Raw genomic sequence first — 56,344 nt, 5'->3', positions numbered from 1 at the left:
CCGTGCCGGCAGCGACCGTGTCATCCAGGGCCGCCGTGGCCAGCCGGCCGGCCAGGCCCTGTCCGCCATACTCCTCGTTAACAACTGTGTGGTAGAAGATCCGCTGCGGCGACCCGCCGCCGTCGTACGCCTTATACGCAGCCTTCCCGATCACGTTCCCGGCGTCGAGGATCTCGAAACGTTCGCGCTCGGCGTTGTGGCGGACGGTGATGTCACTCAAGGGGATCTCCTTCGATGCGGTGCGGCCTCTGGACAGCGTAACCCGGTGGGCCGCGTCTCTATTTCCGCACTGGGGGCCTGCACCCGGTGACTTCCGTTCCAAAGCCTTGTAGTGTCGGCACCGGACAGCAATACCGGCACATTTCGATGGCAAGGAGCGGACCATGACAGTCAACGACGACGAGGCACAGGTACTGGACCAGTGGAGCAACCGGCTGGCGCAGGCCCTCCAGATACTGGACATGAAAGTGGACCACGAGCTGCTCCTGGACCTCGCCCGCAAGTCCGCGGACAACGTCATCCACGCGGCGGCGCCGGTCACCACGTTCCTGGTCGGCTATGCTGCCGGGCTGGACGCCGGGACGGGCAGCGCCGGAACCAGGGAGGCCTCGGCGGCTGCCGTGGAAAAGGCCGCCCGGACCGCTTTCCAGCTGTGCGAGGACGGGCGCGACGGCGGTCCCGCCAGCCGCGGCTGGGCGGACACGGCCCAGTAACAGGCGACATCCCCGCCTGATGGACGACTCCCCGCCGAATGCCATGGGGAAAAGTCTCTAAGACGGGGACATGTTGATCCGGTGCTGCCCGCGGCCAGCACATTAGCCCCAGGCGGTGGGCTCCTCCTCCAGCACGGGTACGGGTTCAAGCCGGACGATGACGGCTTTCGACGCCGGCGTCTGGCTTCCCTCCGCCACGCTTTCCAGCGGCACCAGCACGTTCGCCTCCGGATAATATGCCGCCGCACAGCCGCGGGCCGAGGGGTAGGAGACCACGCGGTAGTTCCGCAGCACCCGGTCCACTCCGTCGGAGTACACGCCGTGAATGTCCACGTGTTGCCCGTCGGACAGCCCCAGCTCCGTCAGGTCTACGGGGTTCACGAACACCACCTCGCGGCCCTTCTTGATACCGCGGTACCGGTCGTTGTGGCCGTAAATGGTTGTGTTGAACTGGTCGTGCGAGCGCATGGTCTGCAGGATCAGGGTTCCCGGAGGCCGCTCCACGTACTCCAGCTCGTTGACAGTGAACATGGCCTTGCCCGTGGGCGTGTTGAAGGTCCGCGAGTCGCGGGGCCCGTTGGGCAGGATGAACCCGCCTTCCTGCCGGATCTTCCGGTTGTAGTCCTCGCAGCCGTTCACCACATGGGATATGTGGTCCCGGATCAGGTCGTAGTTCTTTTCAAAGCCGGCCCAGTCTGCCGAGGTCCGGTCACCCAGCGTGGCCGCGGCGAGCCGGCAGACGATGGCCACTTCGGACAGCAGCCCCGGTGCCACCGGCTCCACGGTGCCGTGCGAGGCATGGACTGCGCACACGGTGTCCTCCACGGAGACGAACTGCGGCCCGGACTCCTGCCGGTCGATCTCCGTCCGGCCCAGTGTGGGCAGGATCAGGGCCTCGGCCCCCGTCACTCCATGTGAGTGGTTGAGCTTAGTGGAAATCTGGACAGACAGCTCCGTCTTTTCCATCGCCTCCTCCGCGGCACGGGTGTCCGAGATGGCCCCCACGAAATTGCCGCCGAGCGCAATGAAAGCCTTGATGCCGCCGTCGCGCATTGCCCGGACCGTTTGGACGGCGTCGAGTCCATGGTCGCGCGGGGGCTCGAAATCGAACTCCTGCCCCAGCGCGTCCAGGAAGGCGGGCGGCATCTGCTCCCAGATCCCCATGGTCCTGTCGCCCTGGACATTACTGTGCCCACGGATTGGCGAGGCGCCGGCGCCCGGCTTGCCCATGTTGCCGCGGAGCAGGAGCAGGTTGATCATCTCCTTGATGGTGGCCACGCCCTTTTTCTGCTGCGTGATGCCCATGGCCCAGGTGATGATCACCCGGTCAGCTGCGATATACCGGGCCGCCAGTTCCTCGATCTCCTCCAGGCGGAGCCCGGTGGCTTCCAGTACCGTGGCGTCGTCCAGCCGGGCAAGGTGGGCCCGCAGCTCCGCCAGCCCGTCGCAGTGTTCTTCGAGGAATTTGTGGTCCAGCACCGTCCCGGGATGGGCGTCTTCGGCCTCGAGCACTCGCTTGGAAATGGCCTGCAGCAGCGCCATGTCGCCCCCGATCCGCACCTGCAGGAACTGGTCCGCCAGGTCCGTGCCGTGCCCGATGATGCCCTTCACCTTCTGCGGGTTCTTGTACCGCATCAGGCCGGCCTCCGGCAGCGGATTGACCGCCACGATCTTGCAGCCGGCTTCCTTGGCTTCCTCCAGGGCTGTGAGCATCCGCGGATGGTTGGTGCCCGGGTTCTGCCCCATGACGATGATGAGGTCCGCCTTGGCAAAGTCGTCGTAGGACACCGTTGCCTTGCCCACGCCGATGGTCTGGCCCATGCCCCAGCCGGAGGACTCGTGGCACATGTTGGAGCAGTCCGGCAGGTTGTTGGTTCCGTACGCGCGGATGAACAGCTGGTAGAGGAAGGCGGCCTCGTTGGAGGTACGGCCGCTGGTGTAGAACGCGGCCTGGTTGGGGTCGGGGAGCGACTTCAGCTTGCCGGCGATGATGCTGAACGCCTGCTCCCAGCTGACCGGCCGGTAGTGGTCCTCCCCCGCCGGCTTGTACACCGGCTCGGTGAGGCGGCCCTGCATGCCCAGCCAGTACTCGGACCGTTCCCGCAGCTCGCTGACCGGATGCTCTGCCCAGAACTCGGACCCGATGACCACCGGCGTTGCCTCCCAGGTCACCGCCTTGGCCCCGTTCTCGCAGAACTCGAACATCTTGCGGTGGCCAGGGTCCGGCCACGCGCAGCTCATGCAGTCGAACCCGTCCTTCTGGTTCAGCGCCAGCAGGGTTTTCCGCGACCGCTCCACGCCCATGTGCTTGAGCGCCGGTTGCATGGAGTAGTAGACGCCGGGCACCCCGGCAGCCCAGGTTTTGGGGTGGCCGGTCACTTCGAGTTCAGACTCGTCGGCTTCTTCGACCTTTGGGTTCTTGCGCGTCACGCTGCACACTCCTCGGCTGATTCCTGGTCCCCATTGCCTTCGGCATCCGCCGGCGGACCAGCTTCCTCCACAGTTGTTCGTCCCGCCGAGGAAGTCAAGGGATGGACGACGGCGGCCCGCGGCTGGCGTAGGCTGGTTCCCACGGCTGAAGCAAGCGGCCGCGGGACCCACTGCGCGGAGCTGCCTTTCATGTCCGACGATTCTGCCCTCGCCGCCCTCGCGGCGTCTTCGTTCTCCCTGCCCGGGCTGCGGGACGGCCAGCTGGCCGGTATCAGCGCCCTGGCTGCGGGCCGCGACGTCCTGGCCGTGATGCCCACCGGATACGGGAAGTCCGCCATCTACCAGGTGGCAGCGCAGCATCTGCACCACACGACGGGACGTCCCGCCGTGGTGGTGTCACCCCTGATCGCACTGCAGGAGGACCAGCAGGATGGCCTGGCCGGTGACCTGGGCGCCGGGGCCGCCGTCGCCATCAATTCCTCGCACAGCGATGCCGAGGTGGCAGCCGCCTGGCAGGCTGTCGAGTCAGGGGAAGCCACCTTCGTGTTCCTCGCCCCCGAGCAGCTGGCCAAGGGGGAGACGGTGGACCGCCTGGCCGCCCTGGACATCTCCCTGTTCGTGGTGGACGAGGCACACTGCGTTTCCTCCTGGGGCCACGACTTCCGCCCCGATTACCTTGGCCTTGGCAGCGTCCGTGAACGGCTGGGCAGCCCGCCCGTGGCGGCACTCACTGCCACCGCGGCTCCGCCCGTCCGTGACGAGATTGTGGCCCGGCTGGAAATGCGGGACCCGCTGGTGCTGGTGCACGGTTTTGACCGGCCCAACATTTCCCTGGACGTGGTCCGGCACCAGGAGGACAAGGGCAAGCGGAAGGCCGTGCTGGAGCAAGTCGCCGGGTTCGCAAGGGACGGGCAGGGGCTGCTCTACGCCGCCACCCGGAAGGACACCGAGAAGTACGCCGCCAAGCTTGCCGGGCTCGGGCTGCGCAGCGAGGCGTACCACGCGGGCAGGACGGCCGCGGACCGGGAGCGGATCCACGAGCAGTTCCTCCAAGACGGGCTGGATGTTGTGGTGGCCACCACCGCCTTCGGGATGGGCATCGATAAAGCGAACGTCCGCTTTGTGGTCCACGCGGACATTCCGGAGGCACTGGATGCCTACTACCAGGAGATCGGCCGGGCCGGGCGGGACGGGGAGCCTGCCGAAGCCGTGCTGCATTACCGGTCCGAGGACCTGGGACTGCGGAAGTTCTTCACCACCAGCTCCCCTGACCCCGAACGGCTCATGGCGCTGCTGAACGTCCTCAAGGCCGCGCACGCGCCCACGCCGAAGTCATCCCTTGCCGAGCTGACCGGGTTTCCCGCCCGCCGGGTCACCGGGCTGCTCAACCAGCTCGAGGAGGCGGGCGCCGTCACCATCGGCAAGCGGGGCGTCCGGCTGGACTCCAAAGCCAAGCTGCCCGCCCTGGTGGACCGCGCCGTCGAACTCGCCGAGGCCCGGCAGCGGGTGGAGCAGTCCCGCCTCACCATGATGCGCGCCTATGCGGAGACGGACGGCTGCCGGCGGCAGTTCCTGCTGGGCTACTTCGGTGAGGACCTGCCCGAGCCCTGCGGGAACTGCGATGGCTGCACCGCGGCGGCCGGCCGGGAGGAGGCGGCAGAAGCTGCGCACGACGGCGGCGGACCAGACAGGAAGGCACAGGCAGGCAAAAAGGACGCGCCAAAGAAGAAGGGCCCGTCAGGGAAGAAGGCGCAGGCAGCCAAAAAGCCGGGCGCGAAGAAGCAAGCCGATGATCCCTTCCCGCTCCAGTCCACCGTGGTGCACAAGGAATGGGGATCCGGCCTGGTCATGCGGCACGAGGATGACGTCATCACCGTCCTGTTCGAACAGGAGGGGTACAAGACGTTGTCGCGTTCCGCCGTCGTAAAGCATGAACTGCTCAAGCCCGCGTAGGCTTGAAGGAGACTGACGACGAAAGGCCTGCCGCGTGGAAATACCCTCCATAGTCTGGATCCTGACCATCGCAGGAATCGTTGGCCTGCTGGCCTTCGACTTCTTCTTCCATGTGCGGAAGGCCCACACGCCGTCCCTCAGGGAAGCCGCCGTCTGGTCCGCCATCTATGTGGGCATCGCGGTGCTTTTCGGGCTCGCTGTGCTCCTGTTTGGCGGGCCGACCATGGGAACCGAGTACTTTGCCGGCTACATCACGGAGAAGGCACTGTCCGTGGACAACCTCTTCGTATTCCTCATCATCATGGCCAGCTTCAGGGTGCCCCGGGCAGACCAGCAGAAGGTGCTGCTGTTCGGCATTATCTTCTCGCTGATCGCCCGCACGGGTTTCATCCTCCTTGGAGCTGCGCTGATCAACAGTTTCGCCTGGGTGTTCTATATCTTCGGACTGATCCTGCTCATCACCGCCGGCAACCTGCTCCGGCCGGAAGGCCACGACCAACACTCCGAAGGCCTGGTGGTCCGGCTCGCCAGGAAGTACCTCCCGGCGTCGGCCCACTACGACGGTGACAAGCTCTTCACCATGGAGAACGGCAAACGGGTCCTCACCCCGATGCTCCTGGTGATGGTGGCTATCGGCGGCACGGACATCCTGTTTGCCCTCGATTCCATTCCGGCCATCTTCGGTCTCACCCAGAACGTGTTCATTGTCTTCACCGCCACGGCGTTCTCCCTGATGGGCCTGCGGCAGCTGTACTTCCTGATTGACGGCCTGCTGGACCGGCTGATCTTCCTCTCTTACGGCCTCGCGGTGATCCTGGGATTCATCGGCGTCAAGCTGATCCTGCACGCGCTGCACGAAAACACCCTCCCGTTCGTCAATGACGGCGAACACGTCAGCGTGGTGGAAGTAAGCACCGAGGTTTCGCTCAGCGTGATCCTAGGCGTCCTGCTGGTTACGGTACTGGCGTCCGTCTTCAGTCCGAAGGGCAAAGCCAAGAACGCCGTATCCGGGGCCAAGCGCCACGCCATCGAGTACCTGGACCTCAACTACGAGACTGACATGGTGGAGCGGGACAAGCTCTTCGCGAAGATGTGCCGCGAGGAGGACCAGATCCGCAAGCTCCCGGAGAAGTACAAGAGGCTGATCCGCAACGAAACCGAGTTCCTGAAACTGCTCCGGAACGCCCACGACGAACACGACAAGGCCCAGGTCCGGGCGGACGCCAAGGGCTGACCGCTTAATTGTCGGGCCCTCTTGCTACGTTTGGTGCAGGTGTAAACCAGGGCCCCAGGAACCGTCCTCCGGCCCGGCTGTCAATGGGGAGGCCCCGTGTTTCTGCTCGAAGCTGCCAGCGCCGGCGCGGCTCCGGACCTGGTGTTTTCCGCCAGCGACCTGGTGGCCGCGAGCGAGTGTGAGTACCGCGCGCTCCGCATCCTGGACGAAAAGCTGGGCCGCGCCCCGAAGGCGGAATTCCCGGCAGATGAGATGCGCGTGCGGGCCGGCGAACTGGGTGACCGGCATGAGCAGGCGGTCCTGGCCGGCCTGGTCCGGAAGTACGGTGAGTGGGACGCCAGCCGGGGCGCCGGGGTCTACTCCCTGGAACGCGGGGAAAACCTGCGCGGCGAACTGCAGGCCAAGCATGCGGAGACCGAGCTGGCACTCCGGTCCGGTGCCGACGTTGTCTTCCAGGCCACGTTCTTCGACGGCGAGTTCCTCGGTTATGCCGACTTCCTGGTGAACGAGGCCGCTGGTACCGGGAACCCGGGGCGCTACGAAGTCTGGGACACTAAGCTCGCCCGGCATGCCAAGGTGGGCGCCCTGCTGCAGCTCGCCGCCTACGGGGACCAGCTCATCGGAATGGGACTGGATCCCTCCCCCGTCGTCACGCTGGTGCTGGGCACCAGGGTGGGTGAGGACTGGCTTCGCAGCAGCCATTCCCTCCCTGACCTGCTCCCCGTTTTCCGGGAACGACGCCGGCGCTTCCGCCAGCTGACTGCCGCCCACCGGACCGCCGGGGTCCCCGTCGAGTGGCAGCAGCCCGGCGTTGTGCACTGCGGGCGGTGCGATTACTGCGCCGAGCAGGTGCAGGTTCACCGGGACCTGCTGATGGTTGCCGGGATGTCAGTGGTGCGGCGCCGGAAGCTCCACGCCGAGGGCATCACCACCATCGACCAGCTCGCCGCCATGCCGGCGGATGGAGCCTCCGATTCCGTGGCAAGGCTGCGGTCGCAGGCCCGCATGCAGCTGGGACTGGACCGGGCTGCCGGGTCGCGGACCTTCACCAAGGATGGGCACCCGCACACCGTCTCCTACACGGTCCTGCCGGACAACACCATTGATTCGCTGCCCGCCCCCAGCCCGGGCGACATCTTCTTCGACTTTGAGGGTGACCCCCTGTGGCAGGACCCGGCCACCGGCGTGTGGGGCATCGAATACCTCTTCGGCGTCATCGAGGCCCCGGAGCCCGGTGCTGCCGGAGACCCCGTCTTCCGTCCGTTCTGGGCCCATTCCCGGTCCGGGGAACGGCGCGCCTTCCTCGATTTCCTTGACTACGTGGAGGAACGCCGGGCCCGCTACCCGGACATGCACGTCTACCACTACGCCTCCTACGAGAAGACGGCCCTGCGGAACCTTTCCCTGGCCCACCAGGCCGGCGAAGAAACGGTGGACGACTGGCTCCGGCAGGGCCTCCTCGTGGACCTCTACGCCACGGTCCGGCATTCGCTGCGGATCTCCGAGGCGTCGTACTCCATCAAGAAGCTGGAACCGCTGTACATGGGCGATAACCTGCGCTCCGGCGACGTCAAGGATGCCGGCGCATCCGTCGTCGCCTACGCGGCCTACTGCGCGGCCAGGGATGCCGGCCACCAGGAGGAGGCCGGCAGGATCCTTGCCTCCATTTCCGACTACAACCAGTACGACTGCCTGTCCACGCTCCGGTTGCGGGACTGGCTCCCGGAGATCGGGGACCGGGCGCGGGACGAAGTCCAGGCAGCCGGTGCCGAGGCCGTGCAAGCCCGGCCGGGAACCGCAACCGCGCAGCGCAGTGGCGGGCGGGAACGCCACCACACCGTGGACGAGACACCCGAGGAGGCCGCGCTCCGCGAGTACCTGGCGGGCCTGCCGGACAACCGGCCCTGGACCGAGGACGAACGGGCCGTAGCCATGGTGGCAGCTGCCACCGGATACCACCGCCGCGAGCGCAAGCAGTTCTGGTGGCAGCATTTCGACCGGGTGGAGGCACCGCTGGAAAACTGGTCGGAGCAGCGGAACGTGTTCGTGGTGCAGTCCGCCGAAGTGTCAGTGGACTGGGCGCTGGCCAAGCCGCGCGAGCGGATGCGCACCCGGGTTCTGCGGCTGCGCGGCACCATGACGGAAGGCTCGGATTTCCGCGCGGATTCCACCTGGTGCCGGCTCTATGATGCTCCCCCGCCGGACGGGATGGCGGCGCCGGGTGCCGCTCCCGGGGCCAGGGCCTTCACCTTCGGCACCATGATCAGTGAACTCTCCCCTGCGCCGGACAACCCGGAACATACCCTGATCACCATCGCCGAGCGCGAATCGGGCAAGGTGGCAGCCTACCCGCACCTCCCCGTGGCTCTGACCGAGGACCAGCCACTTGCCACGGCCAGCATCGAGGCAGCCATCGCGGAGATTGCCCGTGCCGTGGGATCGTCCCTCCCGTCCCTGCCCGCCCAGCCGGGGCTGGACATCCTGCGGAAGCAGCGGCCACGGTTCCGTTCGTTGGCAGGCCCCGTGGAAGTCCGGCACGCCCCGGACGGTTCTGCCGGTTACGCCGCCGCCATCACGGCATCGCTGCGGGACCTCGACAGGTCCTACCTTGCCGTCCAGGGACCTCCCGGCACGGGCAAGACCTTCGTCGGCGCCCACGTGATCGGCCAGCTTGTGGCCGAGGGCTGGAAGGTGGGTGTAGTGGCGCAGTCCCACAACGTGGTGGAAAACCTGCTGTGCAGGGCCGTCGAGGTTGGCGGCGTCGACCCCGCGGTGGTGGGCAAGAAGCTGGCCGCACCGCATGAGGTGCCGTGGACCCTAACGTCCGACGGCGACGTGGCACGCCTACTGTCATCGCCCGGCGGGTGCCTGATCGGCGGAACAGCGTGGACCATGACAGGGAAGGAAGTTCCCGCGGGTTCCCTGGACCTGCTGGTGATCGACGAGGCAGGGCAGTTCTCGCTGGCCAACACCCTCGCCGTTTCCCGCGCCGCCACCCGGCTGCTCCTGCTGGGGGACCCCCAGCAGCTGCCGCAGGTGACTCAGGGCGCGCATCCTGAGCCCGTGGACGAGTCCGCCCTGGGGTGGCTCGCCGCCGGCCACGCAACCCTGCCCGCATGGTTGGGCTACTTCCTGGCGGACAGCTGGCGGATGCACCCCGAACTGTGCCGGGCGGTGTCGCAGCTCAGCTACGAGGGGAAACTCCAGTCGGCTCCGGCGGCGTCGCTGCGCGAACTCGAGGGTCTTCCGCCCGGCGTCGAGACCGTGTTTGTGGACCACACCGGCAACGCGACCAGCTCCAGGGAGGAAGCAGCCGAGGTGGTCCGCCAGGCACAACGCCATCTTGGTCTGAAATGGACCGCGAGTGCAGAGAGCGAAGCGCGGCCGCTGGACCAGCAGGACCTCCTCGTGGTCGCTGCCTACAACGCACAGGTCCACCTGGTCCGGAAATATCTGGAAGAGGCCGGCCTGCCCGGGGTCCGCGTCGGAACGGTGGACAAATTCCAGGGCCAGGAGGCGCCCGTGGTACTTGTCTCGATGGCGTGCAGTGCTGTGGCGGAGGCTCCACGTGGCGCAGAGTTCCTGCTCAACCGGAACCGGATCAACGTAGCCGTATCCCGCGGCCAGTGGCGGGCGGTTATCATCCGCTCCCCCGAGCTCACCAGCTATATGCCGCACCGGCCCGCAGCGCTCGAGGAACTAGGCGCCTTCATCGGCCTCAGCCCGCGCGCTGATTAACGGCGGGGCACGCCTGGGCCAGGCGGCAGTCAGCGTGCCCGGAAGCTCTGGAAGCCTCCCTCGGCCGCAGTGAGGGATTCCTCGACACGTTCCACCCTGCCCGGGGTCCGGTCGGATTTCAGCCAGTCGAGGAGTGCATGGACCTGCTCCTCAGGGCCCTCCGCGACTACGGCAACCGAGCCGTCGCTGACGTTTCGCACCTCGCCGGTCAGGCCCAGTTCCTCGGCCTTGCCCATCGTCCAGAAACGGAAGCCAACCCCTTGCACAACGCCGAACACGCGTGCACTCAGCCGCACCGTGCCCGTCGAGGAACCACCCGGTGCTGAACCCGCTGGTGAACCGTCGTGGCCGGCCATGGGTAGACCTCCTCAGGATCGCCGCCCTGCCCCCAACTGGGTAGCAGTAAGTGTCGTTATGGGCGTTCAAAACGACATTTGCTGCGACCCAGTTGGGCTGGGCGGACCGCTTAGTTGATGGTGATGTCGCGGGTGGCGTGGTTGTAGCGGATGGTGACCGTGCCACCGGGGTGGTGCAGTTCGTGGTTGGGGCCGTCGAACGTGCCAAACGCGCCGTAGTTCTCGTCCCATGAGCGGTTCAGGGCGATCTTGAAGGTGTAGTGGCCGGCCGGCAACTCGGCACTCTTCTTCCACAGCTGGTCCAGGAAGTCGAACTCCATCTGGGCTTCGTCGTACTGGGGGGCCCAGTTTTCCGGTGCACCCAGGATGGTGTTGAAGTCACCGGCAAGGGCCACGGCTTCGGGCTGCGGGTGCGTCTCAACGTCCGGTCCCTCGAACGCCTCGGCGGAAACAGAACCGGCGGCAACAGGCTGCTTGGCCGGCGTCTTGCCCTTGACTGCCTTCACTACAGGCTCAACGGCTTCTTCAAGTGCCTTCGCCGCCTTGCCCACAACGGCTGCTGCCTTCTTGGCGGGGGTCTTCCTGGCGGCGGTCTTCTTGGCCGGGGCTTCCTTGGCCGCAGGCTCAACGGGAGCCGCGGCCACCTTCCGGACAAAACCTTCGGGAGCGGTGGGAACCGGGGTGTCGGCAAGAACGGGCGTGCCGGCGTCGAGCGCGGTGGCGAACGAAACAGCATCGGGGTAGGCCACGGTGGCACGCATGCCGTCCTCGGTGATGGTCCAGCCGGAGCGGCCCTTCACCAGCCAGCCGGCCTTGACCAGCTTGGCGGTGGCGGTGGTGAGCGTCTTGTGGCCGCGGGGAATACCGCCGCTGAGCAGTTCGGCTTCGTGCTCGTTGAACGGCACGCGCGCAGTCGCCTCGGCGAGGACCTGGCCCGCGTTCAGTGCATCGCCTGACCACACGCCTTCGGTCAGGACATCCAGGACGGTCTTGAGTCGAAGGAAAGTGTTTTCTGCGGTGGACTTGGCCATGATTCCCCTTTTATGAAAGCGATCGGTCATAGGCATCTTGCCAACTGCCCGTAAAATCGCGCGACTTTAATTGGTTAACTCTGCGTGTCGTGACCGACTATGAAGCGGATCCCGCATCAAAGTGAGGCGAAGGTCTCGGGTAAGGGCTGTTGCATAACCCTCATAGCGCCGGCATGGGTGCCGCCTTGCAGTCCCCGGACACGCCTGCGGCACCCAGTTTAGCCGCACTGCCATGCAGTTGTTGCCTGGGACACAGCAGCGTCAGGGCGTGGCTTCCCCGCCGTTCAGTTCCTCCAGCAGTTCGGCCTTCCGCTCGTCGGATGCGAAGGACGAATGGATGGAGTTCGCGGCGAGGCGGGCCTTGTCAAAGTCGGAGAGATCGAAGACTGCCTTTAGCTGGGCAAAGTTGTCGTCCACGTAGCCGCCGAAGTATGCGGGATCGTCAGAATTGACCGAGACGTTCAGCCCCGCGGCGAGCATGGCCGGCAGCGGGTGGTCGGCGAGGGTGTTCACGGCACGGAGCCGGACGTTGGACAGCGGGCAGACTGTGAGCGGGGTCCGTGCATCCACCAGGCGCTCCACCAGGTCGGGATCCTCCATGCAGCGGATGCCGTGGTCGATGCGCTCCACGCCCAGGACGTCCAGGGCTTCGATGATGTACGACGCCGGCCCCTCCTCGCCCGCGTGCGCGGTCAGCCGGAGGCCTGCTTCGCGGGCCTTGGCATAGAGACGTTCGAATTTGGCAGGAGGATTGCCCACCTCGGCGGAGTCCAGGCCGATGGCCCCGATGGGCGCCTCCATGGCGAGCAGTCCGTCCAGGACCTCCAGCGCCGAGTCCTCGGGGAGGTCGCGCAGGAAGGCGGCGATCAGCATGGTGGAGATGCCGAAGTCCTCCTGGGACGTGGCCAGCACCGATGCCACACCGTTGACGCAGGTCTCCAGGGGAATGCCGCGCGAGAGGTGCGCCTGCGGGTCCATCATGATCTCGGCGTGCCGGACGCCGGCGGCAGCTGCGCGCTCAAGGTAGGCGTGGGTCATCGCAGCAAAGTCCTCTTCGGTCTGCAGCACGGCCATGTTGGCGTAGTACAGGTCCAGGAAGGATTGCAGGTCACTGAACTCGTACTTTTCCCGCAGCTCGTCCAGCCCGGAGTACGGCAGCGTGATGCCGTTGCGTTCGGCCAGGGCGAAGATCAGCTCCGGCTGCAATGTTCCCTCGATATGCAGGTGCAGTTCGGCCACCGGGAGGACCCGGGCCGGGGCGCCGCCTTCTGATTCGTCAGCTTCAATTCCGGGCGCGGCGGTGCCGCCGGCAATGTTATCCATCCGGTCAGGATAGTGCCCCGGGAAAATTTCGCCCACCGGCGGATCACCGGCGGTCCGACACTCCCGGCAGATCTCGATTTGATAACCCTCCGGCCATGTCCTAGCGTGAAAGGCATACCCGCCCAGCGGGTGCATGAATGCCCGGTGCTGCCTCCACCAGAACTGCCCAGCGGCAGCCACCGAAGTTGACCTCTATTTGTCAGGGGCGGGCAGTGGCGCGACGATCTCCGGGGACGGAACCAGCGCCGGTGGCCTTCAGGAGCATCACCACATGAAAAACACCACCTTCCGTACTGTCGCGCGCCGTGGAGCCACCGTGGCAGCTATTTCCGCCGCAGGCCTGGCACTCTCCGCCACGGCAGCCAACGCGACCACCAGCACTTCCACATGGGACGCTTTGGCTCAGTGTGAAAGCGGCGGCAACTGGGCCACCGATACCGGGAACGGCTACTCGGGCGGCCTGCAGTTCAGCCCCAGCACCTGGTCAGCATACGGCGGCACCGGCTCACCGGCGGACGCCAGCCGCGAGCAGCAGATCGCCGTTGCGGAACAGGTCCAGGCCTCCCAGGGCTGGGGCGCCTGGCCCTCCTGTTCTGCGCAGCTCGGCCTGAGCGGCGGCGCCACCGGGACCGCACCGGTCCAGCAGGCGCCAATTCAGCAGGCACCGGTGCAGCAGGTGCCGGTCCAAACCGCCCACGTCCAGGCCGTTCCGGCAACCCAGGTTCCTGCCGCCAAGCACGTAACAGCGGTGGCGCTCAGCGGAGAAACCTACACGCTGCAGGCCGGGGACACCCTTAGCATCGTGGCGGATAAGCTGGGCATCCAGGGCGGCTGGCAGCAGCTCGCGGACGCAAACCTGGACACCATCTCGGACCCGAACCTTGTCTTTGAAGGACAGGTCCTCCAGCTTCCCGCATAGAAAGCTGCCCGGCAGCCCATAACTGCCCCGGCCCTTCGGGCTTCCCAATCAGGTCGGCGATAGACAAATTCCGTTGACCACAAAGACGACGCCGGCACGCCCCACGAGGGGAGTGCCGGCGTCGTTCCCTTAATCCAGCAGCGCTTAGCTGGCTGGCAGCTCGCGGACGATCCGCACCTTCCAGGCGGAGTCATCGCTCGTGTCCAGCAGGGCGACGGTGCCATGGGCCAGGTTCAGCGCCACCCGCTTGACGGCGAGCAGCTCCAGGTAAAGGTGCTCGTTCATCCGGCTGGGGGTATCGATCATGTACTTCACGGCGTCCCGGACCTTGCGGTAGTTGGCGCTGCGTTCCCGGTGCATGTGCAGTTCCAGGGCCGACTTCTGCTTGATCCGCGGCTCGTGCCGGTTCAGCAGGGTAACGGCGGTGTGGACACCCACCACGAGGGCCAGCGAAACCGCATAGATCCACCATCCGCTCGAGAGCAGGAACAGCGGCAGGTTGCCGATGGCCACAATGGCGATCACCACGCGGAGCGCTGCGATGCGGCGCATGGTCTTGGCCACTGCCGCAATGCCGTCGCGGAAGCGGTGCTGCTCCTTGCGCGCGGCGTGGGGATCGATGGTGAACTCATCGAGGACCAGGATGCCCTTTGCTTCCGGAGCCAGCATCTGCCCGAAACGGGGCAGGCTGGGGGAGGAATGTGCGGGGGTCTTTTCAGGTGTTAGTGTCATGAGGGAGCTTCCAAAACGCGGGGGTGGTTGCGAGGATCTTAGTGGTTTCAACCTGCACCCGTATGCATGCGTCCACTATTTGGACACCCGCAAGGCTCCCACTGTGGCCGGCGGCACTGCAATTGGAACATCCGCCGGGTGCCGTCAGACTGAATGAATGCAAACCTTCCTCCCGTACCCTGACTTCCGGCAGAGCGCCGCAGCACTGGACACCGCCCGGCTCGGCAAACAACGGGTCGAGGCGCTCCAGACGCTCCGCGCCCTGGTCATTCCCGGATACGGCTGGCAGACCCACCCGGCCATCCGTATGTGGATGGGCTACGTCCCGGCGCTGACCATGTACGGGCTGGCGATGGTGGATGAATGGACCAGGCGCGGGCACCCGGACAACACGCGAGCGAACATCACCGAGTTCGCACCACAGGCGGCACACCCGGACTACGCCGGAAAGATTCCTATGCCCCCGTGGCTGGGGGATCCGGACGTCCACCTCAGCCACCGCTCCAAACTGGTCCACAAGGAACCCAAGTTTTACAGCCCGGTCTTCCCCGACGCGGTGCCCGACATGGATTACGTGTGGCCGGAACCCCGGCATGAGTTCTTGCCACGGGAGCCCGAGGGCGACATTCTTTGGATCCTCCGCGACCCGCACGACGCCGTTGATCCCCAGACGCTGGACACGGTGGCGCTTCCGCCCGTGAGCGGCAGCATCGGCGCGCCCGGCGCCGAGGACTACTCCCCCGTCTATCTTGAGGAGACTTCACGCCGCCCGTCGCGGCAACCGCGGAAGGCCCCGGCCAAGCCGCAGGCGAAGAAGCCCACCCGCAAACGGCTGGCGCAGGAGGAGGCCTTTTCCACGCTTCCGGGCAAGACACCGGTGGCTGTCCCGTTCGAACATGGACAGAAGTTTGCCGTGGGACAGGTGGTGGGGCGGCCCATCACCCTTGAGGACGGCAGGTTCGGCCGGCACTTCGAGGTCACGGAAATTATTGACCGTTCCGCGTTCGCCTACCCGGCCCTCCTCCAGGATCCGCGCGTGTTCTTCGCCGTTGAGGCTCCCTAGGCATGACCATCCTGCTGGCAGGCTGCGGCGACCTCGGCACGGAAGCGGGCCTTCGGTTCGCCGCACTGGGACACCGGGTGGTGGGCTGGCGCCGCTCCCCCGGGAAACTGCCTGCCGCCATCGAAGGTGTGGCGGCTGACCTGGGCGCCCCGGACCTTCCGACCGTCCCCAAGGACACCACCGCCGTCGTGATTGCCGTTGCTGCCGACGCTCCGACGGAGGACGCGTACCGGGCGGCTTACCTGGGCGGCGTCACGCACGTGCTGGACGCTTTGGAACGAGACGGCGTGCGGCCGGCACGGGTGCTTTTTGTCTCCTCGACGGCAGTCTACGGTGACGCAGACGGCGGTTGGGTGGACGAAGGCACTGCGCCTGCCCCGGGTGGATTCTCCGGACGGGTGCTGGTGGAAGCCGAAAAAGTGTTGCGGGCCCGGCTGGCAGGAACCGGGACTGCGGCTGTGTCCCTTCGGCTCGGCGGCATCTACGGCCCCGGCAGGACGCGGCTGATCGACCAGGTGCGCAGCGGTTCGGCCGTTGTCCCGGAAGATGTCCGCTACACCAACCGGATCCACCGCGACGACGCTGCCGCCGCGATTGTCCACCTGGTGTCGATGGCCGCCGATCCTGCGCCCGTCTACATCGGCGTGGACGATGACCCCGCAGACCTCGGTAGTGTGCCGCGGTTCCTGGCTGCCGCCATGGACCTGCCGGAACCGCCAGTGGGTGATGCCGGACCCGCGCGCGGCGGGAACAAGCGCTGCAGCAACAGCCTGTTGCGGGGCACCGGCATCACCTTCGCGTTCCCGTCATTCCGCGAGGGCTACCGGGACATCCTGGCGGGCAACGGCGTCCGACATCCGTAAAATGCCGGCGGCTCCCCCGCCTGGCGTTTAGGCTGGCTGCTCAGGGGCACGGCGGAGAGCGGAACGGGCAGGCATGGATTTTCGGCACATCATCGAGACGGTCGGGGAGTTTGTCGATTTCGCCGGGGTGGCCGTCATGGTCATCGGCGCCCTGGTGTCCATCCCCCTGGCGCTTCGCGGATACCGGCCGCGGCGCCTCCGTGCCGGCAACGAGGAGCTCAGCCTTTACCGGCTGTACCGGCAACTGCTGGGCAGATCCATCCTGCTCGGGCTCGAGCTGCTGGTGGCGGCCGACATCATCCGGACCGTGGCCGTCACCCCTACCTTCGAGAGTGTGGGCGTCCTGGCGGTCATCGTCCTGATCCGGACGTTCCTCAGTTTCTCGCTCGAACTGGAGATTACCGGGCGGTGGCCGTGGCAAAAGGAGTCCCCGAAGCCTGGCGATCCTGCCGCGGCACGTGCAGGCTAGGACCCCGAGGCCGGGTGCCAGTACCGCAGGCCGCCGCTGGTGGCGCCGCCGGGCGCCACATCGATCATGGCGTACGGGAACGCCCGGCGGTCCGACTGGTCCGGTCCGCGGCCGCGGACGTCAGAACACCACGTGCCGGTGTTAATGTACCGGGTGGAGCAGTCCTCCAGCGGGGACTCCAGGGCCCTGTGGGTGTGGGCTGAAATGTACCAGGCCACCCCGGAACCGTAGGCCTCGAGGGTACGGGCGAACCGGCCCGCAGCAGCAGGCGCTTCCTCGCTGGCGATGCTGCGTCCGGCGGCTGCAAGGACCATGCGGGTGGCGGTGCGCGGGACCGCCGACACCGTCCGGAACCTGGACAGGCGCGCCAGTTCCCGAACGGCGGCCTCGTCGAGGGCAAGGCGCCGGGACTCGGTCTGCAGCAGCACGTCGTAGGCGCCCGACCTGACGCGCCGTTCCGCCCGCTCGGACGCCAGGCAGGCGCGCGCAACGGCTCCGGCACGGCTCAGGCGTGAACCCGATGGTTGGGCGTGCCAGGCGGCGAGCGGGGGCAGGTCCAGCTCGTCGGTGCCGTTGACCGCCGTGCGGAGCACCTCCGGGATGCGGTGCAGGGCGTGGTGCTGGTGCCCGTGCTCGGCGACGAGCACGTGGGGCACGTGCAGGAACCAGGGGTGGACCCGGACGCGCGTGGGCTCCAGGGGTGACAGCAGTTCCGTTAGGCTGGCGGCAACCGCTGGCCGGGCCAGCTCCACGTCATGGTTGCCGCATACGAAATGCAGCTGCACGCCGCGGGCCGCGCACTCCTGCAGCGCCCGGAACGTGCCATCGTGCCGGGCAAGGATGGCCTTGAGCCGTGCCAGGCTCTGGTCCTCACTGAAGCCGGCCAGCTCGAATGTGTCACCGACGAAGACCACGTGCCGCTCCGGCCCCGCAGCCGCAAGCGCCTCGTTCCGCAGGAATCCGGGCAGTTCCCTGCCGGGGTGGCGGGGATCGTCATCCGCAACATCCAGGTGGAGGTCGCTGAGGAGCCACCACCGCGCCGCGCGGCTCATGTGATCAGCTCCCACACGCGCGGAATGAAAAGGACCAGGAAAACCACCCAAACGGCGGCGACTGCGGTTCGACCGACCGTTCGGCTGACAGTCCGGCCGAGGAGCCTCGCGCGTGCGGGCTGCCCGGAGTCCTGTCCGGTATGACGCACCTCGAGCGCGACCAGGGTAGTGAGCAGGACGGCGGCAGCAAGCAGTCCGGGAAAATCGATCATGCCGTGGCCTCCTTGCGTGCCCGGGCCAAGCAGGCGAGGACAGTGAGGGCGCCCATCGCGATCACGCACGCCTGCCATGACCACACGGTGAGGTAAAACATCGCCGCGGAGACGGCCGTGAGCATGGCGAGGCCAAGCGCCAGGACCAGCAGCGCGAAGAACGCGGCGTCGGTCACCGGTGTGAGCCGGGCCAGTGCCTGCCCCGGGAGGAGAACGAGGACCGCAATCACCGCCAGCGCCTGCAGCGGTGCGGGCAGCCCCACAAGGGTTAGCAGTGACAGCGCGATGGCAACGAGGCCAAGCGCCAGGGTGGGTCGGCTGACTCCGCCGCTCATGGTGTCACCCGGTACACGCGTGCGTCGGTGTTGCTGAACACCAGCTCCACGCCATCCTGCGCCTTTAGCCACTCTTCCATCTCCTGCATGTTGCCGGTGGTGCTGTCGCCCTGAAGCACGAGGCTCGCCTCTGCAGAACGCATGAGAAGCACGACGGCGCCGGCTGGGTTTTCCCGGGCGTAGCCATAGAAGGTCGGGCCGCAGGTTGCCGCGGTCAAGTCCTGGCGGCACAGGTCTTCGATTGCCCGGTAGGGGTGATCGAGGTAGGTCTCGGTGCGCCACGGCGTCGGGTGGGCCGCGGAGAGAATCGCTGCTCCAGACGGTGCCAAGCTCTCCGCTGTGGCAACGGCTGCCATCTCATCGTCCGTGAAGACGTCATACTCCGCGTTCCCGAACCGGCCTGTCACCGTCATCGCGGCCAACAGGCAGAAGGTGACGACAAGGACCCCAACCATCCCGAAAGAGGGGCGCATGTTGCTGCTCTCTTGGGGAAGCAGGGCTGAACAGACCAGCAGGGCAACGAAGGGCAGCGCGAACAGGGAGACGCGGATGAGCATCTCTCCTCCGTACATCTGCGCCGGAAAGAGCAGCAGGGGGCCTGCGGCGAAGAGGACGACCCTGATATCAAGCCGCCGTCTACGCCAGTCGCGCAGGGCGCCCACCGCTGCGAGGACCCACAGCAGGACGGTGAGCACTACCCGAACCTGCACCACAAACACGTGGCCGGGAGTTCCGCTCACGCGCTCAGCGACGTTCGATTCCACCGCGGCGGACAGGCCTGCGTCCTCCATTGGGGGGTGCCCAATGAGGTAGGTGCTGGCGGGATAGACCAGCCAGAGCACCAGCACAATAGCGGCGATAAGGGGCAGCCGGCCGGGCCACACATGTCCGCTCAGGGTAAGAACGGCGATGACCAGGAGCAGCATAAAGGGCGTCAGCTGGTGACTGGCACAAATAACTGTGATGAGCAGGAGTGCTACCGCGAGGGCACCCACCCGGAACCCCCGGCGGGGATCGACAGGCGAGCGCTCCCGCCACCACACCGCAAGGTTGGCCGGCCGAAAACCCCGGAACCGTGAAGGACGCGCGCCCAACGGGCCGATCAGCAGCACAGCCAAGACGAGGTACAGGAAGAAGCCGAAGGCCTGGGGCGACAGGTAGTCCTGGTCCTGCCAGTTTCCGAGGCAGAAGATCCAGAGCGCGAGCCACCGCCGTCGCGGGTCCTGGGTCAGGTAGCGCAACAACACAGCCACGGCAAGGAGCCACAGCCCCACGTTGAACACTGGTGCCCAGAGGGCGACAGTCACCGGATCAAGACCGCTTGCCTCAAGTATCGTGGCCAGGAGGGCGAAGAACCCGGGCCAGTTGAAGTAGGCGTCGATGTTCGGATCCACCGCCTGCATGTCCGCGAGTGCATCGGTTATCCCGAGGTGACGGAACGCGACCTCACCACGGGGAACGTCGGTCACGAACGCTGCGGCCCCAAACAGCACGAGCACTTGCACCGCGAGGAGCCACATCATGACCAAGCGGCCCGCCGGGCCCGTGGCATCCCCGCGCAGCGCCACCACGAAGGTGACGTTCAGAAGCAGGACCCCTATCCAGTACGGGTACGGGAGTTCGGCGGCGAGCCCCAGGTCGCTCTCCACTGGCAGGACCACAGCGGAGGCCGCCCCTAAGGCAAGCGCCAGTGACGCGAGGCCGGCCAGGGCGCACCACACGTCACGTGGCTTCCAGCGTCCTTCAGTACGGCTGGTCGCTTCGATCGTGCTCGTCATGCTACCTCCTTCTTAACGCGCCGGAGGATGGCGAGGAGCCTGATACCCACCGCCGCGGCCCCGGTGGAGAGCACCACCAGCCAGGCCAGGGCCATCGCGCTGGAGCCCCTGTCGGCAGCCAAGAGCGCAGCGGTGCAGAGTGCGACTGCGAGCGTTACGCCGACTGCGATGGCCTCCACGTAGCGGCCGCGGGCCCGGCACACGGCGTTGTATGCCTGCAGCACTGCGTACGCGACCACGCCGGCCGCCAGCAGCCGAAGAGCACCGGCAGACGCGTCGGCGTATTGCTCCCCCAGCAGGTGGAGCAGCGGGCGGGCGAAGACAACAAGGACTACGGCGGCCAGTCCGCCCACGGCGAGCGACCACCGGAGGGTGGCCCAGGTTGTCGCGACCAGGCGTTCAGGCTCCCGCACGCCCTCCGCAAACTGCACGATGCCCATCAGCATCGGGGCTGTGTAGGCGGCCCATGCCATCATCCAAGCCGGATACCAGTAGGCGGCGGCCTCCGGTGCCACCATATGCGCTAAAAGAAGCGGCAGCAGCAGTCCGGGGGCGCGCTCGCTGAGGGTCAGGAGCTGGTTCGGAATGCCCAGCATGAGCACGGCACGGCCATGTGCCGGACGCAGCGTGGGCCGCGGCCGATAACCGATAAGCCTTCGCAGCTGGACCGCACCGATGACGGCTGTCACGGCAGTCCCCAGGGTCCAGCAGGCCATCAGCAGGTCCACCGGGGCGGGATGCGCCTGCCAGGCCACAACGGCCACAGCCGCGAGCGAGACCACGCCGCCCACGGTGTACCTCAGGGTGGCGCTGGCACCCCGTCCCAATGCAACGAGCGCCTGGTCCAGCACCGTGCCCATTGTCCCTGTTACGGCGGCCAGGAGGAACATGAGCCAGAAGAGAGCAGATACCGACGCCGTTTCCGGTGCAACGGTCAGCTCCAGCACGAGGTAGCCGAGGGCCAGCACGGTACTGGCCAGCGCCACGATGCCGAATGCGGCGTCCAGTACCCGGGCCGGCGGTTCTCCCCGACCCACGGAGACAATCACGGCCGACCCGGCACCCAGCACGGCCAACTGCGCACAGATCAGCACCGCCGAAACTGCTGCCGTGGTGAGCCCCACCTCCCGCGCTGCTGCCGCGTGCGCGGCCACGATCCAGAAAGCGAAACCCGAGCCGGTCTGGGCGGCCTTGGCCAGGATGAGGCCGAGCGAGCTGCGCAGCGCGGAGTGCCGGACGACTGTTGAGACGTCCGTTGCAGCACCCCGCTGATCGCTCACGATGCGAAACCCTTCACCAATCCCGCGTAGTTGTACCAGCAGAAGGCGGCGTAGTACCGCAGCCACCGGGGCTGGCCGGAGGCGAGGCTCAGGGCGCTGCCGCGAACCGCGGCGGCGGCGGGCAGCAGAGCCAGCCGTGCCCCGCGCCAGCCATGCTTGCGGATCATCTTTCCCAGCCCGGTTCCGTCCATGAGGAACTGGTCCAGCGCGAAGTCGAAGTCGTCGGCGGCAAAACGGTGCTCGACGAAGACTTTGCGCGATACACCCGTCCGCAGCCCCGACTGCCGCATCCGCCAGCGCAGTTCGATGTCCTCACCCGACTTGAACGAGTCATCGAAGCCCACGCCCATCATCAGTTTCCGGTCGACGATCGTCGCGACGAGCCCGAACCAGTTGCGGCTGCGGCCAGTGCGGTGGTGGTGTGCCAGTGCCTGCCCCCAGTAGCCAGGTCCGGCGACGCTTTCCAGGCCTGCCTGGAGGGCGTCGTAGCCGTCCTCCACCAGTTCCTGGAGCAGGTCGGCCACCCCCGACGGTCCGAAGACGACGTCGGCGTCGACAAGCAGGACCCAAGGCGTGTTGCTGCTCCGGACCCCAAGCGTTCGGGCCCAGGGCAGGCCGCGCCCCTCGTCGCTCACCACCCGGGCTCCTGCTGCCCGGGCGATCTCGACGGTGCGGTCGGTGGAGAGTCCGTCCACCACGATGATCTCGGCGACACCGGACTGGCGCAGGGCTTCCAGGCAGCGCGGGAGCAGGTGTTCCGCGTTGCGCGCCGGAACAACAGCGGTGACGTCGGCAGTGCTGTGACCCACGGCCCCCACCCCTTATGCCTGCTCGTCGAGGACCGCCGGCAGCAGCTCCTCGAGATGGCGGACAATGTCATCGGATGCCTGGTCCGCCGACCACGCGGCTGGCACCTGCAACAGATGGCAGGGGCGGCCGTCGAGGGCCTTGTTAAGCACGAGGCCCTTGGCCGCGAAGTGCTCGCGCCAGGGGACGACGGACGTGGCCGCCAGGCCGGTCACGACCCGTTGGGAGAAGCCTGCCATCTCGATGTGGAAGTTGCCCATCATCCGGTCGACCATCCAGTCGGTGGTCTTCTCGAGGATCCGCGTATGGCTGCCTTCGTACCGCTCGATGTAGATGGAAGCCGCGAGTGGTGCCGATGTGGTCACTTCCCGTCCGGGAAATGCCGCTCCTGCGTCAACCATGCGGTGCTCGGGCGACCATTTGCGGGAGAAGTCCGCGAGCCTCGGATAACGGATGACGTACGGGTGTACCAGTGTTGTGAGGCGGCCGACGCTCTGCGAGAGCGATGACGGGACGAGGGGTTTCCGGACACCTTCAAACAGGTGCGGATAGATGTTCCGGTGGTGTGGCTTGATGAACATAGGCTTCGCGTAACCGAGCAGGGTGGAGTCCTCGGCGAGGAAGGCCCAGTCGTCGCCCATGAACGACCATCCTTCGCGCCGCATCAGCTTCGCAGCGGTGCTCGTCTTGCCGGTCCCACCGGCCGCGGGAAGTGCAATCGCGTGACCCCGGTAGGCCATGGTTGCCGCGTGGATCATCGCGGCTCCCCGCTCCACCATTGCAGCATCGAGGACAGGCACTACCGACGTCAGCAGTTCACCCGGACCGTGGATGCGCCACTGCTCGGCGTCCCGGACCACCTGGACCCGGTCGGCATTGAAGCGCACGCTGTTGTCCGTGTACGCGAGCTCGTGCTCAAGGTGGCCTGCATCCGGCATCGGCTCCGGCCGGCCATCCACGACGATGTGGGCTGGCCGTTCGGCGTCGGTGGCGAAACACGCCAACATGGTCTTGAGCTGGTGGGCTGCCGGTGCCTGTGCATCAACGCTGATGTTGATGCGGCCATGGATGTCAAAGTTGAGTGCTTTGTTCTGTCTAGTGCGCATGTTCGTCCCCTGTCTGGATGGTGTGTTGGTCGGATCGTGTTGCTGGACTGGACGGTGTCGGCCCCCGAGCCTTGCCGACGACGTTCACTGCACGTCCCGCCATGGACTCACTCCGGCCAGGACCGGCCGGTTCAGGGGGCGACCAGGCACATGGGCAAGCTGGCGTCCGCGGAGGTAGCCTGCCGATGTGTAGGCCACGACCGCCACGAAGGCAGCCGCGCGGCCAAGTCCGGAACGATCTCCGCGGGTCCAGTCATAGATCCCTGAGAAGAAGGCCTTGGGCAGGACGCTGCGGACGTACCGGCGTTCCGGGCCGAGGGCCCGCTTGTGCCCAACGACGTGGCTGACCTGGGCCTTCGAAATTCCCTCCGACCAGGACCTTGAAAGCATGTAGCGGACGGTTCCCCGGCTTGCAGGCACGTGGTGGCGCACCAGCGCTGCCGGCTCGTAGACGATCCGGCTCCCGGGGGAGCCCATCGTGGACCGGATGCAGATCTCCGTCTCCTCGCACCCCAATGGAGTGGAGCCGCGCCGGCCCAGGGAGTGGTTGAAACCGCCCACCGTTCTGATGACATCAAGCCGGAAGGACATGTTGGCACCGATGACGTTCCTGACTTCGGATGCCACCCGTGGCAAGCCCCGGTGGCTGCAGCCGACAATCCAGTCGAGCTCTTCTCCAAAGAAGCCGGGCCGTCCCGCTTCCCAGAGAGGCTCCACCCGGCCGCCCACGCCCAGCACCTCGGGATCGTCATAAAGCGCCATCAGGCGTTCTAGCCAATCCGGTGCCGCCACGGCATCGTCATCGAGGAAGGCGACAACGTCCGAGTCGGCCAGGCCCACGCCGGTGTTACGGGCACCGGAGAGCCCTCGCGGGCCGGTGTTCCTTGCGACAGTGACGTCGTCAACAGTCTTGGCCAGCCGCTCGTAAAGTTCCTCATTGTGGTCGATGACCACCAGGACTTCCTTCGGTGCGAAGGTCTGCGCCCGAAGGGACTCGATGACATCCAGCAGCCAGTCCCAGCGCTCAGCAGTGTAGGCGCAGATGATCACTGAGACAGTCGGGGAAGGTATGTACTCCATGTCAGGCCACGCTCACCACGGGAAGAACACTCAGCGGATCGGTGGGTGTCCGCGGGAAGCTCACGCTGGTGTAGGCGTACTTCACCCGGCGCAGCGCCTCGGGCCGCGCGCCGGCGGTGGGGGAATCCCACAGGAGGCACTCATGCGCCATTGTCCCCAGGACCCGCCAGCCGTCCCGGAAGGTCTGGAGGTTCGACACCCCGGAGATGCGGTCCAGCTCGAAGCTGGGAACCTCGGCGATTCGAAGGCCGGCCCTGGCGGCCCGGACGATCAGCTCGGTCTCGATTTCGAAGCCGTCGGATTCCAGCTGCAGGACATCCAGGCACTCCCGCCGGAAGGCAATGTAGCCGTAGCAAAGGTCGGAATAGTTGCTGTGCAGAACCGCGTTGGCCAGCCCGGTCAGCGCACGGTTTCCTGTGCGCCGCAGCCACGTCAGGTCCTCCGATCCCCCGCCCGTGACGTAGCGGGAACCTTTGACGAAGTCATAGTCATGCTGCAGTGGGGAAACGAACCAGCCGATTTCCTGCGGATCCATGCTTCCGTCCGCGTCCAGCATGACGATGATGTCACCGGTTGCGGCAGCAAATCCTGACCTTAGCGCCACCCCCTTGCCCTTGCGCTTCTCGTCCACCACCACGATGTCCTGGCGCACTGCCCGCGCCACTCCGACGGTGTTGTCCGTTGACCGGCCGTCGACGATTACCACCTCATCGACGTACAGCGGCATCCGCCGAAGGACCCAGGGAATGTTCTGGGCCTCGTTCAAGGTCGGGATGACCACGCTGATCGATGCCCGCACCGGCGCTGCTGCGAGCTTCGAGAGCGAAATGGGTGGCTGGGTGGAGATAGACATATGCCTCACCTCTTCATGGCGTGTGGAGAACTCTGGCCAACGGGGAAGCACTGCTGAGTCAGCGCTTGTTGGGCCTTGGTCAGTTCCTTGGCCCGGGGTAGGTTGAGCTTATGGTTGCCCCGGCGGCTAATCACCAGTAATGAGTACTCGCCTTTTTGGTCGCGTTCTACTGGAGGGAATTGCCTGCTCCGGGAGCTAGGAGGGCAGGGGCCGGGCCCAGCAATCCGTGCGGTACATTGGGGGACTTGTCCCATGCGCAAGTTAGGTAGGGTGGGTACCCCGCCATGAAGAGGTAGGTTGCGGCGAAGAGGTAGGTTGCGGCGGCTCGACGGTAGGTCATGGGTGGGCCATCGGATTCTGGTCGCGGATACAACACCACCATTGGAGTGCTCCAGGGACCACGGGCAACGGCGCCCGCGGCTACACGCTGCGCGATGGCCTCGTGGAAGCCGCCGGGATCAGAGTGAGCGGCCCGCCGGAGTCGGTCCTCTATTCTCCCGGGGTGCGCAGCCGGTTCGGGCGCCGCGCATAGTCACGGACCGGCGGTAGTCACCGGCAGGCGTTGACTTCCAGCCCGCGGGGGTCAGGCGACGTCGCGCCAGCCCTGCCCCTCGCTGAAGGTGGCCACCAGCGTGCCAACGCCCGGCTGCAGTGAATTGGAGGGATCGAAGTACAGGCTCGCCTCTGAGGCCCGGCTGTGCGTGATCAGCTGTTCAGCTTCAAGCTTGGCCTCCGGCACAGTGGCGCCGATGATGCCGGTACGGGCGGGAAGCTCGGTGGTGTGTACCACCTCGGCGCCGGTCTGGGTCAGAGGAACGGTGGTGCCGGAGTTGATCTCATCGTAGGGAAACGCAAACTCGGCATCATCGGACGCGGCAGGGATGGTGTACTCCAGGAAATAGGTCATGGATCCACCTTTGCAGATAGGCCCACGCTGCCGAAAGTCCGCGCACGCCCACTCGCACAACGTCTTCCCACGTCAATGCGGCCCTCCTATACTTACCGCATGTTGATGTCGCTGTGGTTCGGCGTCATAGCATCCAGTGCACTGATTCTGGGTGCCTTTATTGGTGTCCGGTTTGAGCTGCCCAAGCGCCTCCTGGCTATGCTGCTGGCCTTCGCCGCCGGTGCACTGATGACCGCCCTGGCTTTCGAACTGTTCGAGGATGCATATGAACATGGCGGGATCATCCGCGCAGCCATCGGGCTGATAGGTGGCGCAGTGGTGTTCACGGTCCTCAGCGCTCTGTTGGACCGGTGGGCGCAGCCCGGAAAGCAGGAGCAGGCGACACCTGCGGACGAGTTCGAAGGGAGCGCCAAGCTCGATACGGATGCCGCCGCGTCAGATAAACATGCCACTTCTGCCTCAACACGGGGAGCGGCAGGGCTGGCTTTGTTGGCCGCGGTCACCTTGGATGGCGTCCCGGAGAACGTTGCCCTGGGAATCGCGCTGGGAGAAGGCACCGGTGGGCTGGCCCTGCTCGCGGCAATCTTTGTCTCCAACTTCCCCGAGGCCCTGGTTGGCTCAGCATCCATGCGAAGCCAGGGACGCTCAACGGGCACCATCCTGGGTCTTTGGCTGGGGTGCGCGGCCCTGCTGGTCATCGCAGTTGTTGTCGGTGCGGGGCCGCTGTCCGGGACAGACCCCGAGGCCATCTCCATACCGTTGGCCTTCGCCGCCGGCGCCGTCATCGCATCCCTCGCGGACACACTCATGCCGGAAGCCTATGAACACGGCGGCCCCGCGGTGGCCCTCAGCACGGCGGGCGGATTCGTCCTGGCCTTCGTCCTGTCCCTGGCCTAAGCCGATACCGGCCTATTTCCCCAGCCCTGCCCTGCGGAGCGCTTCTGCCATGGCTGTGTTCACGGGTTCGGGCTTCGACGACGATCCACGGCCGCCCGCGCCGCCGGAGGTGTTCCGGCCAGCGGTCTTTTGCGGGACCTGGCGCCTGCGCCCGGGGTCCTGCTGTGCCCCACGCCCGGCAGGCTGGCGCCGTCCGTCCGACCTCTCCGCAGCGGGCTTGCCCGCACCGGCACCCCGCGCGCCCTTCCCGCCCGCCGCGGGTTCGTCGTCGAGCCTTAACGTCAGGGAGATCCGCTTACGCTCCGGGTCAGCCTCCAGAACCTTCACCCGGACCACCTGGCCGGACTTAACTACCTCCCGGGGATCTGACACGAACCGGTTGGCCAGGGCGGATACGTGGACCAGCCCGTCTTGGTGGACGCCAACGTCCACGAACGCTCCGAACGCCGCGACGTTGGTCACGGTGCCCTCGAGCACCATCCCCGGCTTCAGGTCTGAAATTTTTTCAATGCCCTCGGAGAAGGTGGCGGCAGCAAAGGCAGGGCGCGGATCCCGGCCGGGCTTGTCCAGTTCGGCCAGGATGTCGGTGACGGTGGGCAGGCCGAAGGTATCGTCCACAAAGTCCCTGGCATCCAGGGAGGAAGCGGGCGCGGACCCGGCCGCAACCAGGATCTTCCGCGCCACCGCATAGGACTCCGGATGGACGCTGGACGCGTCCAGCGGCTCCGCTCCCCCGGTGATCCGCAGGAAGCCCGCGCACTGCTCAAAAGCCTTGGCACCGAGCCGGGGCACCTTCTTCAGGTCGGCGCGCCGGGCGAACGGGCCGTGCTCGTTCCGATAGGCCACGATGTTTTCGCTCAGCAGGGGCCCGACGCCGGCCACCCGGCTGAGGAGCGCGGGTGAAGCGGTGTTGACGTCCACCCCGACGGCGTTGACGCAGTCCTCCACCACGGCATCGAGGCTGCGGTCCAGCTTCGATGCCGTCACGTCATGCTGGTACTGCCCCACGCCGATGGATTTGGGGTCGATCTTCACCAGTTCCGCGAGCGGATCCTGGAGCCGCCGCGCAATGGACACCGCCCCACGCAGCGAAACATCCATGCCCGGCAGTTCGGCGGCTGCGAGCGCTGATGCCGAGTACACGGACGCGCCCGCTTCGGACACCACCAGCTTCTGCGGCTTCCGGTCCACGTCCGGCAGGAGCTTAATCAGCTCGGCGGCGAGCTTGTCCGTCTCCCGGGACGCGGTGCCGTTGCCGATGGCCACGAGTTCGACGGCGTGCTGGCGCGCCAGCTTCACCAGGGTGGCCAGGGCTTCGTCCCACTTCCGGGCGGGGGCGTGCGGGTACACGGTGTCGGTGGCCACTACTTTCCCGGTGCCATCCACCACAGCCACTTTGACCCCTGTGCGCAGGCCCGGGTCCAGGCCCAGCGTGGCACGGTTGCCGGCGGGAGCTGCGAGGAGAACGTCGCGCAGGTTGGCGGCGAATACGCGGACGGCTTCGTCCTCGGCTTCGGCGAACATCCTGCCGCGGAGGTCTGCCGTGAGGCGGGCCAGCACCCGGGACCGCCACGCCACCTGGGCGGTCTGGATCAGCCACGCGTCGGCGGGCCGGCCGCGGTCGGCGACCCCGAGGCACCTGGCAACCGCGGACTCGTACCGGGAGCGGGCGGCGGTGAGGGCGTCGTCGTCTGCGGGATCTGCCTCGGCAAGGTCGAGCTCGAGGATGCCGTCTTTCTCACCGCGCAGCAGCGCGAGGACCCGGTGCGACGGCATGCCGGAGGGAGCCTGCGCGAACTCGAAATAGTCCGCGAACTTCTGGCCGTCCGCTTCCTTGCCCTTCTTCACGCGGGAAACCATGCGGCCCTGGGTCCAGAGCCGCTCGCGCAGGGTAGCGGCCAGGTCGGGATCCTGCGCCACGCGTTCCACCAGGATGGCGCGGGCACCGGCGAGCGCAGCGGCGGCGTCGCCGATCGCATACTCGGTGTTGAGGTACTTTGCAGCCTCCTGCTCAGGGTGCAGGTCGGGCCGCTTGAGGAGGGCCTCGGCCAGCGGTTCCAAACCTGCTTCCCGGGCGATCTGCGCCTTGGTGCGCCGCTTGGACTTGAACGGCAGGTAGATGTCCTCCAGCCGGGACTTGGTGTCCGCGGCGAGGATCGCCTTCTTCAGCTCGGGGGTCAGCTGGCCCTGTGCCTCCACCGCTTCCAGGACGGTGCGACGGCGGTCCGCGAGCTCGCGGAGGTAGCGCAGGCGCTCCTCAAGGTCGCGGAGCTGGGTGTCGTCCAGGGTCCCGGTGGCTTCCTTGCGGTACCGGGCGATGAACGGGACGGTGGACCCGCCGTCGAGCAGTTCCACCGCGGCCTTAACCTGCCATGCCATGACGCCCAGCTCAGTGGCGATTTGGGAGTGGATGGCGTCGCCGGCAGTTGGCGCTGCAGAAGGAACGGACGTGGGTGCTTGGGGCAGTTGAGTCACCAGAACATCTTGCCTTACCCGCCTGCGCCGCTCCACCGCTTCCGGCGCAGCACCGGGGCATGGGGGGCTGGGGCCCGGCGCGGGTATTCCGATCATGGCCGCAAAGTGCTGTAGTGGAGGTGCCGTCACTGGGACAACGCTCAAGGAAGAGGCCGCCATGCGGGAACTGCTGATTGTGTTTCAGGAGGGGTTCGAGGAAGCCAATATCACCGTGACGGTGAACGGGAAACAGGCGCGGCGGGACCTTGCTGTGTCCACCAATCCGATCCTTGGCATAGCGTCGGAGGTGTCCGTGGAACTGCCGGCGAAGGGCGCCCAAGTGGGTGTGGAGGTGACGAACCGCGGGCTCAAGGCGATCACGAAGGTCACCGGCAAGCCGAAAAGCGTGCTCGTGTCCATCGAGGACGGCAAGCTGGTGATGAGGGAAGGGACCGGCCGGGAAGCCGTTTTGTAGGCCCCTTCGGCCGCTGCAGCAGCTACGGTGGCAGAGGTCTAGCAAAAGTAAATTCGATGGAGTAGCATCTGATCACCGCCGGCTTCCAGAGGGGTCCGGCGGGCCAAACTGAAACGTAAGTCGGTCGGAAGTCGTCGGATGGCTTCCGGCCCCGCTGCCGGGACAGCACACCGAGCAGCAACGACGGCGGCACCCACTTGCAGGTGCCGCCGTCGCCATGTGTCCGGGCCCGCTAGACCTGGTAGGCGGGGTAGTCGATGTACCCCTTGGCGCCTTCTGCGTAGAAGGTGGAGGCATCCGGCTCGTTGAGCGGAAGTGCTTCCTTCCAGCGCCGCGCCAGGTCCGGGTTGGCGATGGCAGGCCGGCCCACCACCACAGCATCGGCGTGGCCGTCGGCAATCAGGTTTACCGCCTCTTCCCGGGTGGTGACCACACCGAAACCTGTGTTGACCAGGAAGGTTCCGCCGAAGCGGGCGCGGAGGTCCTGGACAAGTTCACCGGTGGGTTCGTGGTGCAGGATGCTCAGGTAAGCGAGGTTGAGCGGGGCGATGCTGTCCACCAGGACTTCGTAGGTGGCGCGCACGTCCGCCGGATCGGTCTCGGCGATGCCCTGCACGTTGTGTTCCGGGGAAATGCGGATGCCCACGCGGTTGGCGCCCAGCGCTGCCACCACGGCGTTGACTGTCTCAATGACGAAGCGGGCCCGGTTCTCGGGCGAGCCGCCGTAGCTGTCGTTACGGACGTTCGAGTTGGGTGCCAGGAATTCATGGAGCAGGTAGCCGTTGGCGGAGTGCAGCTCCACGCCGTCGAAGCCGGCCTCGACGGCGTTCAGCGAGGCATCGACGATTTCCTGGATCAGCAGGGGCAGTTCGTCGGTGGTGAGGGCGTGCGGGACGGGGTACGGCTGCTTTCCGGAGGGGGTCCGGACGTCACCCTCGATGGCGACGGCGCTGGGCGCCACAAGCTGGTGGCCTCCGGTGATGTCCGGGTGCGAAACCCGGCCGCCATGCATGATCTGCGCGAACATGCGGCCGCCTTCGGCGTGCACGGCGTCCGTGACCTTCTTCCAGCCTGCAATCTGTTCCGTGGTGACGATGCCGGGCTGGCCCGGGTAGGAGCGGCCCGCGGGGCTGGGGTAGGTGCCTTCGCTGACGATGAGGCCCAGGGAGGCGCGCTGGCGGTAGTGTTCTGCGACGAGCGGGCCGGGGACGCCTTCCTCACCGGAGCGGAGCCGGGTCAACGGCGCCATGACCAGGCGATTGGGAAGTTCAAGCTCGCCGAGGGTGAGAGGGGAAAACAGCATGCGCAGTTCCTTTCGAAGGCTAAAGACGTACTGCCCATGCCAACTGGGAGGCGCGTACAACTATTCCGGGATGCGATCGGCATCACAACCGTTTGGTGCTGGGTCAGGGGCTATCTGGATGCCGGCGCGCCGGGGCAGCCCTGGCCGTCCGGGTTGGTGTTGCAGTCGTCGGCATAGTTGCGGGTCAGCGAGCGCCAAACGCTGATGGTCTGGGGCGGCGAACTAAACTGGCCCTGGCCCGGGATGGGCAGCGGCGGACCGGCGTTGACGGAGTAGGTGCCCTGGAAGGAAGTGGTCAGGACAACCTGGAAGTCGCCGGTCTGGCCGTAAGCGTGGCTGGTGCGGGTCTTTTCACCCCAGCGGTCCTGCGGCAGCGGGCCTCCCATGGACGGCTGGGGACCGAAGACAGTGCCGTCGCCGTAGTTCCAGGTGTACTGGACGGGAGTGGCAACCACATGGACGGCCTGGCCGAACATGGTGATGTCGAACTGCTGCTCAACTGCCTCGGCGTAGAAGTTGGTTTCAGCGCCGCGGAGCGTGTGCGGGCTTGGCTGCGCTGTTACGGTTCCCGCGTTGATGGGCAGGTTCTGGAATTCCCGCTGGATGTCCGCGGCAATGCGCGGCAACAGGTCCTCCGGCGCTGCGTCATAGAGGCAAGTGGGGCCGGAGTGGGGCGCCCAGACGGCACCCCGCACTCCCCGAGGCCGGGACAACCACATAACCGGGATCCCGTCCTCACCGTCGGGGCCGTCCTTGCACTCCAACTGCCTGCCCAGGCAAGGAGTGTCGAAGTCTCCCCCGCCAAGATGGCACTGGAGCTCGTATTTGTACTCGTTGGGGTCAGTGGAGACCGCGCCGGGTTCAGGCCGGGAAAAATCACCCGTACCTGGATCCAGCCGCCATCCTATGATGTCTGCTCCCCCCGAACTCCAGTGGCCTTTCGGGGGCGGGGCGACCGATTCTGGAGGAGAAGAGGAATCGTTCTCGCGCGCGATGCTCGATGGCGCTTCCGCATATGCCCCGGTGGGCACGACGACAGAAAAAAGTAGAAAGCCCATGGCGCAACAACGAAATAAGGCTTTCATGCCGCTACCCGACGATGGGTTCAACAGTTTGAACGAACCACGCACCGTCTCGGAATATGACCAACATTAAGTTTCCGGAATCCGCTGGCTTTGGATCAGTAGTGTCCAGACTCTTATCTGGGTTGTAGTAGCTGAGTGGTTCTTGCGAAACCTGCACAGCCACTTGATAGCTTCCACTCGGCGTCGCGGCAAAAGCTGTGCTGATTGACGGCGTTGTCACTCTGCCGCCTGCCAACCACCGCCCGTCTTGGTGCCAACCTTCCTGGACCTGTTTGGCTCGTTCACACATGGTGCAAGCAGGACTGGTCAGCGCAGACATCGGTTTCGTGTCACCGGTCTCATAGCCATAGCTCAGGAGCTCAAACCAATACTTCGCGAATGCCTCAAGACCTTCCTTCGTCTCGGTCTTGGCAACCTCGGGCATGACGGGGACCGGGACGTTTTGGGCCGGGCCGGAGGCGTCGGCGGGCTTGTAAACAGCGGTGGGTGACGGGGTAGGCGTTGGCGAAGTGCTGGTAGTGGCCAGGTCAGTCGACGCAGGAGTGGTGGTCCCGCCCTGCCCGGGCGACTCCCTCGAATTGCATCCGGCCAATCCAAGGGAGAGAGCAATTGCCAAACCGAGGGCTCCAGCCCGGAAACCACGTGACGTAACAACGTTCTGTAAAGCCATGGGCCGCTATTCCCCCAGTAGTTATCAGACGGCGTGCTCCGGACAGTGCCTTAAGGGTAGCCCACGTCACAATGTGTCGATCAAACTTATCCACAGGCCCGGAGGTAGTAGCGGCCCTGTCAGGGTCGCTTTCGTCCGGGGAGGGGGTCCGATGCGACGCTATCCAGCCGGGAAGACAGCCCAGTCACGGACCTGCCTCGGCTGTGTTAGGTCTTGACCAAAGCTGTCAACAAAACCGGCAGGCGGCCCTTGTGGCCATCCGACAAAAACAGGGAGGCAGTCCGGAACTAGCGTCGGCAGGGAAGCCATCCCAGTCAGCCGGAGGACCACCCATGACGACTCAACCGCAACTCCTGAAATATCCAATCCTCGAGACCGCCCGCAGGCAGGTCCTGGAACAGGGCCTCGGCCTGTCCGAGGCCCAGCTGGTCGAAGTCCTGCGCCTGCCGGACGAAGCCCTTCCCGCCGCCCTGGACCTGGCCCACCAGGTGCGCCTCCGGCACTGCGGCGAGGACGTGGAAGTGGAGGGCATCATCTCCATCAAGACCGGCGGCTGCCCCGAGGACTGCCACTTCTGCAGCCAGTCCGGCCTGTTCGACTCCCCAGTAAGGGGCGTCTGGCTGGACATCCCGGAACTGGTCAAGGCCGCCAAGGAAACCGCTGCCACCGGAGCCACGGAATTCTGCATCGTGGCCGCCGTCCGCGGGCCGGACATCAAACTCATGAACCAGATCAAGTTCGCGATCGACCGGATCAACGAGGAAGTGGACATCAACATCGCCTGCTCCCTGGGCATGCTGACCTGGCGGCAGGTGGACCAGCTGGCCAGCTGGGGCGTCCACCGCTACAACCACAACCTTGAAACCGCCCGGAGCAATTTCCCCCAGGTGGTCACCACCCACACCTACGAGGAACGGCTGGAAACCTGCGCCATGGTCAAGGACGCCGGCATGGAACTGTGTTGCGGGGCCCTCATCGGTATGGGTGAAACACTCGAACAGCGTGCTGAACTCGCGGCCCAGCTGGCCGCCCTGGATCCGCACGAAGTCCCGCTGAACTTCCTCAACCCCCGGCCAGGCACTCCGCTGGAGAACCAGCAGGTGATGGACGGGAAGGACGCCCTCCGCGCCATCGCCGCCTTCCGCCTCGCCATGCCCCGGACCGTCCTGCGCTACGCCGGCGGCCGGGAGCTCACCCTCGGCGACCTCGGAACCCGTGACGGGCTGCTGGGCGGCATCAACGCCGTCATCGTCGGCAACTACCTCACCACCCTCGGCCGGCCGGCCACCGCCGACCTAAACCTCCTGGTGGACCTCAACATGCCCATCAAGGAACTGCAGAAGACGCTATGACCCCCACCCGCTCCCCCGGCTCGACGAGCCCGACCCCCTTCATCTTCTGCGGGCACTGCGGCCTCCCCTCGGAGAAGGAAGCGTACGACGGCGGCAGCACACCGCCGTCGTCCCCGCACCAAAACTGCGTGGTGCGGCTGGAACTGGAACCTCCGCGCTTTTGCCTCCAGTGCGGGCGCCGGCTCAAGGTCCAGGTTTCTCCCGTTGGCTGGTGGGCCCGCTGCTCGCGCCACGGCCAGACTTCGGCCGCCGCTGACAGTGACTGAGTCAAAAACAGCCAACCCTCTGGCGTGTTTCTACAATGCGTAGAAGAATGGCTTCATGATGTTTGAACACGCAGACGGCCAACCCGTACTCGAACTCACCGATGGGCAGTCCTGGCACCTCCTGGAGAACACCAAACACGGCAGGCTGGTGGTCTCGGTTGCGGGCGAACCGGATATCTTCCCGGTGAACTACGTGACCGCGGAGCGGAAGATCTACCTCCGGACGGCGCCGGGCAACAAGCTGGCACAGCTGACCATCAATTCCACGGTGCTCTTCGAAGCGGACGGCATCGACTCCGACGAGGCCTGGTCCGTGGTGCTGCGCGGAACCGCCCGCGTGCTGAACAAATCGGCAGAGCTGGAGGCTGTGGAGGCGCTGGGCCTGAAGACCTGGGTGCCCACGCTCAAGGACTTTTACGTGGAGATCGAGCCAACGTCGGTCAGCGGCCGCCACTTCGTGTTCGGCGAACAGCCCGAGCGGGAGATCTGAGCGCTCCTAGACTTGGAGTATGGCGGACAAGCTGACTCCGGAGCGGCGCAGCTGGAACATGTCCCGGATCCGGGGCAAGAACACCAAGCCCGAACTGCTGGTCCGCAGGCTGCTCCATGCCAAGGGCTACCGCTACCGCCTGCACGGCAGGTCCGGCACGTCGCGGCTGCCCGGCAACCCGGACCTGGTGTTCGCCGGCCGCCGCAAAGTCATCTTCGTGAACGGCTGTTTCTGGCATTTCCACGATTGCCGGGTTGGACAGCACGCCCCAAAGGCGAACGCGGAATTCTGGGCGGCGAAGCGCTCCAGGACAAGGGAGCGCGACGCCGGCCAGCGCCGCCTGCTTGAGGACGCCGGGTGGGAGGTCCTCACCGTCTGGGAGTGCGAGCTCAGGGACGGTTCTGCGCTGGAGGACCATCTGGTGCGCTTCCTCGAAAGCGGCAAGGACCAGCCTGCTTCTTGACGGGATTCAGCTGCGCCGTGCCAGCAAGGCGTTCCTGAGGGCGGACGCGGACGAGTCGCTGCTGTTGATGCGCCAATCGGCTTCCTTCTGCAGGTGGAACCAGACGAAGCCCACCACGTCTGGCTGGGCAGCCAGGAAGGACACGAGGTCGGTGTTCCAGACGGCTTTGGACCCGCCCAGCTCGGTGGAAGCCGTATCCGCGATGAGAATGGGCTTGCCCGGAGCCAGCGTGCGGAGCTGGGCGATGCCGGGTCCGAACAGCTCCTGCGGCATGATCCAACTGCTCCATGTCTACAAGATCGTGGACGTGCTGCCAGGCCGGAATGTAGTCACCGGACTGGTTTCCGTTGACCCCTTCGGACCAGGGGTACCAATTGCCGTTCATTTCGTGGGCAAAGCGCAGCATCACTGGCTTGCCCCAGGCAGCGAGGGCCTGACCCCACTCGGTGATCCGGGCATCGAAATCACCGGCCGTAATCCGGTCCAGCGAGTAGGCCGGCTGGTTGACGCCGCCGCCCCAGGCCCACGGCTCCCAAGTCAGAAGCGGCACCGCCCCGCGGGCGTGTACTGCGTCCATCTCTGCCAGGGGTGGGGACTGCCGGAAGTCCTTGTACATCAGGACCATCGAGGGGCTTTCCCCTGCGAGGTTGGCCACCTCATCCAGTTCGGCCCCAGCCAGCGCTCCCCCGGCCGTGCCAACGCCGAAACGCAGCGGAGCAGTGCTGACGGCGGGTGGCTGGGGCGCAGGTACCGGGGCCGCCTCCACCACGAAAACGGTGGAGGCCTTCATGGAAGAGGTCTTGGCCGTGATGGTGGTGTTCCCTGCCGCGCCAGCGGGAATGGTGATCCCGGCACTGAAGGAACCGGTTGCCGTGGTCCGGAACTGGAACGTGGCCGAGCCGACGGGCGGCCGGAGTCGCAGTTTTTCCGTGCAGGAAGCACTGGCTCAAGTATTTGGCGCAGATCCCGTACTCCCATCAAGAAACCCACAATTATCCCCTGAAAGACTGCCGCCGAGTGCCCACAGACCTAACCTGAAAGAGCACAGCCCCCAATAACCCGCGACGTTTCCGTCAATGGTTTCTCCCAGCTGAAAGGAGCGTCGTGAGCGCCTCAGATGATGCCCCCCGGCCGCTGGTGGACCAGTCCGTACTCGACCGCCTACGCGAGGAACTGCACGAGGACGAGGGGTACTGCAGGGTGTTCGTGGACAACTTCATCGAGTGCCTGCCAGAGCGCATCGACCGCCTCCGGCTGGCCTTGACGACAGGGGATCTGGAGGGGTCAGTGGACGCTGTCCTCAGCCTGAAGACGTCAAGCCAGATGGTGGGAGCCGAGCGGCTTGCCGCCCTGGCTCTGGACCTCGAAGACGAAATCCGCACCGACGCACGCTCGTCTGACGCCGCCGTCGTCCTTCCCCGGCTGGCCGCCACTTTCCTTAGGCCCATCAACCTGTGCAGCGGACTGACCATGCACCGGCTGCAAGCTCAGTGCTCGCTTGGTGCCAGCCGGTAGCCCACGCCGCGAACGGTTTGCAGCCAGCGCGGCTGCTGCGGGGAATCGCCAAGCTTCTTGCGGAGATTGCCCATGTGGACTTCCACTGACCGTTCGTCGGCCTCGCTGATGTAGCTGCCGACGTCGTAATCCTCGTCCCGCAGCCGGCGCACCAGGTCAGCCTTGGTGCGGACCGTGCGGCCGGCCTCAAGCAAGGCGTGGAGCAGTTCGAACTCGGTGCGGGTGAGGTTCATTTCCTTCCCGTCGACCACCACGGTGCGGGAAGCGTAGCTGAGTTCCAGGCCGTTGTGGTTGTAGTTTCCGCGTTCGGAGTGTCCGGTGCCCTCCGCAGCTTCCACAGTGGACGCCTCGGTTTCCGCACCGGACCGGGGCCGGCGCATCATTGCAGCGATACGGGCGCGCAGCTCGCGCGGACGGAACGGCTTGGTGAGGTAGTCATCGGCGCCGGACTCCAGCCCGATCAGGGTGTCCAGTTCTTCCGTGCGGGCCGTGAGCATCACGATATAGGCGTCGGAGAACTCGCGGATCTGCCGCGACACCTCAAAGCCGTCGATGTCCGGCAAGCCGAGGTCCAGGGTGATGACGTCCGGGTTCAGGGTCTTCGCGATGAGCACGCCTTCGGCGCCGCTGCTGGCCACTGTCACTTCGAAACCGGCCTGGGTCAGGACCGTGCGGACCAATTCCCGGATGTCGTGGTCATCCTCGATGACCAGCCCTACACGTGCATCACTCATAGTGCCCCCTCAGCAGCCAACGTCAGAAGTATAGCTGCCTGCGGATATCCTGCTGGTATGGCCCCTTACACCCTCGCGCGAAAGTCGCCACGCAATGACTGATCCCGTCGCCTGGTCCTCGGGACGGCTGCGATTCTTCCGGCGTCCCTTCCACGAGTACCGGCTGCGGGACCGCGTAGCACTGAGCCAGATGCCGCTCTTTGTGACTACGTGCCTGACGGCTTTCCTGGTGTGGGTGTTCTTTCCCCAGGGAATGGGAAACCCCTTCTTCGTCATGTTCCTGGTCTCCCAGCTCGTCCTGATGGCGTCCTGCTACCTCGTCCCTTGGGAGCGGCTGCCGTACACGAGCTTCCTCATCATCCCGGTGCTCGACTTCGTCTCCATCGGGTTCGGGCGGGAAGGCGGCCTCGAGAGCCTGACCAGCATCGGCCTGCTCGCGGTGCTGCCAGTTATCTGGCTGTGCGCCTCGGGCTACTACCCCAGGCTGGCCCTTTGGCTCGCGTTCCTCGCCCCGCTGGCCATTCTGTGGGCGCCGCTGCTCCTCAAGGGGACCTTTACCGCGCAGGACTTTGCCCGGACCCTGCTCCTCCCCGTCATCACGCTCGGGATCGGCGTGTCCGTGAGCGTTTTGACGCTGAGCATGATGCGGCAGCAGCGGGAGCTGGAGGAGAAGGACGACCAACTGCAGGCCACCCTCCATTCCAGCCAGCGGCAGGAATCGCTCCTCAATGCTGTCCTGGATACCGTCCACCTTGGCGTCCTTGCCGTTGACGCTGACGGGCATGACGTCCTGATGAACCGGAAGCAGCGGGCCAACCACGTCCTGGCCAGCCCCAAGGACAACGCGGACCCCAACGAGTCCCAGCTGCTGGTCTTCGGCGCGGACCGGAAAACCCCGGTTCCCGTGGAGGACCGCCCGGTCCGCCGCGCCGTGCTGGGCGAAACCTTCACCGACTACCTCGTCTGGCTGGGTGAGGGCCAGGAGCAGCGCGCCTTCGTGACGACAGCGCGTGCCATGAAGGATCCGGACGGCAAGTTTGCAGGCTCGGTGATCGCCTTCAGCGACGTGACGGACCTGGTGAACGCCCTGTCCGCAAAGGACGAATTTGTTTCCAGCGTCTCGCATGAGTTCCGAACCCCGCTGACGTCCATCCTGGGCTATGTGGAGATCCTGCTGGCCGAGGAGCAGGAAGACTCAGACCGGGAGATGCTGGAGATCATCCGCCGGAACTCCGAGCGCCTCCTGACCCTGGTGTCCGACCTGCTCGCGAGCCGCAACGGCCAGCTGATCGTGACGCCGCACACGGTGGATGTGGCCGAGCTGGTCCGTTCCAGCGTCTCCTCCGCACTGCCCAAGGCCGCAGTGGCCGGAGTGGTCCTGGCGGCCGAGACGCCGGACAAGCTGGAAGCCCATGTGGACGGCGCCCGCATCTCGCAGGTCCTGGACAACCTGGTGTCCAACGCCATCAAGTACTCCCCCGACGGCGGAAACGTCCTGGTCAGGCTGGCGCAGGAGGACGGGCAGCTGGCCTGCCGCGTCTCCGACACCGGAATGGGGATGACCGCGGAGGACACGTCCGAAGTGTTCGCCAAGTTCTTCCGCACCAGCAACGTCCGCCGCACTGCCATACCCGGCGTCGGCCTGGGCCTGCCCATCAGCAAGGCCATCGTCGAAGCGCACGGCGGGACGATCCAGGTGGACAGCCAACTGGGCAAGGGCACCACCTTCACGTTCCGGGTCCCGGTCTAATCCCCACCCGCGCCCGGCATTACGGTGTGGACTGCCGGACCACCTCACCCCAGGACTGCCGGGCCAGCTCACGGACCGAGGCCAGGATGTCCGACGGCGGCCGGGAAAGGTCCAGCGGAAACTCCACAATGTCGATGTCAGTGTTGAGGATCCGGCGGAGCTTCATCTCGCCCGCACCCGCGTAAACCAGCCAGGCGGTGGGCACGGCCAGGGCGGTGCAGTGCGCCAGCATCTGGTAGTGGTCGGCCGTCAGCGAGGCGCCGGCATCCGAAGCCGCCTTGTACTTGGCGTTGTACACCACCACGGGCCGTCCGCCCAGCAGGTGCACGGCGTCCGGCCGGACCTGCAGCCTGTCCGTGTCCCGCACCGCCTCGCTCAGCAGCGCGTTGTACCGCAGCCGCAGCTCCCCCGGGTATCCGGCCATGGCCTCCCGCAGGGCTGCGCCCACGAAGTCCTCGAACACCCGGGCCATGTCCACCACGAACGAGGCCGTCTGCTGCCCGCCCTCGCCCGCTTCGGCCGACGCGTTGCGGAGGATCACTTCCGCCAGCCGGAGCACCGCGTGGTAGCGCAGGTTCATCCGCGTGGGCCTCCACGGCGGCAGCGGTGCCCCCGCGGCAAGCCGCGTGACGGCGCCGAGCTTTCCCTTGAGCTGGCGGAGCCGGCTGAGCACCTCCGGGCGCACCCCCGGGACCTGGCCCATCCGCTCAAGTGCGGCGCGCAGGATCCGGTTCTCCGCGATGTCCTCGGTGAATTCGTCGTAAGAGACCTCAAGGGGCACCAACATGCCCGGCCGCCGTGAAATCTGGTCCGAGATCCTAATGCGACCCTTGACGGTCCGCAGCGACTCGTCCACTGTCAAGTAGCCCTGCAGCACGCCGCGGCCCAGGGCGCGCTCCGCCAGCTGTGCGAGCGACTCGGCCAGCGCGCTCCACAACCCGCTCTCCTCGGCGGCGGCAACGGTCTCCGGCCGGAAACCCTGGTCCCCCGCATAGCTGAGCAGGAACAGGAGCCGGCCGAGCCCCAGCCGGTCCTTGGGCCGCACATCCAGCTGGACCGTGGAGGTGCGGACGGAGCCCACCTTGCCCACCGGCTCGATCCTGTACAGGCCCATCCCCATGGGAGAGGCCTTGGCCAGGCCGCTGGAGTTCACGAACGAGGCGCTGGCAGGGTCCAACCGTTCCACGATGCCCCGGGACAGTTCGTCCAGCACCAGGTGCCGCATTGAGGAAGCGCGGCTACCCAGCTGCAAGGCGTCCCAGCAGCTGGTCCAGTCCGAAGCGCTCCTCAAGCTGCGCCCGGGAGAGCTGGCCGTGGTAGTGCTCCTCCAGCAGCGGCATCAGCTCGTACTTCCAGATCCGGCGCAACCCGGCGGGAGTCTGGGCCGCCGGCTTCATGAAGTAGGACGGGCCGATCATCAGGTCCCGGTCCCACTCGTCGATGGCACTGTTCAGGGCATCCAGCAGCAGCGCCGGGGTGGTGTCCAGCTGCCGGGCCTGCAGGAACCTCAGGAGTGAGCCCTTCACCGGTTCGGTCTGCGGATGCAGTTCGATGAAGGAGAAGCGGCGGCGGATGGCGGCGTCCATCATCGCGATGGAACGGTCCGCGGTGTTCATGGTGCCGATGATGTAAAGATTGTCCGGCAGCGTGAACGGCTCGTTGGGACTGTACTGCAGGTAGATACGGTCGTCCCGGTACTCGAGCAGGAAGTACAGCTCGCCGAACACCTTGGCCAGGTTGGCCCGGTTCATCTCATCGATGATCAGGAAGTACGGCTTCTTCTCGTTTCCTGGCTTGGCGGCCTCCTCCGCGAGGCGCCGCAGCGGCCCGGCCACCAGCTTGAAGGACACCTGGCCGTCGTCGGTCTTGTCCGGCCGGTAGCCCTCGAAGAAGTCCTCGTAGGCGTAGGACGGATGGAACTGCACCAGCTTGACGCGCTCGTCGGTGGTGTCGTCGGCCAGCTCCGCGGCGAGGTGCTTGGCCAGGTACGTTTTTCCGGTGCCGGGCGGGCCGTAGAGGACCAGCTGCCGGTTCTCCTCCAGCAGGTCCGCGATCTCCTGCAGGGGCTCCAGCTCCATGTGCAGCGAGTCGGCGAATTCGGGGGTCAGGCGGCGGAAGCCCTCCTGGACAGGAAGTACGACGGCGGCGCCTTCCGTTTCGCTGTCCGGTTCCGTTTCGGCTTCCGGCGGCAGGAGGGCCTGCAGGGCCGGCATCACGCGGGTCACGTCGACCACGATGCCCGCGGTGGCAAGCTGGCGCTGGACGTGCCGGGGCAGGCTCGCCGTGGCATGCCCCTCGTCAAACCAGCGCACCTTGCGGCGCAGCCGCCGGTTGTCGTCGTTGTAGTCGGGCTCGCCCAGCACGCCGCCCAGCCGCACGGTGCCGGCATGCTGGTACAGGACCAGGTCCCCTGGTTTCATGACGGTCAGGAAGGCGAAGACGGCAGTCTTGGTGTCCTCGCGTTCCACATAGCCAAGGTGCTTGTAGTCCTCGTCCACCGCATGCTGCACCACACCGGCGGTGACTCCCGGGTCCAGCAGCCGGAGGTGCTCGACGTCGAGGGTCACCTTCTCCTCGTCCTGCCAGGCGGTGAGCAGTTCGGTGTTGTCGCCGTGGGTCCGCAACAGCCACGCCCGGTGCCCGGGATCGCCCACCTTGCGCCACTGGCTGACCAGCTGCCGGGCGTACCAGTCGATGCGCTGGCCCGCCTGCTCGTCGAGGTGCAGGCGGATGCGGTGGATATCGGCGGTGATGTCCTCTTCGCTGTCGCTCTTTGCCCCGCCCACCAGTGAGGCGAAGGCGTCCCGGATTTCCTGCCGCTCGACGTCCGCCACCACGGGTTCGAAGTAGCTGGGCCAGGCCAAAAACTCGATGCTGCGGCGGATAGCTGGCTGGTCGTGTGGCGTTCCGGCCGCCAGCCGGTGGAACTTGAGCGGGTCCTGCAGCCCACCGGTGATGGCGGCGGGCGGCTGCTGGTCCACGTGCTGCACGAACCGGCACAGCCATTTCAGGTGGTCCCAGATGGTCCAGTTGAACTCCGCCGTCCGGTCCCGGATCACGCCGTGGTCCGTCATGCCCTGGTAGAGCTCTTCGGGCAGCTCGAGCGGCGGCTCCAACCAGGAAGCGGCCTCTGCCACGCGGGCGCGCTTGACCTTGAGCGACTTCACCTCGTGGGCCAGCGGCAGGGACTGCAAGAAGAGCAGTTCGACGGCCAGCTGTTTGGCTTCCCGGGACGCACCGTCGAGGTTCTGCCGGAGGTTGGTCATCATGGGCGCCTTGGGGTCCGGCGCGCCGCGTTCCAGCCTGTCCGCCAGCTCTGCCGCCGCTTCCGACGTCCAGGTCAGGGTCCGTCCGTCCAGCGCCGACGGCTTGCCCTGCAGCCCGGGGCCGAGGACGAACCAGGCCGCGTCCTCGATTTCCCGTGAGATGCCGAGGGCGCGGGTCATGGCAGCAGTGGAGGCGGGGGTCATGGGTTCAAATTTACAGGGTGAAGCTGGATGACTGCTCAAAGCCTTCGTGGTGCACCCTGTTTAACCCCCGCCAGCTCTTCCCGCGGAACGCTACGGCGCTCCCGTCCCCCGCTTCCGGCCGAAGATGAAGTACCCCATGGGGCCGATGAAATTTATGAAAGACGCTGCCCTCCAGGCCCCCTTTGGTCCGTTGATCAGTGCAGCGGGCCGCTTGGAGATGTCCCGTTGCGCTGCCACCAGCATCGACATCTGGACGATGCCCACCAGGATGGTGCCGACCTTCGCCGATGGTGACATCTCCTTCCAGGTCTTCTTCTTCCTGGCCGTGCGGGTCTTGTTCTTGGCCATCTGATCGTCCTTTCACTGTCGGGAGTTCCAGTCCAATAGGTCCGATGGCCCGTTGTCCAGAGCCTTTATGCCTATTTAGTGCTTCACATGGTGCGTGTACGGTGCCAACCGGTCTTTCTGCTCCGGAGTCAGCCGCTGGACGCGTCCGGTGGCTTCGTCCACGAAGGCCAGGTGTGTGCTGGCCTTCACGCAGTCCTCCCCGGTGACGGGGTCCTGGATGAGGTAGTGGATGTCAAAGCTGGCTCCCTTGACGGCACCAATCCAGACCTGCACGACGGCGGGGACGTTGCGGTACTCGAGGGTGCGGACATAGCGGATTTTGTGATCCACAACCATGGCCATGGTCCCGTCCGGGACAGCGTTGAACAGGCTTACGCGCGGCTCGATCCCGGGCAGCCCGGCGCCCTTCGGCGGCCCAAAAGCCCCGATCCGGGCCTCCTCCAGCATCCGGACGATCTGCACATTGTTGATGTGGCCGTAGGCATCCATGTCACCCCAACGCATCGGCACCATGACCTCGATCCGCTCGTGGCCGTCCGAGTCCTGCTGCTTCATGTCCTGCTTGATGTTCTGCTCCAATATCCCGCCCTGCGCGCTCAGCTGTGTACCGCCGTCGAATCGTCTTCCGGCACCTCGCCGGCGTCCGCCCCAGCGAACTGGGACATATACAGCCGGTGGTAGGCGCCTTCGGCGGCAAGGAGAACCTTGTGGTTCCCCTGCTCCACGATCTTGCCGTCTTCCATCACCAGGATGGTATCGGCATCCCGGATGGTGGAAAGCCGGTGCGCGATGACGAAGCTGGTCCGGTCCGAACGGAGCGCGGCCATGGCCTTCTGCACCAGGAGCTCGGTGCGGGTGTCCACGGAACTGGTCGCTTCGTCGAGGATGAGCAGGGAAGGGTTGGCCACGAATGCCCTGGCAATGGTGATCAGCTGCTTCTCACCGGCGCTGACGTTGTTGCCTTCCTCGTCAATGACGGTGTTGTAGCCCTCGGGCAGGGCCCGCACAAAGCGGTCCACGAACGTGGCCCTGGCGGCGGCCATGATCTCTTCCTCCGTGGCGTCCAGGTTGCCGTAGCGGATGTTGTCGTAGATGGACCCGCCGAACAGCCATGCATCCTGCAGTACCATCCCCACCTTTGACCGCAGCTCGGAGCGGCTGAGATGGGTGATATCCACCCCGTCCAGGGTGATGGAGCCGGAGTTGAGCTCGTAGAAACGCATCACCAGATTGACCAAAGTGGTCTTTCCGGCGCCGGTTGGCCCCACAATGGCCACCGTGTTGCCGGGCTCCGCGGTGAAGGACAGGTTCTCGATGAGCTTCCGGTCCCCGGTGTAGCTGAAGGTGACGTTCCGGAAGTCCACGTGCCCGTCGGTCTTGGCCGGCAGGTGGTCGGTGGGGGTCTCCGGGTCCTGCTCGTCGGCGTCCAGGAATTCGAACGCCCGTTCCGCGGAGGCAACGCCGGACTGGAGCATGTTGGCCATGCCCGCCATTTGGCCCAGCGGCTGGGTGAACTCGCGGGAGTACTGAATGAACGCGGTGGCGTCGCCCAGCGACATTGAACCGGAGGCAACCCGCAAGCCGCCCACCACCGCGATGCCGACATAGCTGAGGTAGGAGACGAACTGCATCACCGGGAAGATGATGCCGGACACGAACTGGGCGCCGAAGCTGGCCTTGTACAGGGCCTCGTTGCGTTCCTCGAACCGCTCCAGCATGTCCGCGTCCCGGCCAAAGACCCGCACCAGGTCATGCCCGGAGAAGGACTCTTCGATCTGGCCGTTGAGCGTGCCGGTGTTCTTCCACTGCGCGGCGAAGAGCTTCTGGCTGCGCACGCCGATCATGCCGGCGGCAACACCGGAGAGGGGCAGCGCGATGAGCGCGATCAGTGCCAGCTGCCAGGACACGATGAACATCATGACCACGATGCCCAGCACGGTGAGGAGGGAGTTGATCAGCTGCGCGAAGGCCTGCTGGAGCGCCTGCTGGATGTTGTCGACGTCGTTGGTCACGCGGGACAGGACGTCGCCGCGCTGGCGGGTGTCGAAGTAGTTCAGCGGCAGGCGGTTGAGCTTCTTTTCCGTATCGTCGCGGAGCCGGCGGATCACCTTCATGACGATGCGGTTCAGCACGTAGCCCTGCAGCCAGAGGAAGACGTTGGCCACGAAGTACATCAGCAGCACCACGGCGATGAGCATGGTCAGCCTGTCGAAGTCGATGCCGGCACCGGGCACCAGCTCCATCCGGGAGACCATGCCGGCGAAATTGTCCTGGCCCTGCTGGCGCAGCCCGTCCACGAACTGTTCCTTGCTGACGCCGGCGGGAAGCTGCTTGCCCACCACGCCGGCGAAGATGACATCCATCGCCTGGCCCAGGATCTTGGGGGCTATGACGTTGAGCACGACGGCGACGATCACCATGGCTACCACCACGTAGATGCCCAGCGCCTCGGGTTTCAACAGCCCCATCAGCCGTTTCGCTGACGGCCAGAAGTGTTCTGCCTTCTTCGCGGGCATCCCGCCGAACATGTCGCCGTCGGCCTCGGAGGGCTTGTACTCCTCCTCGACGAAGTCATCGTCCTGCAGGACCTCCGCGGCGGGAGGACCGGCCGCGGCCGGTCCTGGCGTTTCTTCGAGAGACGTGGAGTCCTTCTTGCGGGGGTTCATGCCATTTCCTCCACGCTCAGCTGCGATTCAACGATTTCCTGGTAGGTGGGCGACGTTTCCAGCAACTCCTCATGGGTTCCGCGGTCCACGATCCGGCCGTTGTCCAGCACCAGGATCTGGTCTGCCTCGGTGATGGTGGACACCCGCTGGGCCACGATGATGACCGTGGCGTCCGCGGTGGTCTGCTTCAGGGCGGCGCGCAGCCGGGCGTCGGTGGCTACATCAAGGGCGGAGAAAGAGTCGTCAAACAGGTACACCCGCGGCTTGGTGACCAGCGCCCGGGCGATGCAGAGCCGCTGCCGCTGGCCGCCGGAAACGTTGGTTCCGCCCTGGGCGATCCTGGCGTTCAGGCCGTTCTTCTTGTCCCGGACGAACGCTTCGCCCTGGGCTACCCGCAGGGCGTCCCAGAGTTCCTGGTCCGTGGCCTCGGATTTGCCGAACCGCAGGTTGTGCTCGATGGTGCCGGAGAAGAGGTAGGGCCGCTGCGGCACCAGGGCCACCCGCTTGGTGATTTCCGCCCGGTCCAGCCTGCTGACGGGGACACCATCCAGGAGGACCTCCCCCTCGACGGGGTCATAGAGGCGGGGCAGGAGCGAGAGGAGGGAGGTCTTGCCCGCACCCGTGGATCCGATGATCGCCACAGTCTGGCCTGGCCGTGCTGTGAAGCTGATGTTGCTCAGGACCGGTGACTCCGCGCCCGGGTAGGCGAAGGTGACGTTGCGGTATTCCACCACACCCGCCAGGGATGCCGGTGCCTGAGGCTGCTCGGGGTCGTGGATGGAGGGTTCGACGGCGAGCACCTTGCCGATGCGGTCGGCGCAGACCGAGGCGCGCGGGATCATCATGGCCATGAAGGTGCCCATCATGACGGCCACCAGGATCTGCAGCAGGTACTGCAGGAAGGCGGTCAGCGCCCCCACCTGCATCTCGCCGGAGTCCACCCGCTGGCCCCCGAACCACAGCACCGCCGCCGTTGACAGGTGCAGGATCATGCTGATGGCAGGAAACATCAGGACGAACAGGGCGCCGATCTTCAGCGAGACGTCGGTGAGCTCCCGGTTGGCCTCGCCGAACCTGTCCGTCTCGTACGGTTCCCGGACGAAGGCCCGCACCACCCGGATGCCGATGATCTGCTCGCGGAGGACCGCATTGATGCGGTCGATCTTCTTCTGCATGGAGCGGAACAGCGGCATCAGCCGGACCACCAGGTACCCCACCACCACGGTGAGCAGCGGCACCGAGACCCACACCAGCCAGGACAGGTTGAGGTCCTCGCGCAGGGCCATGATGATGCCGCCGATGCACATGATAGGCGTGGCCACCATGAAGTTCAGGGCCATCAGCATCAGCATCTGCACCTGCTGGACATCGTTGGTGCCGCGGGTAATCAGCGTGGGGGCGCCGAAGGCGTTAACATCCTTCGCCGAGAAGCTGGTGACCTTGCGGAACACGGCCCGGCGCAGGTCCCGGCCCAGCGCCATCGCAGCCTTGGAGCCGAAGTAGACGCCGGCGATGGCGGTCCCCACCTGGACGAACGCCACCAGCAGCATCACCATGCCGGTGCGCCAGATGAAGTCGGTGTCCCCGCGGGACACCCCTTCGTCAATGATCTGGGCATTGAGGCTGGGAAGGTACAGCGCGGCGATGGTGGAGGCCAACTGGAAGGCGATGACCGCCACCAGGTAGGGCGTGTACGGCCTGGAAAACCTCCGTATGAGGGTGAGGAGCATGCCCGCGGATCCTTAGGGATAAATTTCGGTAGGAAGAGAGTTAAGTAGTAGCAGCCGGGGCTGACATCCTTAGCTTTCCCACTCTACGAAACTCCTCCCGGGTGGGGAACAAACCCTGCCGAAGATCATCCGAGGGGAGTACCGCGGCGGGTCACTTGCCCGCTGTGGCAGGCCCCGGCGTCGTACCTTCCGGTGCGGGCTGGATGTCCACGGTGCGGCGCAGCGGCTTTTCCTTGATAAAGAGGACGGATACCAGTGCCACCACGGCAACAGCGGCGGAAATCAGGAACACTTCTGCAGTGGCATCGCCGTACGCTGCGCGCATGATCTCGCGGACCGGTTCGGGCATGTGCGCCAGGTCCAGGCTGCTGCCGGCGCTGCCGCCTTGGACGGGGATGCCGGCGGCGGCGAGCCCCCGGGTGGCCAGTTCGCTGACCCTGTTGGCAAGGACGGCCCCCAGGACCGAGACTCCGATGGCGCCGCCCACGGAGCGGAAAAATGCCACCGAGGCGCTGGCGCTTCCGATGTCCGAAGCGCGGACGGTGTTCTGGACGGCCAGGACGAGGTTCTGCATCAGCATCCCCAGGCCGAGGCCCAGGACCGCGGTGAAGACGCCGGCGTGCCACAGTTCAGTGGTGTGGTCCATGGTGCCGGCCAGTCCCAGCCCGGCGATCAGCAGGATGGAACCGGCAACCAGGTAGCCCTTCCACTTGCCCGTCCGGGTAATCAGGAGTCCGGAGGCCACGGAGCCAGCCAGGTTGCCGGCGATCATGGGCAGGGTGAGCAGGCCGGCCTCGGTGGGCGTGGCGCCGCGGGCCACCTGAAAGTACTGGCCCAGGAAGGTGGAGGATCCGAACATGGCCACGCCCACTGCCACGGAGGCCAGGATGGCCAGCGCGGTGGTGCGTTCGGAGATGATCTTCAGCGGAATTATGGGCTGTTCCACCTTGGACTCCACCAGCACCAGCAGCGCCAGGAGGAGGACGCCGCCTCCCACCATCAGGGCAGACTGCCAGGAGACCCAGTCGTAGTAGTCGGGGTTGCCCGCGAAGGAGACCCAGATCAGGAGCAGGCTCACGCCCGTGGTCAGCAGGATGGAGCCCAGCCAGTCGATCTTGGCCGGGCGCCGGACGTGCTGGATCTTGAGGGTGACCTGGAGCAGGATGAGGGCGACGACGGCGAGCGGCACGCACACGAAGAAGGTCCAGCGCCAGCCCAGCGGACTGTCGACGATGCATCCGCCCAGGAGAGGACCGCCCGCGGTTCCCACGGCCATGACGGCGCCCATGTAGCCGGAGTACTTGCCCCTGTTACGGGGCGGAATCATGGTGCCGATGATGGCCTGGGCCAACGCAGTGAGGCCGCCCATGGCCACGCCCTGGATAACCCGGGCACCCAGCAGCAGCGGGATGGTTTCGGAGAGCCCGGCCATCACCGACCCGGCGACGAAGATGACGATGCTGAGCTGGACCAGGACCTTTTTGTTGAAAAGGTCGGCAAGCTTGCCCCAAATGGGGGTGGTGGCGGCGTTGGCCAGCAGCGCGGCCGTGATCACCCAGGCGAAGTCGGTCTGCGTGCCGTGCAGGTCGGACATGATGGTGGGCAGCGCGTTGGCCACGATGGTGCTGCTGAGGATGGCGGTGAAGAAGGCCGCCAGCAGCCCGGTGAGGGCCTCCATGATCTGGCGGTGTGACATCTCCGGCGCTGCCATCGCTGGCGTGGAGGCTGCGTGGGCTGGGGCTGGGGCTGCGGCTTGGCTAACCATGGTTCTGCTCCTCGGTGGTTGGTGGCATGCCGGCCGCCGTTGCCCGGGCTGATTTCTTGAGTGATTCGGTGAGCTTGTGGAGGGTTTTCGCCGTGTTGCCGGCGTCCGCCTCGCTCCAGTCACGCAGGTAGTCCTGCAGGATTGCGGTCCGCTGCTCCTCGATCTGCCGGAGCTTGTCCTTTCCGGCCGGCGTGAGGGCCACCAGCTGGGCGCGGCCGTCGTCCGGATCCTGGCGCCGGACCACCAGGCCCTGCTCCTCGAGGTCAGCGATGTGGCGGCTGAGGACTGGGGCACTGACCCCCAGCCGTTCCGCGAGCTTCGTGGCCCGGGACTCCCCCTCCCCTAGGAACCGCAGTACGCCCTGGAGGGCCACGCCCGTGTCCTGGCCACGGACACCGGCGGCGGCAATGCAGCGGACGGCGCGCTGCAGGTCGAAGATCTGGTACACGAGGTCGGCTGCCGTATCCGGTGCTACTGCCATGGCTCACGCACTCCTTACTTGTTTGCCTGAAGCAACTATATACGAAATTGATTGCTTTGGGAAACTATCTGCTCGGAGGCACGAAAAAACCCCGGCTCTGATGGAGCCGGGGTCTTCTGCTGGGTTCTGCTTCCGGTCAGGCGTCCAGGTGGGTGGGCCCAAACATCTTGAGGAGGGTTTCAACCACGACGACGTTCGGCCCGTCCGCGGCGAAGCCCGCCTTGAGCGCGTCCCCCACGCCTTCAGGGGCCACTCGGGTTGCAGGCACACCGAAGGCTTCGGCGAGTTTGACGAAGTCGGGCCGGGCCAGCTCGGTGGCGGTGGCTTTGCCGAAGGCACCCACCATGTACTCGCGCAGGATGCCGTAGCCGCCGTCGTCCACGATCAGCCAGGTAACCGGCACATTGTGCTGCTTCGCCGTCGCCAGTTCCGAAATGGAGTACATCGACGATCCGTCGCCGGACACGGCCAGCACCCGGCCCGGCTTGCCCAGCGTCTCCAGACCTACGGCAGCGCCGATAGCCGCGGGAAAGCCGTAGCCCAGGCCGCCGGCGCCCTGCGCGGAGTGGAACTGCCCCTCGCGGGCGTCCCAGCAGGACCAGCCCCAGTACGCGGCGATGGTCATGTCCCAGAACGTCTGCATGTCCGCGGGCACAGCCTCGCGGATGTCGGCCATGAACTTGAGCTCCTTGGCCAGGTCCTGGGACTCCAGCCGGGCCTTGACTTTGGCCAGCGATTCCCTGACCAGCTCCTCCGGCGGCACCCCGTGCCAGCTCGGAGCTACGGCTCGTTCCGGGCTGAGCGCTTCGTCCAGGGCGGCGAGCGCCTGGCCGGCGTCGGCGCGGATGCCCAGCCCGGGGCGGTTTGACTCCAGCACGCGGGGTTCGGCGTCGATCTGGATGATCCTGCCGCGCGGTTCGAAGGTGAAGTAGTTCGAGGTGACCTCACCCAGCGACGAGCCGATGACCACCAGCACGTCCGCGTCCTCGAGCAGGTCCGTCATATAGCGGTCCTCGATCCAGGACTGCAGGGACAACTCGTGGTTCCACGGGAATGCGCCGTTCCCGCCGGGGGTGCAGATCACCGGTGCGCGCAACTTTTCGGCGATGGACAGCAGCGATTTCTCTGCGCGTCCACGGCGGGTTCCGCCGCCTGCGATGATCGCCGGGCGTTCGGCCGCCTCCAGCCACTTCACGGCCTCGCGCACCAGCTCCACCCGGGGAGGGTTGTCAGCGGCTTCGGCCAGGGCGTCTTCCACCGGCGGCACCATGATCGGGTCCAGCAGCACGTTCTGCGGGATCTCGATCCACACCGGGCCCTGCGGTGAGGAGATCGCCTCGGTCCAGGCGTCCTGGATGGCGGACGGGATGCCGGAGGCGTGCTGGATCAGCCGCTGACTCTTGGTGACGTTCGCCGCCGACGCTTTCTGGTCATCGAGCTGGTGCAGCATGCCTTTGCGGCGGGCACCCAGGCCTTCGAGCGGGATCTGGCTGGCCACCACCACCATTGGAACGCCCGTTGCATAGGCTTCCTGGAGGCCAGCCAGCGACGTGAGCGCTCCGGGCCCGGTGGAGAGGAACAGCACCCCCACTTCACCGGTGGCGCGGGAATACCCGTCCGCCGCAAAAGCGCTGTTGTTCTCCACCCGGGAGGAGACGAACTGCAGGTTGCCCCGGCCCATGGCGTCGAAGAGGCCCAGCGCGTGCTGGCCGGGTATGCCGAAGACAGTCTTGGCGCCCAGCGCCTCCAGCGTCTCGACGACGAGGTCCCCGCCGTTGCGGGCACCGGTCCCCTTGGTGGGAGCTGCTGTTCCCGGGTCGAAGTCAATCATGGCCCTACTCCTTGCCGGCCGCCGCGAAGCCCGCCGGGCGACGGATGTCCTGTCCCAGCGCCTGCGCGGCGTAGCCGGTGGCCGCGCCGAAGCGGTCTCCGGGCACCGCAATGTCTGCCATCAGGGTCACCAGCTCGTAGGCGACGTGGCTGGCGGCGACGCCGGTGATCTCCGCGTGGTCGTATGCCGGGGCCACCTCCACCACGTCCGCGCCCACCAGGTTCATGCCGCGGAAGCCACGGATGATTTCCAGAAGTTCGCGGCTGGTGATGCCGCCGGCCTCGGGGGTGCCGGTGCCGGGTGCGTGGGCGGGGTCCAGGACGTCGATGTCCACGGAGATGTACAGCGGGCGGTTGCCGATCCTGTCCCGGACCTTGGCCACGGTCTCCAGGACGCCCTGGTAGTAGACGTCCGCGGAGGTGACAATGCCGAACCCGAAGCGGTGGTCGTCGTCGAGGTCCTTCTTGCCGTACAACGGGCCGCGGGTGCCGATGTGGCTGATGGCCTCGGTGTCCAGGATGCCCTCCTCGACGGCGCGGCGGAACGGTGTGCCGTGGGTGTACTCGGCGCCGAAGTAGGTGTCCCAGGTGTCCAGGTGGGCATCGAAGTGCAGCATGGCAATGGGTTCGCCGGCCCGTTCGGCGGCGGCGCGGAGCAGGGGCAGCGCGATGGTGTGGTCGCCGCCGAGGGTTACCAGCTTGCTGCCGTTGGCCGTGAGGTCCAGGGCATTCTGCTGGACGGTTTCAATGGCCTCGTTGATGTTGAAGGGGTTGACCGCCATGTCACCGGCGTCCGCCACCTGGACATTTTCGAAGGGGCTGACATCCCAGGCCGGGTTGTAGGGGCGGAGCAGGCGGCTTGCTTCGCGGATATGGTTGGCGCCGAAGCGTGCACCCGGCCGGTAGGAGACGCCGGAATCGAAGGGAACGCCCACTACCGTCACGTCCGCTTTGGCTACCTGGTCCAGCCGGGGAAGGCGGGCATAGGTGGCGGCGCCGGCGTAGCGGGGAATGCGGGATGAGTCGATGGGGCCAAGGTTGCCGTTGGCTTCGATGCGCAGCTCTTCCATGGGAGGCCTCTCCTTCAAGGAGTCGTATGACTGATGTGACTGCCATCCTACACCGTGGTTTTCCTATGCGCACCAAGTGTTTACCAAAACAGCTTCGGGAAGGATCGGACTCCAGCAGCAGATGGCAGCAAATGGGGGGACGCATCACGCACAGCATATTTTTGGCTGCCCCGTACAGCTTGAGGCGCGTTATTTCGGGAGCCTGCAAGCAGCCTTGGGCCAAGAGGCTGCCTCACGTGACGCCATGGGCCCCGCATGGTGGGCGGAAGGAGCTAGCGGCTGGCAGCCGGGACAAGCACCCAGAGCACCTCAACCGGCTTGTCGGTCGGGTTGATCCAGGTGTGCGGTTCCCGGCCGGGGAAGGTGACCGTATCTCCGGTCTCGAGGTCATACTGCTCGTTGGTGAGGATCAGGCGGATGCTGCCTTTGATCACGTGGAGCACGTCCACGTCGCAGTCCACGGCGTAAAGCTCCGACTCGCCGCGGCCGTGCGGCTCAATGCAGGCCTGGATGATCTGGATGCGCCGCTCCGAGCGGGCGGTCAGCAGACGCTCCACGATGCCCTGTCCGCCCAGGGAAATGCGCGGACCGTCGTTGCGCTTGGTCAAATGCGTTTCCGGCGCGGCGAAAAGGTCCCCGATGGAGATGGACAGCACCTGGCACAGGGTGACCAGGGAAGCAACGGAGGGGGAGGTCAGATCGCGCTCAACCCGACTGAGGAAGCCCTTGGTCAGCCCCGTCGCGTCGGCAACCTGCTCGATGGTGAGCCGCTGGGACTGCCGGGCGGCACGGATCCTGGATCCGATGGCAACGGGAACGTTGCTCGGCTCAACTGGCAGTGCCTTCATGTACGAACCTTTCACGGCCGGCAGCCCGGCCCACTCTGGAGCAATACTAATGGGCACTCCGGTGTATGACGCGTCCATGGCGCGCCCGGACCGCCCGCCACGCCACCCTTGACTGTTACTACCGTCACAGCCTAACCTTTGGAAAACACTTGTTGCCTATAAGGCAATTATTGAGAGTTCCCTCTCGCCAACTTTTACCTGAGGCTTCGGCCGCCCTCCCATACCGCCCCGGCTGCGGAACAGCTCCAAGGAACCCAACATGGACGTAAGTGTCATCAACATCGCCATTGTGGTGGTGTACCTGCTCGCAATGCTGGCTTTTGGCTGGTGGGGCAAATCCCGTACGAAGAACAACAGCGACTTCCTGGTGGCGGGCCGCCGCCTGGGGCCATTCCTCTACACCGGCACCATGGCCGCCGTCGTCCTGGGCGGCGCCTCCACAGTGGGCGGCGTGGGGCTGGGCTACAAGTTCGGCATTTCCGGCATGTGGCTGGTGGTTGCCATTGGCGCGGGCGTGCTGCTCCTGAGCCTCCTCTTTGCCGGAACCATCCAGAAGCTGAAGATCTACACGGTTTCGCAGATGCTGACGCTGCGCTATGGCAGCCGGGCAACTGAAGCCTCCGGCATTGTCATGCTCGCCTACACCCTGATGCTTTGTGCCACCTCCACGGGCGCCTACGCCACCATCTTCGTGGTGCTGTTCGGCCTGGACCGGGCACTCGCCATTGCCATTGGCGGCGCCATCGTCCTGGTCTACTCGACCGTGGGCGGCATGTGGTCCATCACGCTGGCCGACCAGGTGCAGTTCGTCATCAAGACGGTGGGCATCTTCTTCCTGATGCTGCCCTTCACGATGAACGCCGCCGGAGGCATTGACGGGATCCGCAGCCGCGTGGACGAGAGCTTCTTCCAGATCGACGGCATCGGCCTCCAGACGATCATCACCTACTTCGTGGTCTACACCCTGGGCCTGCTCATCGGCCAGGACATCTGGCAGCGGGTCTTCACCGCCAAGACGCCCGGCGTTGCACGCTGGGGCGGAGCAACCGCCGGTATCTATTGCATCCTCTACGGTGTTGCCGGCGCCCTCATCGGCACGGCCGCCAGCGTCGCCCTGTCCAACATCGAGATCGCGGCCAAGGACGACGTCTATGCGGAGGTGGCCCAGAACCTGCTGCCCGTCGGCATCGGCGGCCTGGTCCTTGCGGCCGCGGTTGCTGCCATGATGTCCACCGCTTCCGGCGCACTCATCGCAGCCGCCACCGTTGCGCGGGCCGACGTCCTGCCGTTCGTGGCCAGCTGGTTCGGCAAGGACATCAGCACGGAGGACACGGACAACCCGGAGCACGACGTCAAGGCCAACCGCATCTGGGTCCTCACGCTGGGCATCATCGCCATCGTCATTGCCATCATCACCAAGGACGTTGTGGCAGCGCTGACCATCGCCTACGACATCCTGGTGGGCGGCCTCCTGGTGGCCATCCTTGGCGGCCTGGTCTGGAAGCGCGGCACCGGCGTCGCCGCAGCAGCCTCCATGGCGGCAGGCTCGGTGGTGACCCTGGGCACCATGATTATCCTGGAAATCAACGCCAAGGCACCGTTGGACGGCATTTACGCCAACGAGCCCATCTACTACGGCCTGATTGCCTCCGCCGTGGTCTACATCGCCGTCTCGCTCGCCACCCCGCCCACCGACCCGCAGGTGATGCGCAACTGGCAGCGCCGCGTCTCCGGGCAGGAGGCAGAGGAAACCCCGGCCGAAGCTGTCACTGCCCCCTGACCCAGGCACCACGCACGACGGCGGCGCCTCCTTTCGCAATCCAGCGAAGGGAAGCGCCGCCGTCGTCAGTTATTGTTCGGTTTCGCGAACCTCGTCCGGGTCCGCCAGGGGGACGGGCCGGTCCTCGGCATCGATGATGACCGGAGGCGCCTGGACCACCGGCTCCTCCTCGTCCAGGAATTCGTCCTCTGCATCCCAGTCGTCCTCTACCGGTGCATCCTCGGCGTAGTCGTAGGCGGGGTCCGCTTCGACGGCGTCCAGGTGCGGCATGTCCGGGTGCTGTCCGGTGGTGCTCATAATCCAACCTCCGTTTGTTCGCCTGACGTGCTCTTTTCGTGAGGGCGCTGGCTGCGCCACACCTTCATCACAACACTGCGGGGGAGGCGGGTCAATAGTCCCGCGGAGCCCTGCCGAGGCCTGCGGGATGGGTTCCGGATTGAGGCAGACCGAAACCTTCCAGCGAGGTTTACCGGCCAAAAAACGCCGGATTTTCGCAGTAAGCTGGGCTCTGCAATGGGGCCGCACCATGCCCTGTCCAGCCCAGGAGTTTCCGTGTCACAGCACGCCCAGCCGAATCCCGCCCGCCCCTCCCCCGTACAGTCCAGTGACGCCCCGCCGGTCCCCGGATCCGGCCCGGCCCGGCAGCAGGGGCCCGAAGGCGAGCGTCC

The 56,344-nt window shown here is 66.1% G+C and carries 51 protein-coding genes and 1 pseudogene (2 of these 52 cut by a window edge); 18 read left to right on the top strand and 34 right to left on the bottom strand.

Annotation, left to right across the window (positions count from 1 at the left end):
• Positions 1-220 carry the 5' portion of a GNAT family N-acetyltransferase gene (locus AC5RT3_RS13810; RefSeq protein WP_494052874.1) on the bottom strand. The gene continues 131 nt to the left of window position 1, outside the view, so the window shows 220 of its 351 coding nt (coding positions 1-220); the start codon lies at positions 218-220; its stop codon lies off the left edge, out of view.
• Between the two features lie 163 nt (positions 221-383).
• On the opposite strand from AC5RT3_RS13810, the gene AC5RT3_RS13805 reads away from it, so the two are divergent.
• Positions 384-713: a DUF6457 domain-containing protein gene (locus tag AC5RT3_RS13805; RefSeq protein ID WP_494052873.1), complete on the top strand. Its 330-nt coding sequence runs from the start codon at positions 384-386 to the stop codon at positions 711-713.
• A gap of 102 nt (positions 714-815) precedes the next feature.
• Here the strand turns inward: AC5RT3_RS13805 and AC5RT3_RS13800 are convergent, their stop codons facing one another.
• Positions 816-3,143 carry an FdhF/YdeP family oxidoreductase gene (locus AC5RT3_RS13800; protein ID WP_494124439.1) on the bottom strand — a complete coding sequence of 776 codons (2,328 nt, stop codon included), beginning with the start codon at positions 3,141-3,143 and terminating at the stop codon, positions 816-818.
• A gap of 189 nt (positions 3,144-3,332) precedes the next feature.
• Here AC5RT3_RS13800 and AC5RT3_RS13795 point away from each other — a divergent pair, with 189 nt between their 5' ends.
• The 3 genes from AC5RT3_RS13795 (at position 3,333) to AC5RT3_RS13785 (ending at position 10,068) form a co-directional block, all read left to right on the top strand.
• Positions 3,333-5,096 carry a RecQ family ATP-dependent DNA helicase gene (locus AC5RT3_RS13795; RefSeq protein ID WP_494052871.1) on the top strand — a complete coding sequence of 588 codons (1,764 nt, stop codon included), beginning with the start codon at positions 3,333-3,335 and terminating at the stop codon, positions 5,094-5,096.
• A gap of 34 nt (positions 5,097-5,130) precedes the next feature.
• Positions 5,131-6,330: a TerC family protein gene (locus AC5RT3_RS13790; protein ID WP_494124438.1), complete on the top strand. Its 1,200-nt coding sequence runs from the start codon at positions 5,131-5,133 to the stop codon at positions 6,328-6,330.
• Between the two features lie 96 nt (positions 6,331-6,426).
• Positions 6,427-10,068, top strand: coding sequence for a TM0106 family RecB-like putative nuclease (locus tag AC5RT3_RS13785; protein WP_494124437.1), 3,642 nt, complete (start codon positions 6,427-6,429; stop codon positions 10,066-10,068).
• Between the two features lie 29 nt (positions 10,069-10,097).
• Here AC5RT3_RS13785 and AC5RT3_RS13780 read toward each other — a convergent pair whose 3' ends face one another.
• The 3 genes from AC5RT3_RS13780 to AC5RT3_RS13770 form a co-directional block, all read right to left on the bottom strand.
• Complete coding sequence (locus tag AC5RT3_RS13780) at positions 10,098-10,424, bottom strand: acylphosphatase (RefSeq protein WP_494011634.1); 327 nt, start codon at positions 10,422-10,424, stop codon at positions 10,098-10,100.
• A gap of 110 nt (positions 10,425-10,534) precedes the next feature.
• Complete coding sequence (locus tag AC5RT3_RS13775) at positions 10,535-11,455, bottom strand: pullulanase X25 domain-containing protein (protein WP_494124436.1); 921 nt, start codon at positions 11,453-11,455, stop codon at positions 10,535-10,537.
• Between the two features lie 261 nt (positions 11,456-11,716).
• On the bottom strand, positions 11,717-12,778 hold the full coding sequence (locus tag AC5RT3_RS13770; RefSeq protein ID WP_494124435.1) for an adenosine deaminase: 1,062 nt from the start codon (positions 12,776-12,778) through the stop codon (positions 11,717-11,719).
• 271 nt (positions 12,779-13,049) lie between these two features.
• Here AC5RT3_RS13770 and AC5RT3_RS13765 point away from each other — a divergent pair, with 271 nt between their 5' ends.
• Positions 13,050-13,697 (top strand): transglycosylase family protein, encoded by a 648-nt coding sequence (locus tag AC5RT3_RS13765; RefSeq protein WP_494052865.1) that lies wholly within the window; start codon positions 13,050-13,052, stop codon positions 13,695-13,697.
• 144 nt (positions 13,698-13,841) lie between these two features.
• Here AC5RT3_RS13765 and AC5RT3_RS13760 read toward each other — a convergent pair whose 3' ends face one another.
• Positions 13,842-14,429 carry a hypothetical protein gene (locus tag AC5RT3_RS13760; protein ID WP_494052864.1) on the bottom strand — a complete coding sequence of 196 codons (588 nt, stop codon included), beginning with the start codon at positions 14,427-14,429 and terminating at the stop codon, positions 13,842-13,844.
• 157 nt (positions 14,430-14,586) lie between these two features.
• On the opposite strand from AC5RT3_RS13760, the gene AC5RT3_RS13755 reads away from it, so the two are divergent.
• The 3 genes from AC5RT3_RS13755 to AC5RT3_RS13745 all read left to right on the top strand — a co-directional run bounded on the left by AC5RT3_RS13755 (position 14,587) and on the right by AC5RT3_RS13745 (position 16,824).
• Complete coding sequence (locus AC5RT3_RS13755) at positions 14,587-15,492, top strand: MSMEG_6728 family protein (protein WP_494052863.1); 906 nt, start codon at positions 14,587-14,589, stop codon at positions 15,490-15,492.
• A gap of 2 nt (positions 15,493-15,494) precedes the next feature.
• Positions 15,495-16,355: an NAD-dependent epimerase/dehydratase family protein gene (locus AC5RT3_RS13750; protein WP_494124434.1), complete on the top strand. Its 861-nt coding sequence runs from the start codon at positions 15,495-15,497 to the stop codon at positions 16,353-16,355.
• Positions 16,356-16,428: 73 nt separating this feature from the next.
• Positions 16,429-16,824 (top strand): DUF1622 domain-containing protein, encoded by a 396-nt coding sequence (locus tag AC5RT3_RS13745; RefSeq protein ID WP_494011641.1) that lies wholly within the window; start codon positions 16,429-16,431, stop codon positions 16,822-16,824.
• On the opposite strand, the gene AC5RT3_RS13740 is transcribed toward AC5RT3_RS13745, so the two are convergent.
• The 10 genes from AC5RT3_RS13740 to AC5RT3_RS13695 form a co-directional block, all read right to left on the bottom strand.
• Positions 16,821-17,876 (bottom strand): metallophosphoesterase family protein, encoded by a 1,056-nt coding sequence (locus AC5RT3_RS13740; protein ID WP_494124433.1) that lies wholly within the window; start codon positions 17,874-17,876, stop codon positions 16,821-16,823. The two genes, AC5RT3_RS13745 and AC5RT3_RS13740, sit on opposite strands and share 4 nt — an antisense overlap.
• Entirely contained in the window at positions 17,873-18,088 is a 216-nt protein-coding gene (locus AC5RT3_RS13735) for a hypothetical protein (RefSeq protein ID WP_494124432.1), read from the bottom strand. The genes AC5RT3_RS13740 and AC5RT3_RS13735 overlap by 4 nt, the downstream gene beginning before the upstream one ends.
• Entirely contained in the window at positions 18,085-18,423 is a 339-nt protein-coding gene (locus AC5RT3_RS13730) for a hypothetical protein (RefSeq protein ID WP_494124431.1), read from the bottom strand. The genes AC5RT3_RS13735 and AC5RT3_RS13730 overlap by 4 nt, the downstream gene beginning before the upstream one ends.
• A complete protein-coding gene (locus AC5RT3_RS13725) occupies positions 18,420-20,201 on the bottom strand; it encodes a glycosyltransferase (protein ID WP_494124430.1) in 1,782 nt (593 codons plus the stop codon). The genes AC5RT3_RS13730 and AC5RT3_RS13725 overlap by 4 nt, the downstream gene beginning before the upstream one ends.
• Positions 20,198-21,481, bottom strand: a complete 1,284-nt coding sequence (locus AC5RT3_RS13720) for a lipopolysaccharide biosynthesis protein (RefSeq protein WP_494011646.1) — start codon at positions 21,479-21,481, stop codon at positions 20,198-20,200. Before AC5RT3_RS13720 ends, AC5RT3_RS13725 begins: the two co-directional genes overlap by 4 nt.
• A complete protein-coding gene (locus AC5RT3_RS13715) occupies positions 21,478-22,290 on the bottom strand; it encodes a glycosyltransferase family 2 protein (RefSeq protein WP_494124429.1) in 813 nt (270 codons plus the stop codon). Before AC5RT3_RS13715 ends, AC5RT3_RS13720 begins: the two co-directional genes overlap by 4 nt.
• A 12-nt stretch (positions 22,291-22,302) precedes the next feature.
• Entirely contained in the window at positions 22,303-23,394 is a 1,092-nt protein-coding gene (locus tag AC5RT3_RS13710; RefSeq protein WP_494052857.1) for a hypothetical protein, read from the bottom strand.
• 84 nt (positions 23,395-23,478) lie between these two features.
• Positions 23,479-24,474, bottom strand: coding sequence for a glycosyltransferase family 2 protein (locus tag AC5RT3_RS13705; RefSeq protein WP_494011649.1), 996 nt, complete (start codon positions 24,472-24,474; stop codon positions 23,479-23,481).
• A 1-nt stretch (position 24,475) separates the two neighbouring features.
• Complete coding sequence (locus AC5RT3_RS13700) at positions 24,476-25,327, bottom strand: glycosyltransferase family 2 protein (protein ID WP_494011650.1); 852 nt, start codon at positions 25,325-25,327, stop codon at positions 24,476-24,478.
• Positions 25,328-25,910: 583 nt separating this feature from the next.
• Complete coding sequence (locus AC5RT3_RS13695; RefSeq protein ID WP_494052856.1) at positions 25,911-26,234, bottom strand: hypothetical protein; 324 nt, start codon at positions 26,232-26,234, stop codon at positions 25,911-25,913.
• 99 nt (positions 26,235-26,333) lie between these two features.
• Here AC5RT3_RS13695 and AC5RT3_RS13690 point away from each other — a divergent pair, with 99 nt between their 5' ends.
• The gene (locus AC5RT3_RS13690) at positions 26,334-27,131 is read left to right on the top strand and encodes a ZIP family metal transporter (RefSeq protein WP_494052855.1); all 798 of its coding nucleotides are present in this window, start codon (positions 26,334-26,336) and stop codon (positions 27,129-27,131) included.
• A gap of 12 nt (positions 27,132-27,143) precedes the next feature.
• On the opposite strand, the gene AC5RT3_RS13685 is transcribed toward AC5RT3_RS13690, so the two are convergent.
• Positions 27,144-29,606 (bottom strand): Tex family protein, encoded by a 2,463-nt coding sequence (locus AC5RT3_RS13685; RefSeq protein ID WP_494124428.1) that lies wholly within the window; start codon positions 29,604-29,606, stop codon positions 27,144-27,146.
• 157 nt (positions 29,607-29,763) lie between these two features.
• Here AC5RT3_RS13685 and AC5RT3_RS13680 point away from each other — a divergent pair, with 157 nt between their 5' ends.
• Positions 29,764-30,060 carry a hypothetical protein gene (locus AC5RT3_RS13680; RefSeq protein ID WP_494124427.1) on the top strand — a complete coding sequence of 99 codons (297 nt, stop codon included), beginning with the start codon at positions 29,764-29,766 and terminating at the stop codon, positions 30,058-30,060.
• 232 nt (positions 30,061-30,292) lie between these two features.
• Here the strand turns inward: AC5RT3_RS13680 and AC5RT3_RS13675 are convergent, their stop codons facing one another.
• The 3 genes from AC5RT3_RS13675 to AC5RT3_RS13665 all read right to left on the bottom strand — a co-directional run bounded on the left by AC5RT3_RS13675 (position 30,293) and on the right by AC5RT3_RS13665 (position 33,118).
• Positions 30,293-31,363, bottom strand: a complete 1,071-nt coding sequence (locus AC5RT3_RS13675; protein WP_494124426.1) for an alkene reductase — start codon at positions 31,361-31,363, stop codon at positions 30,293-30,295.
• A gap of 110 nt (positions 31,364-31,473) precedes the next feature.
• Positions 31,474-31,989, bottom strand: coding sequence for a PKD domain-containing protein (locus AC5RT3_RS13670; RefSeq protein WP_494124425.1), 516 nt, complete (start codon positions 31,987-31,989; stop codon positions 31,474-31,476).
• A gap of 463 nt (positions 31,990-32,452) precedes the next feature.
• Positions 32,453-33,118, bottom strand: a complete 666-nt coding sequence (locus AC5RT3_RS13665) for a DUF6318 family protein (protein ID WP_494124424.1) — start codon at positions 33,116-33,118, stop codon at positions 32,453-32,455.
• Positions 33,119-33,450: 332 nt separating this feature from the next.
• Here AC5RT3_RS13665 and bioB point away from each other — a divergent pair, with 332 nt between their 5' ends.
• The 4 genes from bioB to AC5RT3_RS13645 are packed head-to-tail and all read left to right on the top strand — an operon-like array spanning position 33,451 to position 35,689.
• Positions 33,451-34,470 (top strand): biotin synthase BioB, encoded by a 1,020-nt coding sequence (gene bioB / locus AC5RT3_RS13660; protein WP_494124423.1) that lies wholly within the window; start codon positions 33,451-33,453, stop codon positions 34,468-34,470.
• A complete protein-coding gene (gene bsaP / locus AC5RT3_RS13655) occupies positions 34,467-34,736 on the top strand; it encodes a biotin synthase auxiliary protein BsaP (RefSeq protein WP_494124422.1) in 270 nt (89 codons plus the stop codon). The genes bioB and bsaP overlap by 4 nt, the downstream gene beginning before the upstream one ends.
• Positions 34,737-34,791: 55 nt before the next feature.
• On the top strand, positions 34,792-35,226 hold the full coding sequence (locus AC5RT3_RS13650) for a pyridoxamine 5'-phosphate oxidase family protein (RefSeq protein ID WP_494052849.1): 435 nt from the start codon (positions 34,792-34,794) through the stop codon (positions 35,224-35,226).
• A gap of 19 nt (positions 35,227-35,245) precedes the next feature.
• Positions 35,246-35,689, top strand: coding sequence for a very short patch repair endonuclease (locus AC5RT3_RS13645; protein ID WP_494011661.1), 444 nt, complete (start codon positions 35,246-35,248; stop codon positions 35,687-35,689).
• Positions 35,690-35,695: 6 nt separating this feature from the next.
• Here the strand turns inward: AC5RT3_RS13645 and AC5RT3_RS13640 are convergent.
• Positions 35,696-36,611: pseudogene (locus AC5RT3_RS13640) on the bottom strand (glycoside hydrolase family 26 protein).
• A gap of 182 nt (positions 36,612-36,793) precedes the next feature.
• On the opposite strand from AC5RT3_RS13640, the gene AC5RT3_RS13635 reads away from it, so the two are divergent.
• On the top strand, positions 36,794-37,204 hold the full coding sequence (locus tag AC5RT3_RS13635; RefSeq protein ID WP_494052847.1) for an Hpt domain-containing protein: 411 nt from the start codon (positions 36,794-36,796) through the stop codon (positions 37,202-37,204).
• On the opposite strand, the gene AC5RT3_RS13630 is transcribed toward AC5RT3_RS13635, so the two are convergent.
• Positions 37,177-37,938: a response regulator transcription factor gene (locus AC5RT3_RS13630; RefSeq protein WP_494052846.1), complete on the bottom strand. Its 762-nt coding sequence runs from the start codon at positions 37,936-37,938 to the stop codon at positions 37,177-37,179. The two genes, AC5RT3_RS13635 and AC5RT3_RS13630, sit on opposite strands and share 28 nt — an antisense overlap.
• Before the next feature lie 94 nt (positions 37,939-38,032).
• Between AC5RT3_RS13630 and AC5RT3_RS13625 the strand changes: the two genes are divergently transcribed.
• The gene (locus AC5RT3_RS13625) at positions 38,033-39,688 is read left to right on the top strand and encodes a sensor histidine kinase (protein WP_494124421.1); all 1,656 of its coding nucleotides are present in this window, start codon (positions 38,033-38,035) and stop codon (positions 39,686-39,688) included.
• A gap of 19 nt (positions 39,689-39,707) precedes the next feature.
• Here AC5RT3_RS13625 and AC5RT3_RS13620 read toward each other — a convergent pair whose 3' ends face one another.
• The 11 genes from AC5RT3_RS13620 to AC5RT3_RS13570 all read right to left on the bottom strand — a co-directional run bounded on the left by AC5RT3_RS13620 (position 39,708) and on the right by AC5RT3_RS13570 (position 53,896).
• Positions 39,708-40,913 (bottom strand): 5-methylcytosine restriction system specificity protein McrC, encoded by a 1,206-nt coding sequence (locus AC5RT3_RS13620; protein WP_494124420.1) that lies wholly within the window; start codon positions 40,911-40,913, stop codon positions 39,708-39,710.
• A gap of 13 nt (positions 40,914-40,926) precedes the next feature.
• On the bottom strand, positions 40,927-43,158 hold the full coding sequence (locus AC5RT3_RS13615; protein ID WP_494124419.1) for an McrB family protein: 2,232 nt from the start codon (positions 43,156-43,158) through the stop codon (positions 40,927-40,929).
• Positions 43,159-43,248: 90 nt separating this feature from the next.
• The gene (locus AC5RT3_RS13610) at positions 43,249-43,506 is read right to left on the bottom strand and encodes a hypothetical protein (RefSeq protein ID WP_494124418.1); all 258 of its coding nucleotides are present in this window, start codon (positions 43,504-43,506) and stop codon (positions 43,249-43,251) included.
• Positions 43,507-43,581: 75 nt separating this feature from the next.
• A complete protein-coding gene (locus AC5RT3_RS13605; RefSeq protein ID WP_494124462.1) occupies positions 43,582-44,010 on the bottom strand; it encodes an acyl-CoA thioesterase in 429 nt (142 codons plus the stop codon).
• Between the two features lie 92 nt (positions 44,011-44,102).
• On the bottom strand, positions 44,103-46,172 hold the full coding sequence (locus tag AC5RT3_RS13600) for an ABC transporter ATP-binding protein (protein WP_494124417.1): 2,070 nt from the start codon (positions 46,170-46,172) through the stop codon (positions 44,103-44,105).
• Positions 46,169-47,902: an ABC transporter ATP-binding protein gene (locus AC5RT3_RS13595; protein ID WP_494124416.1), complete on the bottom strand. Its 1,734-nt coding sequence runs from the start codon at positions 47,900-47,902 to the stop codon at positions 46,169-46,171. The genes AC5RT3_RS13600 and AC5RT3_RS13595 overlap by 4 nt, the downstream gene beginning before the upstream one ends.
• A 151-nt stretch (positions 47,903-48,053) precedes the next feature.
• Positions 48,054-49,598, bottom strand: coding sequence for an MFS transporter (locus tag AC5RT3_RS13590; RefSeq protein WP_494124461.1), 1,545 nt, complete (start codon positions 49,596-49,598; stop codon positions 48,054-48,056).
• Positions 49,599-49,659: 61 nt separating this feature from the next.
• On the bottom strand, positions 49,660-50,148 hold the full coding sequence (locus tag AC5RT3_RS13585; RefSeq protein WP_494124415.1) for a MarR family winged helix-turn-helix transcriptional regulator: 489 nt from the start codon (positions 50,146-50,148) through the stop codon (positions 49,660-49,662).
• A 136-nt stretch (positions 50,149-50,284) separates the two neighbouring features.
• Entirely contained in the window at positions 50,285-51,979 is a 1,695-nt protein-coding gene (locus AC5RT3_RS13580; RefSeq protein WP_494124414.1) for a thiamine pyrophosphate-binding protein, read from the bottom strand.
• Positions 51,980-51,983: 4 nt separating this feature from the next.
• Entirely contained in the window at positions 51,984-53,048 is a 1,065-nt protein-coding gene (gene speB, locus AC5RT3_RS13575; protein WP_494011672.1) for an agmatinase, read from the bottom strand.
• A gap of 272 nt (positions 53,049-53,320) precedes the next feature.
• A complete protein-coding gene (locus AC5RT3_RS13570; RefSeq protein ID WP_494011675.1) occupies positions 53,321-53,896 on the bottom strand; it encodes a helix-turn-helix domain-containing protein in 576 nt (191 codons plus the stop codon).
• A 259-nt stretch (positions 53,897-54,155) separates the two neighbouring features.
• Between AC5RT3_RS13570 and AC5RT3_RS13565 the strand changes: the two genes are divergently transcribed.
• The gene (locus AC5RT3_RS13565) at positions 54,156-55,676 is read left to right on the top strand and encodes a sodium:solute symporter family protein (RefSeq protein WP_494124413.1); all 1,521 of its coding nucleotides are present in this window, start codon (positions 54,156-54,158) and stop codon (positions 55,674-55,676) included.
• Positions 55,677-55,745: 69 nt separating this feature from the next.
• On the opposite strand, the gene AC5RT3_RS13560 is transcribed toward AC5RT3_RS13565, so the two are convergent.
• Positions 55,746-55,973, bottom strand: coding sequence for a hypothetical protein (locus AC5RT3_RS13560; RefSeq protein ID WP_494052836.1), 228 nt, complete (start codon positions 55,971-55,973; stop codon positions 55,746-55,748).
• A gap of 255 nt (positions 55,974-56,228) precedes the next feature.
• On the opposite strand from AC5RT3_RS13560, the gene AC5RT3_RS13555 reads away from it, so the two are divergent.
• Positions 56,229-56,344, top strand: partial view of a VIT1/CCC1 transporter family protein gene (locus tag AC5RT3_RS13555; protein WP_494124412.1) — the 5' end (the start) only. The gene runs 1,081 nt beyond the window's last position; the window shows 116 of its 1,197 coding nt (coding positions 1-116); it begins with the start codon at positions 56,229-56,231; the stop codon falls past the right edge of the window.

The sequence above is a fragment of the Arthrobacter sp. Y3221159 genome (genome assembly GCF_059089885.1).
The sequence above is the reverse complement of the archived record's forward strand: the minus strand, read 5'-3'. Positions and strand labels throughout refer to the sequence as shown.

Excerpts from the sequence above, each read along its gene's own strand:
- AC5RT3_RS13600 (WP_494124417.1), bottom strand. The coding sequence starts at position 46,172 with ATGAACCCCCGCAAGAAGGACTCCACGTCTCTCGAAGAAACGCCAGGA.
- AC5RT3_RS13745 (WP_494011641.1), top strand. The coding sequence starts at position 16,429 with ATGGATTTTCGGCACATCATCGAGACGGTCGGGGAGTTTGTCGATTTC.
- AC5RT3_RS13705 (WP_494011649.1), bottom strand. The coding sequence starts at position 24,474 with ATGGAGTACATACCTTCCCCGACTGTCTCAGTGATCATCTGCGCCTAC.
- bioB (WP_494124423.1), top strand. The coding sequence starts at position 33,451 with ATGACGACTCAACCGCAACTCCTGAAATATCCAATCCTCGAGACCGCC.
- AC5RT3_RS13680 (WP_494124427.1), top strand. The coding sequence starts at position 29,764 with ATGCGGGAACTGCTGATTGTGTTTCAGGAGGGGTTCGAGGAAGCCAAT.
- AC5RT3_RS13565 (WP_494124413.1), top strand. The coding sequence starts at position 54,156 with ATGGACGTAAGTGTCATCAACATCGCCATTGTGGTGGTGTACCTGCTC.
- AC5RT3_RS13665 (WP_494124424.1), bottom strand. The coding sequence starts at position 33,118 with ATGGCTTTACAGAACGTTGTTACGTCACGTGGTTTCCGGGCTGGAGCC.
- AC5RT3_RS13675 (WP_494124426.1), bottom strand. The coding sequence starts at position 31,363 with ATGCTGTTTTCCCCTCTCACCCTCGGCGAGCTTGAACTTCCCAATCGC.
- AC5RT3_RS13560 (WP_494052836.1), bottom strand. The coding sequence starts at position 55,973 with ATGAGCACCACCGGACAGCACCCGGACATGCCGCACCTGGACGCCGTC.
- AC5RT3_RS13620 (WP_494124420.1), bottom strand. The coding sequence starts at position 40,913 with ATGCGGCACCTGGTGCTGGACGAACTGTCCCGGGGCATCGTGGAACGG.
- AC5RT3_RS13650 (WP_494052849.1), top strand. The coding sequence starts at position 34,792 with ATGATGTTTGAACACGCAGACGGCCAACCCGTACTCGAACTCACCGAT.
- AC5RT3_RS13760 (WP_494052864.1), bottom strand. The coding sequence starts at position 14,429 with ATGACACTAACACCTGAAAAGACCCCCGCACATTCCTCCCCCAGCCTG.
- AC5RT3_RS13780 (WP_494011634.1), bottom strand. The coding sequence starts at position 10,424 with ATGGCCGGCCACGACGGTTCACCAGCGGGTTCAGCACCGGGTGGTTCC.
- AC5RT3_RS13570 (WP_494011675.1), bottom strand. The coding sequence starts at position 53,896 with ATGAAGGCACTGCCAGTTGAGCCGAGCAACGTTCCCGTTGCCATCGGA.
- AC5RT3_RS13725 (WP_494124430.1), bottom strand. The coding sequence starts at position 20,201 with ATGACGAGCACGATCGAAGCGACCAGCCGTACTGAAGGACGCTGGAAG.
- AC5RT3_RS13805 (WP_494052873.1), top strand. The coding sequence starts at position 384 with ATGACAGTCAACGACGACGAGGCACAGGTACTGGACCAGTGGAGCAAC.
- AC5RT3_RS13625 (WP_494124421.1), top strand. The coding sequence starts at position 38,033 with ATGACTGATCCCGTCGCCTGGTCCTCGGGACGGCTGCGATTCTTCCGG.
- AC5RT3_RS13730 (WP_494124431.1), bottom strand. The coding sequence starts at position 18,423 with ATGAGCGGCGGAGTCAGCCGACCCACCCTGGCGCTTGGCCTCGTTGCC.
- AC5RT3_RS13770 (WP_494124435.1), bottom strand. The coding sequence starts at position 12,778 with ATGGATAACATTGCCGGCGGCACCGCCGCGCCCGGAATTGAAGCTGAC.
- AC5RT3_RS13630 (WP_494052846.1), bottom strand. The coding sequence starts at position 37,938 with ATGAGTGATGCACGTGTAGGGCTGGTCATCGAGGATGACCACGACATC.
- AC5RT3_RS13585 (WP_494124415.1), bottom strand. The coding sequence starts at position 50,148 with ATGGCAGTAGCACCGGATACGGCAGCCGACCTCGTGTACCAGATCTTC.
- AC5RT3_RS13580 (WP_494124414.1), bottom strand. The coding sequence starts at position 51,979 with ATGATTGACTTCGACCCGGGAACAGCAGCTCCCACCAAGGGGACCGGT.
- AC5RT3_RS13590 (WP_494124461.1), bottom strand. The coding sequence starts at position 49,598 with ATGTCACACCGCCAGATCATGGAGGCCCTCACCGGGCTGCTGGCGGCC.
- AC5RT3_RS13765 (WP_494052865.1), top strand. The coding sequence starts at position 13,050 with ATGAAAAACACCACCTTCCGTACTGTCGCGCGCCGTGGAGCCACCGTG.
- AC5RT3_RS13595 (WP_494124416.1), bottom strand. The coding sequence starts at position 47,902 with ATGCTCCTCACCCTCATACGGAGGTTTTCCAGGCCGTACACGCCCTAC.
- AC5RT3_RS13700 (WP_494011650.1), bottom strand. The coding sequence starts at position 25,327 with ATGTCTATCTCCACCCAGCCACCCATTTCGCTCTCGAAGCTCGCAGCA.
- AC5RT3_RS13615 (WP_494124419.1), bottom strand. The coding sequence starts at position 43,158 with ATGACCCCCGCCTCCACTGCTGCCATGACCCGCGCCCTCGGCATCTCA.
- AC5RT3_RS13690 (WP_494052855.1), top strand. The coding sequence starts at position 26,334 with ATGTTGATGTCGCTGTGGTTCGGCGTCATAGCATCCAGTGCACTGATT.
- bsaP (WP_494124422.1), top strand. The coding sequence starts at position 34,467 with ATGACCCCCACCCGCTCCCCCGGCTCGACGAGCCCGACCCCCTTCATC.
- AC5RT3_RS13740 (WP_494124433.1), bottom strand. The coding sequence starts at position 17,876 with ATGAGCCGCGCGGCGCGGTGGTGGCTCCTCAGCGACCTCCACCTGGAT.
- AC5RT3_RS13710 (WP_494052857.1), bottom strand. The coding sequence starts at position 23,394 with ATGCGCACTAGACAGAACAAAGCACTCAACTTTGACATCCATGGCCGC.
- AC5RT3_RS13605 (WP_494124462.1), bottom strand. The coding sequence starts at position 44,010 with ATGCGTTGGGGTGACATGGATGCCTACGGCCACATCAACAATGTGCAG.
- AC5RT3_RS13645 (WP_494011661.1), top strand. The coding sequence starts at position 35,246 with ATGGCGGACAAGCTGACTCCGGAGCGGCGCAGCTGGAACATGTCCCGG.
- speB (WP_494011672.1), bottom strand. The coding sequence starts at position 53,048 with ATGGAAGAGCTGCGCATCGAAGCCAACGGCAACCTTGGCCCCATCGAC.
- AC5RT3_RS13610 (WP_494124418.1), bottom strand. The coding sequence starts at position 43,506 with ATGGCCAAGAACAAGACCCGCACGGCCAGGAAGAAGAAGACCTGGAAG.
- AC5RT3_RS13695 (WP_494052856.1), bottom strand. The coding sequence starts at position 26,234 with ATGACCTATTTCCTGGAGTACACCATCCCTGCCGCGTCCGATGATGCC.
- AC5RT3_RS13735 (WP_494124432.1), bottom strand. The coding sequence starts at position 18,088 with ATGATCGATTTTCCCGGACTGCTTGCTGCCGCCGTCCTGCTCACTACC.
- AC5RT3_RS13775 (WP_494124436.1), bottom strand. The coding sequence starts at position 11,455 with ATGGCCAAGTCCACCGCAGAAAACACTTTCCTTCGACTCAAGACCGTC.
- AC5RT3_RS13755 (WP_494052863.1), top strand. The coding sequence starts at position 14,587 with ATGCAAACCTTCCTCCCGTACCCTGACTTCCGGCAGAGCGCCGCAGCA.
- AC5RT3_RS13795 (WP_494052871.1), top strand. The coding sequence starts at position 3,333 with ATGTCCGACGATTCTGCCCTCGCCGCCCTCGCGGCGTCTTCGTTCTCC.
- AC5RT3_RS13750 (WP_494124434.1), top strand. The coding sequence starts at position 15,495 with ATGACCATCCTGCTGGCAGGCTGCGGCGACCTCGGCACGGAAGCGGGC.